At 60.3% G+C, this 57,671-nt stretch carries 51 protein-coding genes and 1 tRNA gene (1 of these 52 running past the window's edge); 34 read left to right on the top strand and 18 right to left on the bottom strand.

Going from position 1 to position 57,671, the window contains the following annotated elements:
- From ABEA58_RS11900 to ABEA58_RS11885, 4 genes are all read right to left on the bottom strand, one after another.
- Window positions 1-1,497, bottom strand: the 5' portion of a protein-coding gene (locus ABEA58_RS11900; RefSeq protein WP_345551773.1) for an EAL domain-containing protein. The gene continues 279 nt to the left of window position 1, outside the view; the window shows 1,497 of its 1,776 coding nt (coding positions 1-1,497); its start codon is at window positions 1,495-1,497; the stop codon falls past the left edge of the window.
- A gap of 59 nt (window positions 1,498-1,556) precedes the next feature.
- Complete coding sequence (locus ABEA58_RS11895; RefSeq protein WP_345551772.1) at window positions 1,557-2,153, bottom strand: YajG family lipoprotein; 597 nt, start codon at window positions 2,151-2,153, stop codon at window positions 1,557-1,559.
- Between the two features lie 78 nt (window positions 2,154-2,231).
- Window positions 2,232-2,735: a copper chaperone PCu(A)C gene (locus ABEA58_RS11890; protein WP_345551771.1), complete on the bottom strand. Its 504-nt coding sequence runs from the start codon at window positions 2,733-2,735 to the stop codon at window positions 2,232-2,234.
- 1 nt (window position 2,736) lies between these two features.
- The gene (locus tag ABEA58_RS11885; protein WP_345551769.1) at window positions 2,737-3,486 is read right to left on the bottom strand and encodes an N-acetylglucosaminyltransferase; all 750 of its coding nucleotides are present in this window, start codon (window positions 3,484-3,486) and stop codon (window positions 2,737-2,739) included.
- A gap of 169 nt (window positions 3,487-3,655) precedes the next feature.
- Here ABEA58_RS11885 and ABEA58_RS11880 point away from each other — a divergent pair, with 169 nt between their 5' ends.
- From ABEA58_RS11880 to coq7, 11 genes are all read left to right on the top strand, one after another.
- Window positions 3,656-5,503 carry a protein-disulfide reductase DsbD family protein gene (locus ABEA58_RS11880; RefSeq protein ID WP_345551767.1) on the top strand — a complete coding sequence of 616 codons (1,848 nt, stop codon included), beginning with the start codon at window positions 3,656-3,658 and terminating at the stop codon, window positions 5,501-5,503.
- A 242-nt stretch (window positions 5,504-5,745) separates the two neighbouring features.
- Window positions 5,746-6,201, top strand: a complete 456-nt coding sequence (aroQ, locus tag ABEA58_RS11875) for a type II 3-dehydroquinate dehydratase (RefSeq protein WP_345551766.1) — start codon at window positions 5,746-5,748, stop codon at window positions 6,199-6,201.
- Window positions 6,202-6,229: 28 nt separating this feature from the next.
- Entirely contained in the window at window positions 6,230-6,691 is a 462-nt protein-coding gene (accB, locus tag ABEA58_RS11870) for an acetyl-CoA carboxylase biotin carboxyl carrier protein (RefSeq protein ID WP_345551764.1), read from the top strand.
- 14 nt (window positions 6,692-6,705) lie between these two features.
- Window positions 6,706-8,046, top strand: a complete 1,341-nt coding sequence (gene accC / locus ABEA58_RS11865; protein WP_345551762.1) for an acetyl-CoA carboxylase biotin carboxylase subunit — start codon at window positions 6,706-6,708, stop codon at window positions 8,044-8,046.
- A 152-nt stretch (window positions 8,047-8,198) separates the two neighbouring features.
- Window positions 8,199-9,080 carry a 50S ribosomal protein L11 methyltransferase gene (gene prmA, locus ABEA58_RS11860; protein WP_345551761.1) on the top strand — a complete coding sequence of 294 codons (882 nt, stop codon included), beginning with the start codon at window positions 8,199-8,201 and terminating at the stop codon, window positions 9,078-9,080.
- Window positions 9,081-9,189: 109 nt separating this feature from the next.
- On the top strand, window positions 9,190-10,353 hold the full coding sequence (locus tag ABEA58_RS11855; RefSeq protein WP_345551759.1) for a DUF3426 domain-containing protein: 1,164 nt from the start codon (window positions 9,190-9,192) through the stop codon (window positions 10,351-10,353).
- A gap of 193 nt (window positions 10,354-10,546) precedes the next feature.
- On the top strand, window positions 10,547-11,545 hold the full coding sequence (gene dusB / locus ABEA58_RS11850) for a tRNA dihydrouridine synthase DusB (RefSeq protein WP_425563533.1): 999 nt from the start codon (window positions 10,547-10,549) through the stop codon (window positions 11,543-11,545).
- Window positions 11,542-11,850, top strand: coding sequence for a DNA-binding transcriptional regulator Fis (gene fis, locus ABEA58_RS11845; RefSeq protein ID WP_425563532.1), 309 nt, complete (start codon window positions 11,542-11,544; stop codon window positions 11,848-11,850). The genes dusB and fis overlap by 4 nt, the downstream gene beginning before the upstream one ends.
- Before the next feature lie 213 nt (window positions 11,851-12,063).
- Complete coding sequence (gene purH / locus ABEA58_RS11840) at window positions 12,064-13,635, top strand: bifunctional phosphoribosylaminoimidazolecarboxamide formyltransferase/IMP cyclohydrolase (RefSeq protein ID WP_345551758.1); 1,572 nt, start codon at window positions 12,064-12,066, stop codon at window positions 13,633-13,635.
- A gap of 127 nt (window positions 13,636-13,762) precedes the next feature.
- Window positions 13,763-15,049: a phosphoribosylamine--glycine ligase gene (gene purD, locus ABEA58_RS11835; protein WP_345551756.1), complete on the top strand. Its 1,287-nt coding sequence runs from the start codon at window positions 13,763-13,765 to the stop codon at window positions 15,047-15,049.
- 78 nt (window positions 15,050-15,127) lie between these two features.
- On the top strand, window positions 15,128-15,772 hold the full coding sequence (gene coq7 / locus ABEA58_RS11830; protein ID WP_345551754.1) for a 2-polyprenyl-3-methyl-6-methoxy-1,4-benzoquinone monooxygenase: 645 nt from the start codon (window positions 15,128-15,130) through the stop codon (window positions 15,770-15,772).
- A 188-nt stretch (window positions 15,773-15,960) separates the two neighbouring features.
- Here coq7 and ABEA58_RS11825 read toward each other — a convergent pair whose 3' ends face one another.
- Window positions 15,961-16,368: an OsmC family protein gene (locus ABEA58_RS11825; protein ID WP_345551753.1), complete on the bottom strand. Its 408-nt coding sequence runs from the start codon at window positions 16,366-16,368 to the stop codon at window positions 15,961-15,963.
- Window positions 16,369-16,697: 329 nt separating this feature from the next.
- Here ABEA58_RS11825 and crp point away from each other — a divergent pair, with 329 nt between their 5' ends.
- Window positions 16,698-17,333: a cAMP-activated global transcriptional regulator CRP gene (crp, locus tag ABEA58_RS11820; RefSeq protein WP_345551751.1), complete on the top strand. Its 636-nt coding sequence runs from the start codon at window positions 16,698-16,700 to the stop codon at window positions 17,331-17,333.
- 218 nt (window positions 17,334-17,551) lie between these two features.
- Here crp and trpC read toward each other — a convergent pair whose 3' ends face one another.
- The 8 genes from trpC to ABEA58_RS11780 form a co-directional block, all read right to left on the bottom strand.
- Window positions 17,552-18,346 carry an indole-3-glycerol phosphate synthase TrpC gene (trpC, locus tag ABEA58_RS11815; RefSeq protein ID WP_345551750.1) on the bottom strand — a complete coding sequence of 265 codons (795 nt, stop codon included), beginning with the start codon at window positions 18,344-18,346 and terminating at the stop codon, window positions 17,552-17,554.
- Complete coding sequence (gene trpD, locus ABEA58_RS11810; protein WP_345551749.1) at window positions 18,343-19,392, bottom strand: anthranilate phosphoribosyltransferase; 1,050 nt, start codon at window positions 19,390-19,392, stop codon at window positions 18,343-18,345. The genes trpC and trpD overlap by 4 nt, the downstream gene beginning before the upstream one ends.
- A gap of 45 nt (window positions 19,393-19,437) precedes the next feature.
- On the bottom strand, window positions 19,438-20,016 hold the full coding sequence (locus ABEA58_RS11805; protein ID WP_345551747.1) for an anthranilate synthase component II: 579 nt from the start codon (window positions 20,014-20,016) through the stop codon (window positions 19,438-19,440).
- Complete coding sequence (locus tag ABEA58_RS11800; RefSeq protein ID WP_345551745.1) at window positions 20,013-20,885, bottom strand: ion transporter; 873 nt, start codon at window positions 20,883-20,885, stop codon at window positions 20,013-20,015. Before ABEA58_RS11800 ends, ABEA58_RS11805 begins: the two co-directional genes overlap by 4 nt.
- Window positions 20,878-22,389 carry an anthranilate synthase component I gene (gene trpE / locus ABEA58_RS11795; protein ID WP_345551743.1) on the bottom strand — a complete coding sequence of 504 codons (1,512 nt, stop codon included), beginning with the start codon at window positions 22,387-22,389 and terminating at the stop codon, window positions 20,878-20,880. Before trpE ends, ABEA58_RS11800 begins: the two co-directional genes overlap by 8 nt.
- A gap of 266 nt (window positions 22,390-22,655) precedes the next feature.
- Window positions 22,656-23,321 carry a ribulose-phosphate 3-epimerase gene (rpe, locus tag ABEA58_RS11790; RefSeq protein WP_345551742.1) on the bottom strand — a complete coding sequence of 222 codons (666 nt, stop codon included), beginning with the start codon at window positions 23,319-23,321 and terminating at the stop codon, window positions 22,656-22,658.
- Window positions 23,322-23,401: 80 nt separating this feature from the next.
- Window positions 23,402-24,106 (bottom strand): N-acetylmuramate alpha-1-phosphate uridylyltransferase MurU, encoded by a 705-nt coding sequence (murU, locus tag ABEA58_RS11785; protein WP_345551741.1) that lies wholly within the window; start codon window positions 24,104-24,106, stop codon window positions 23,402-23,404.
- Window positions 24,103-25,182, bottom strand: coding sequence for an aminoglycoside phosphotransferase family protein (locus tag ABEA58_RS11780; RefSeq protein ID WP_345551739.1), 1,080 nt, complete (start codon window positions 25,180-25,182; stop codon window positions 24,103-24,105). The genes murU and ABEA58_RS11780 overlap by 4 nt, the downstream gene beginning before the upstream one ends.
- A 399-nt stretch (window positions 25,183-25,581) precedes the next feature.
- Between ABEA58_RS11780 and ABEA58_RS11775 the strand changes: the two genes are divergently transcribed.
- From ABEA58_RS11775 to ABEA58_RS11755, 5 genes are read left to right on the top strand one after another with little or no spacing between them, the layout of a single operon-like run.
- Entirely contained in the window at window positions 25,582-28,173 is a 2,592-nt protein-coding gene (locus tag ABEA58_RS11775) for an LPS-assembly protein LptD (protein WP_345551738.1), read from the top strand.
- An 8-nt stretch (window positions 28,174-28,181) separates the two neighbouring features.
- Entirely contained in the window at window positions 28,182-29,519 is a 1,338-nt protein-coding gene (locus tag ABEA58_RS11770) for a peptidylprolyl isomerase (RefSeq protein WP_345551737.1), read from the top strand.
- On the top strand, window positions 29,516-30,517 hold the full coding sequence (pdxA, locus tag ABEA58_RS11765) for a 4-hydroxythreonine-4-phosphate dehydrogenase PdxA (RefSeq protein WP_345551735.1): 1,002 nt from the start codon (window positions 29,516-29,518) through the stop codon (window positions 30,515-30,517). The genes ABEA58_RS11770 and pdxA overlap by 4 nt, the downstream gene beginning before the upstream one ends.
- A gap of 54 nt (window positions 30,518-30,571) precedes the next feature.
- Complete coding sequence (rsmA, locus tag ABEA58_RS11760; protein WP_345551734.1) at window positions 30,572-31,375, top strand: 16S rRNA (adenine(1518)-N(6)/adenine(1519)-N(6))-dimethyltransferase RsmA; 804 nt, start codon at window positions 30,572-30,574, stop codon at window positions 31,373-31,375.
- A gap of 34 nt (window positions 31,376-31,409) precedes the next feature.
- On the top strand, window positions 31,410-32,222 hold the full coding sequence (locus ABEA58_RS11755) for a symmetrical bis(5'-nucleosyl)-tetraphosphatase (RefSeq protein WP_345551732.1): 813 nt from the start codon (window positions 31,410-31,412) through the stop codon (window positions 32,220-32,222).
- A gap of 223 nt (window positions 32,223-32,445) precedes the next feature.
- Here ABEA58_RS11755 and galE read toward each other — a convergent pair whose 3' ends face one another.
- On the bottom strand, window positions 32,446-33,471 hold the full coding sequence (gene galE, locus ABEA58_RS11750; RefSeq protein WP_345551805.1) for a UDP-glucose 4-epimerase GalE: 1,026 nt from the start codon (window positions 33,469-33,471) through the stop codon (window positions 32,446-32,448).
- A gap of 382 nt (window positions 33,472-33,853) precedes the next feature.
- Between galE and ABEA58_RS11745 the strand changes: the two genes are divergently transcribed.
- From ABEA58_RS11745 to ABEA58_RS11735, 3 genes are all read left to right on the top strand, one after another.
- Window positions 33,854-35,776 (top strand): PrkA family serine protein kinase, encoded by a 1,923-nt coding sequence (locus ABEA58_RS11745; protein WP_345551731.1) that lies wholly within the window; start codon window positions 33,854-33,856, stop codon window positions 35,774-35,776.
- A 179-nt stretch (window positions 35,777-35,955) separates the two neighbouring features.
- Window positions 35,956-37,233 carry a YeaH/YhbH family protein gene (locus ABEA58_RS11740; protein ID WP_345551803.1) on the top strand — a complete coding sequence of 426 codons (1,278 nt, stop codon included), beginning with the start codon at window positions 35,956-35,958 and terminating at the stop codon, window positions 37,231-37,233.
- Window positions 37,233-38,813, top strand: a complete 1,581-nt coding sequence (locus ABEA58_RS11735; protein WP_345551729.1) for a SpoVR family protein — start codon at window positions 37,233-37,235, stop codon at window positions 38,811-38,813. Before ABEA58_RS11740 ends, ABEA58_RS11735 begins: the two co-directional genes overlap by 1 nt.
- Window positions 38,814-39,115: 302 nt before the next feature.
- On the opposite strand, the gene ABEA58_RS11730 is transcribed toward ABEA58_RS11735, so the two are convergent.
- Complete coding sequence (locus ABEA58_RS11730; protein WP_345551727.1) at window positions 39,116-39,682, bottom strand: helix-turn-helix domain-containing protein; 567 nt, start codon at window positions 39,680-39,682, stop codon at window positions 39,116-39,118.
- Window positions 39,683-40,238: 556 nt separating this feature from the next.
- Between ABEA58_RS11730 and ABEA58_RS11725 the strand changes: the two genes are divergently transcribed.
- Both ABEA58_RS11725 and ABEA58_RS11720 read left to right on the top strand, forming a co-directional pair.
- The gene (locus tag ABEA58_RS11725) at window positions 40,239-41,459 is read left to right on the top strand and encodes a multifunctional CCA addition/repair protein (RefSeq protein ID WP_345551725.1); all 1,221 of its coding nucleotides are present in this window, start codon (window positions 40,239-40,241) and stop codon (window positions 41,457-41,459) included.
- Window positions 41,452-42,189: a pteridine reductase gene (locus ABEA58_RS11720; protein WP_345551724.1), complete on the top strand. Its 738-nt coding sequence runs from the start codon at window positions 41,452-41,454 to the stop codon at window positions 42,187-42,189. Before ABEA58_RS11725 ends, ABEA58_RS11720 begins: the two co-directional genes overlap by 8 nt.
- An 81-nt stretch (window positions 42,190-42,270) precedes the next feature.
- Here the strand turns inward: ABEA58_RS11720 and folK are convergent, their stop codons facing one another.
- From folK to tsaD, 3 genes are read right to left on the bottom strand one after another with little or no spacing between them, the layout of a single operon-like run.
- On the bottom strand, window positions 42,271-42,771 hold the full coding sequence (gene folK, locus ABEA58_RS11715; protein WP_345551722.1) for a 2-amino-4-hydroxy-6-hydroxymethyldihydropteridine diphosphokinase: 501 nt from the start codon (window positions 42,769-42,771) through the stop codon (window positions 42,271-42,273).
- A 2-nt stretch (window positions 42,772-42,773) separates the two neighbouring features.
- Window positions 42,774-43,154 (bottom strand): dihydroneopterin aldolase, encoded by a 381-nt coding sequence (folB, locus tag ABEA58_RS11710; RefSeq protein ID WP_345551720.1) that lies wholly within the window; start codon window positions 43,152-43,154, stop codon window positions 42,774-42,776.
- Between the two features lie 2 nt (window positions 43,155-43,156).
- Window positions 43,157-44,239, bottom strand: a complete 1,083-nt coding sequence (gene tsaD / locus ABEA58_RS11705; protein WP_345551718.1) for a tRNA (adenosine(37)-N6)-threonylcarbamoyltransferase complex transferase subunit TsaD — start codon at window positions 44,237-44,239, stop codon at window positions 43,157-43,159.
- A gap of 173 nt (window positions 44,240-44,412) precedes the next feature.
- On the opposite strand from tsaD, the gene rpsU reads away from it, so the two are divergent.
- The 12 genes from rpsU (at window position 44,413) to ABEA58_RS11645 (ending at window position 57,570) form a co-directional block, all read left to right on the top strand.
- Window positions 44,413-44,628: a 30S ribosomal protein S21 gene (gene rpsU, locus ABEA58_RS11700; protein ID WP_020411530.1), complete on the top strand. Its 216-nt coding sequence runs from the start codon at window positions 44,413-44,415 to the stop codon at window positions 44,626-44,628.
- Between the two features lie 262 nt (window positions 44,629-44,890).
- Window positions 44,891-45,337, top strand: a complete 447-nt coding sequence (locus tag ABEA58_RS11695; protein ID WP_345551711.1) for a GatB/YqeY domain-containing protein — start codon at window positions 44,891-44,893, stop codon at window positions 45,335-45,337.
- A gap of 43 nt (window positions 45,338-45,380) precedes the next feature.
- Window positions 45,381-47,402 (top strand): DNA primase, encoded by a 2,022-nt coding sequence (gene dnaG, locus ABEA58_RS11690; RefSeq protein WP_345551710.1) that lies wholly within the window; start codon window positions 45,381-45,383, stop codon window positions 47,400-47,402.
- A 207-nt stretch (window positions 47,403-47,609) separates the two neighbouring features.
- Window positions 47,610-49,475, top strand: a complete 1,866-nt coding sequence (gene rpoD / locus ABEA58_RS11685) for an RNA polymerase sigma factor RpoD (RefSeq protein WP_345551708.1) — start codon at window positions 47,610-47,612, stop codon at window positions 49,473-49,475.
- A 130-nt stretch (window positions 49,476-49,605) separates the two neighbouring features.
- Window positions 49,606-50,007: a diacylglycerol kinase gene (locus tag ABEA58_RS11680; protein WP_345551707.1), complete on the top strand. Its 402-nt coding sequence runs from the start codon at window positions 49,606-49,608 to the stop codon at window positions 50,005-50,007.
- A 207-nt stretch (window positions 50,008-50,214) separates the two neighbouring features.
- On the top strand, window positions 50,215-51,264 hold the full coding sequence (locus ABEA58_RS11675; RefSeq protein WP_345551706.1) for an autotransporter domain-containing protein: 1,050 nt from the start codon (window positions 50,215-50,217) through the stop codon (window positions 51,262-51,264).
- Window positions 51,265-51,388: 124 nt separating this feature from the next.
- A tRNA-Ile gene (locus tag ABEA58_RS11670) sits at window positions 51,389-51,465 on the top strand.
- 225 nt (window positions 51,466-51,690) lie between these two features.
- Window positions 51,691-52,530, top strand: a complete 840-nt coding sequence (locus ABEA58_RS11665; protein ID WP_345551704.1) for a hypothetical protein — start codon at window positions 51,691-51,693, stop codon at window positions 52,528-52,530.
- Window positions 52,531-52,537: 7 nt separating this feature from the next.
- Window positions 52,538-54,640 (top strand): DNA methyltransferase, encoded by a 2,103-nt coding sequence (locus ABEA58_RS11660; RefSeq protein ID WP_345551703.1) that lies wholly within the window; start codon window positions 52,538-52,540, stop codon window positions 54,638-54,640.
- 58 nt (window positions 54,641-54,698) lie between these two features.
- Window positions 54,699-55,886 carry a DUF262 domain-containing protein gene (locus ABEA58_RS11655; RefSeq protein WP_345551702.1) on the top strand — a complete coding sequence of 396 codons (1,188 nt, stop codon included), beginning with the start codon at window positions 54,699-54,701 and terminating at the stop codon, window positions 55,884-55,886.
- Window position 55,887: 1 nt separating this feature from the next.
- Window positions 55,888-57,006, top strand: a complete 1,119-nt coding sequence (locus ABEA58_RS11650; protein WP_345551801.1) for a HEPN domain-containing protein — start codon at window positions 55,888-55,890, stop codon at window positions 57,004-57,006.
- Window positions 57,007-57,162: 156 nt separating this feature from the next.
- A complete protein-coding gene (locus ABEA58_RS11645; RefSeq protein ID WP_345551701.1) occupies window positions 57,163-57,570 on the top strand; it encodes a hypothetical protein in 408 nt (135 codons plus the stop codon).
- Window positions 57,571-57,671 lie beyond the last annotated feature (101 nt).

Here is a 57,671-nt window from a genome sequence, read left to right as displayed (position 1 = left end):
ACCGCGCCCGAAGTCATCCAGCGCAAAGGTGCAGCCCGCGGCCCGCAGGCGGTGGATAAACATCAGCGCGCGTTCCAAATTGTTGATAGCGCTGGTTTCGGTAATTTCGAACTGCACCCGCGAAGGCGGCACACCGGATTCAATCAGCGAATCGAGAACAAAATCGGTAAACGTCTCATCCCCAAGGCTCAGCCCTGAGATATTGATGGCGTAGCCGTGCCCGGTCAGGCCATGGCGCTTCTCCGCCGCCATGTAGGCGAAGATACGCCGGATCACCCAGCGATCCACCTCTTCGATCAGGCCATAGCGCTCGGCGGCCGGCAGGAAAACACCGGGATAGATCACGTCGCCATCGCGCCCGCGCATACGCACCAGCACTTCGTAATGATGCAAGCTGTCGTTCCGCTGCAGGGCCACCACCGGCTGCCGGTACAGCATCAGCCGATCTTCGCGCAAGGCGGCGTGAATCTCCGCCACCCAGGTGCTCTGACGGCGCTTTTCCACCACCCCCGCTGAGTCGCTGAACAACTTCACACGGTTGCGCCCCTGCTCGCGTGCGGCGGAACAGGCGTCGAAGGCAGAAGCGAGCAGCTGGCTCGCCGGCGGCGAATTGCGGTCGACGGTGACCGCGCCAATGGAAACCGCCACATGGCTCTCGCGCCCATCCCAGACAAACACGAAAGCCTGCACCGCTTCCTGCAGCCGCTTCACCATGCCCTGCGCCTGCTCTATGCCGCAGTCGCGCAGCAGCACGGCAAATTCGTCGCTGCCCACCCGCGCGATCACGTCATCCGGCGACAGGCAATCGCGCAGCTCCTGGGCGAGCTGGCGGATCAACTGATCTCCGGCGGCATAGCCGAGGGTGTCGATGATGACCTTGAACTGGTAAATATCGAGATAAAGCACGACGTGGTGCTGGCGCCCTTCGATACACACGGTTCTGGCGCGCTGCAGTTCACTTTCGAAGTACTGCCGGTTGGGCAGGTGGGTGAGACTGTCGTGGCTGGACTGCCAGCTGAGGCGGGAGGAGATGCGCCGCTCCACAGAGACCTCGCGCATGACCAGTACGAAACCGCTCAACTCGCCGCCCTCGTGCACCTTGTGCAGCTGCACGGAGACTTCCAGCAGTATTTCCCCCAGTTCATCGACCCGGGGAATGGCGGCGATGAACTCGCGCCCATCGGCGAGGCCGCCGATATGGCCTTCGCTGTCCGGCGACAACAGCGAGGGCAGGTCTTGGCCCTCACTGTCCACCAGCTTGAGCCCGTTATCGAGATGGGCCCCGGGCTTCAAACCCAAGGGGTTGCCGGAAAGCGCCGCGGCGAGAGGGTTGCAGTAGGTCACCCGGCCCTCGGCATCGGTGAACACCACCCCGTCCGCGACCTCCGCCAGAGCCACTTCGGCGGCCCGCGACAGGACCGCCCCGACCGGAGCAGGTTCCTCCGCCACTTCCGGCAATATGCCCAGTTGTGTTGCGGTAGAATAAAACTTAGTCACGACGGCGCATCCCTATCACTTCCTAACTTCACCAGGCACCTCCTGATCTCGGCCGACATTCAGAGATTGGCCTGAAGGAACATTTTTATTTTTTCATCCTCGAACACCCGCTGCAGGGTCGCACTGAGGAGTCCGTTGAGGCGCGTCTCGACCTCTTCCTTGTTGGGCTTGATCAAGCTGCGATCCTTGCCGCTGGAGCGGTAGGAGCCAAAGTAGGTGGCTCCGCCAATTCGCACAGTAAGCTGGATCTCTGCTTCACTGTCGACCTGGCTGGTATAAATCTTGTTCGGGCTGTCGTACTTGAGCCCGGTAAGGTCCGCCACCACCTGCACGCGCGCCGACGGGTCGGTCGCGGGCACTGTGCGGAACCCCCATTGCGCGAAGCCCTCGGCCAGCGCGCTGGCGAGGGCATCCTCGACACTGTTGGCGAGGCGGATATTGGCCGTGTCGGCATAAATACCGCCCAGCGAGCCCAGTCCGTCTTCGGGAAGCTCGCTGACGCCCTGCACACTGAGCGTATAGCCGCTGCCGATCACGCTGGGCGCCACCTGCACCTGCGGGCGTACCTGAATCTGAATCGGGCTGTGAGCGCAGGCCACAAGGGTACAGAGGCTCAAGATTATGAACAACCGCTTCACGGTATCCTCCACTGACATGTTCGCTGTCCTGATTGGCAGATGTGATTGCCGGCTTGATGGCCGCTGTCATCAACAGCCGGCCCACTGCAGCATCTATTATCCATGAGAGTGATGATGATGCGATTTTTGTCCCTGCAGGCTGCGCACCGGCAGCCTCACCTCGCGGGTCTCACCGCTGGCAAAGCGCAGCCGCAGCGACAGCATATCACCGGCCCGTAACTGCACCCCCTCCAGCATCACATGCAGGCCACCCGGGCTCATCTGCACGGTCTGGCCGGCGGCAATGGCAAGCTGCGCCAACGGTCGCATACGGCTGATACCGTCGCGCACCTCGGTGATATGCAGGCTCGCCCGGGCATTATCTATGCCCATCGCCGAGACTTCCACCAGCACCAGCTGCCGCCCTGCTGCGGCCCGATTGGCCAGCTCCAGGTAAGCCGCACTGGTGGAAAGGCCCGGCAGCGTCTCGCGCACATAACCGCTGACGGCCAGTGTGGATGACACGCCGCTTTCAGCAGCCATCGCCACCCTTGCAGCGCCTGCGCAAAGCGACATCAGCAGCAGTGTGAACAGCAGAGCCTTCCTGATGGCGGTCATCATGTCAGTTTCCTCCCGGTGCCATAAGAATGACGCGGGGCGGACTGCCAAGGCGGATGTCGCCGCGCACCCGGTAGCCTGTCACCGCCTCACGCAACTGCTGGTAGACCCAGCGGCCCTCCTCGTCACTGCGGGCGACGATGATCACGCGCAGGTCCTCGCGACGGATACGCTGTGCGGTCTCCCTCAACAGTGCGCTGACCGCCTCGCTGCGCGAAGCTAGCGAAGCCGCCGGCAGTGAAACCGCCTCGCCCTGGGGGATATCGGTGCCGGCGCGGGCGCGCTCGCGGGCCATCTGGCTGCGCACTTCCGCCGCCAGCGGGTTGCCCGGGGCCAGATCCTCGGCCTGGTTCAGGTAACTCGCCACCTCAGCAAAGGCGCGGCGGCGCAGCGCATCGCGGGCGCGCTCCACCAGCTCGATCACGATCCCCTGTATGCCCGTGGCGGCACGGGAGTTAGCCGGGTCCAGTTGACGCACACGCAGGTAATAGTCAAAGGCGCTGGCACCCGCCGGCTGCGTCAAGAATCCCTGCCGCTGCGCCGCTTCCGCCCGCTGTAAAAAAAAGGCGATATTGCGCTGGCGGATTTCTTCCGGTGAAGGCCCCACCACCCCTGGCAACGGCACAGCCCGGGGCGAAGGCACCGGCGGCGTGGTCACGCAGGCAGCCAGTGCCAAGCTGGCTGTAAGCACCCCGATTCTGCGCCAGGAAACCTGTTCCGAGAACACCGTCGACTCCACTGTTGTTTTTCTCACCCGGCCCGACCACTTATACTGACCGGCCCGGCCCGCCGAATCTGAACTGGCAGCGCGCCTAGCAGTCAAATGGCGGGCCATCTGATAACGGCCAGACAAGCGCAACCAGCGCTGCTGCGGGACTATTTCACCCGACCACTCCATCCGACTATAAAGAATTTTGAAGACCATGGCTGCGATCAGCGACCGTTTCCAGCAATTTTCCCGGGTTCTCACGGCCTTTCTAGCCTTAACGATACTGACACCCGCCGGGGCAAGTGCCCAGTCGCCCTTCGCTGACGACCCGCCCTGGGCAGCCCAGGACGCCTCCTTCCTGCCGGTAGACCAGGCCTATAAGCAGGAATTCCTGTTCATCGGCGACAACGCCAGCGTCATCTTCCAGATCGCCCCGGAATACTACCTCTACCGGGACAAGCTGGCCCTCTATCGGCTGGAAGCGGACAGTAAAGTCGCCCTGCCGCTGGCGCTGCCGCAGGGGGAGCTCATCTGGGATGACTACTTCGAAAAAGAGACCGAAGTCTACCGTCAGCAGCTGGAAATTCCGCTGACACTGACAGGAACGGATCGAATCCAGCTGGAACTCCACTACCAGGGCTGCGCCGATGCCGGCCTCTGCTACCCGCCGCAGGTGCGCCGCTTCACTGTCGATCCCGGCAACGGTACCGCCACACCCATCGATATGGCTGGCGCTTTCTCGGCGGCCGCCCCGGCAACCTCGCCACCAAATGCAGTGCAAAATACGGTCCAGAGCTCTTCGCTGACGGCCAGCGCCGGCGACAGCGCCGCCCTCGGCCTGCCCCTGGCCATGCTGCTGGCCTTTCTCGGCGGCCTGATTCTGAACTTCATGCCGTGCGTTTTCCCGGTACTGTCCATCAAACTGCTGTCGATCACACAGGCCAACCATCACAGCCGCGCGCGCCACTGGCACGGCTGGGCCTACAGCGCCGGCGTGGTGGGCAGTTTTGTCGCCATTGCCACCGTCATGCTGGCCCTGCGTGCCGGGGGGCAGGCGGTGGGCTGGGGTTTCCAGCTGCAATCGCCGGCGGTGGTGGCGGGGCTTGCCTACCTGTTCTTTATCATGGGACTCAGCCTGTCGGGGCTCACGGAGATCGGCGGACGCCTGATGGGATTGGGCCAGGGCACCGGCAACCCGCGCCAGCTGCGCGGGTCTCTCGCCACTGGCGCCCTGGCGACACTGGTGGCCAGCCCCTGCACCGCGCCGCTGATGGGCTCCGCCCTCGGATTTGCCGTGACCCAGCCGGCAGCCGTGGCCTTGCTGGTGTTTGCGGCGCTCGGCGCCGGCATGGCGGCGCCCTTCTTGCTGCTGACCTATGCCCCCGGCCTGATTGAGCGCCTGCCGCGCCCCGGCCCGTGGATGGACCGGCTGAAGCAATTGCTGGCGTTTCCCATGTACCTGACCGCCGTATGGCTGCTGTGGGTGCTGGGCCGGCAGAGCGGCAGCGACGGTGTCGCGCTGGTGCTGGCTGGGGCCGTGGCCATCGCCTTTGCCCTGTGGCTGTGGCCGCGCCCCCAGTGGCGCTGGGGCAGCGGCGGCCTGGCCCTGCTGGCGCTGCTCGCCGCGCTGACCGTTTTACCCCGACTGGAACCCGCCAGCGGTGCCGCCTCCGCACAGTCCAAGTCCGACTACTGGCAACCCTACTCCCCGCAGCGCCTCGAAGAAGCGCGCCGCGAGGGCAAAGCGGTGCTGATCAACATGACCGCCGCCTGGTGCATCACCTGCCTGGCCAATGAAAAGGTGGTCCTCTCCAGCGACCCGGTGAGCCGGGCCGTAAACGATCTCGATGTGGTCGCACTCAAAGGCGACTGGACCAACCAGGACCCGCAAATCACTGAGTTGCTGGCGCGCTACGGGCGCACCAGCGTCCCCCTGTATCTCGTCTACCCCGCCAATGGTAGCGAAGCCCGCATCCTCCCCCAGATGCTGACCCGCGACGGCCTGATCGCACAGCTGCGCTCTGCCGCCGCCACCGAGCCCGCCACCGCGACTCCGCGCTAAACCAGCCCCACCCGGCAAAAAAGACAACCCCTGCGGCTTTCTTGCCTGCAACGGCGAGGAAAAGTGGGGTAACTGCGTCTAACGTCAAATCTTGACCGCTCAGCCATGGACACAGGGTCACTTTTCCGGCACACTCGCCTCAAAACAGGGCATGATTGATCGAAAGCGGGACTTTGCCCGCAAGATTGCCGACATTCCCTGCCATTTTGTGACCAAATTTCAGATTTCCTTCAGAGCAAGCCATGGCGAGACTTCTGCTGCTGCACGGCCCCAATCTCAACCTCCTCGGCACCCGCGAGCCCGAGATCTATGGCGCCACCACTCTGGATGAAATCAATCGGGAGGCGCGCCGCCTGTGCGAAGACGCCGGCCACCAGCTGGAAACCTTCCAGAGCAACAGCGAAGGCGCCCTGGTGGATCGCGTTCAGGCGGCCCGGGAGGAAGGCATCGCGTTCATCGTGATCAACCCCGCCGCCTACACCCACACCAGCGTGGCTCTGAGAGACGCCCTGGCCGCGGTCGCCATCCCCTTTATCGAGCTCCACCTGTCGAATCCCCATGCCCGCGAGGCATTCCGGCACCGCTCTTATCTTTCCGACCTTGCCCGCGGCGTTATCTGCGGGTTTGGAGCACACAGCTACACCCTGGCGCTGCAGGCGGCCCTACAGCAGCTCGCAGCAGCGCCACAAAACCCATAAAGCAAAAAAACACCGCGAGTGAAGAACTATGGATATCCGCAAAATTAAAAAACTGATTGAACTGCTCGAAGAGTCCGACATCGGCGAGCTGGAAATCAAAGAGGGCGAAGAATCCGTCCGCATCAGCCGCGGCTCCAACGGCGCCGCACTGGCTGCCGCGCCGATTGCCCCGGCCCCGGTAGCAGCCCCAGTCCCTGCCGCCCCCGCACCGGCAGCACCCGCCGCCGAAGCGGCGGAGTCCGCACCGGCGCTCAACGGCCACGCCATCAGCTCCCCCATGGTGGGCACCTACTATGCCGCCCCCAGCCCCGGCGCCGCGCCTTTCGTCAAGGTCGGCCAGCAGGTGAAGGTGGGCGACGTGGTCTGCATCATTGAGGCCATGAAGATGATGAACCAGATCGAGGCCGACAAGGCCGGCACCATCGAGAGCATTCTGGTGGAAGATGGACAGCCGGTGGAGTTTGACCAGCCCCTCGTGACCATCGTCTGATCGGGGTAATCGGCATGTTTGATAAAGTACTCATCGCCAACCGCGGCGAAATCGCACTGCGCATCCTGCGCGCCTGCAAGGAAATGGGCATCTCCACCGTTGCCGTCCATTCCCAGGTGGACCGGGATCTGAAGCATGTGCGGCTCGCCGACGAGGCCGTCTGCATCGGCCCCAATCCCTCGACACAGAGCTACCTGAACATCCCCGCGATCATCTCCGCCATGGAGATTACCGATTCCATCGCCGTGCACCCGGGCTACGGATTTCTGGCCGAGAACGCCGACTTTGCCGAGCAGGTGCAGAAGAGCGGCTTCACCTTCATAGGCCCCGATGCCGATGTCATCCGCCTGATGGGGGACAAGGTGTCCGCCATCGCCGCGATGAAAAAAGCCGGCGTTCCCACCGTCCCCGGCTCCGACGGCCCGCTGCCCGCCAATGGCGAGCGCTGCTTGGAGATCGCCCGCAAGGTGGGGTATCCGGTGATTATCAAAGCCGCCGCCGGTGGCGGTGGCCGCGGCATGCGCGTGGTGCACACCGAGGCCGCCCTGCTGAACGCCATCTCCGTGACCCGCACGGAAGCCCAATCCGCCTTCGGTGACGGCACGGTTTATATGGAAAAGTTCCTGCAGAACCCCCGTCACGTGGAGATCCAGGTGATGTCCGACGGGCAGGGCAATGCCATTCACCTGGGTGATCGCGACTGCTCCCTGCAGCGACGGCACCAGAAGGTGCTGGAGGAGGCTCCGGCACCGGGCATCCCCGATGAAGTGCGCCAGGAAGTCTATGACGCCTGCGTAAAAGCCTGCGTGGATATCGGCTACCGGGGCGCCGGCACCTTTGAGTTCCTCTACGAGGACGAGCGCTTCTACTTTATCGAGATGAATACCCGCATTCAGGTCGAGCACCCGGTGACCGAGATGGTCACCGGTGTGGACCTGATCAAGGAGCAGATTCGTGTCTGCGCCGGGGAAAAGCTCTCCATCAAGCAGGAAGACATCGTCATCCGCGGCCACGCCTTCGAATGCCGCATCAACGCCGAGGATCCGAGAACCTTCTTCCCCAGCCCCGGCCGGGTGAACAACTTCCACGCTCCCGGCGGACTGGGCGTACGGGTGGACTCCCACCTCTACTCCGGTTACTCGGTACCACCGAACTACGATTCCATGATCGCCAAGGTGATCACCCACGCGGAAAGCCGCGAAGCCGCCCTGGCGCGGATGCGCGTGGCCCTGTCCGAGCTGATCGTAGATGGCATCAAGACCAATATCCCCCTGCAGGAGGAACTGGTCACTGATGCCGGCTTCGCCCAGGGCGGAGTGAACATTCACTACCTGGAAAAGAAGCTGGGACTGTAACCAGATCGCGGGCGCCGGACACGGCGCCCTTGCCTCCGGCCACCACTCACCTTACCTTTGCGGCCCTAGCGCCCTGCCCGACGCCTGCGCTGCCACGGGCAACCTCCTTTCGCTCCCAAATCCCATAGACCGTATCCATTGGAGATGACCCCATGCCCTGGCTGCAACTGCGCGTAGATACCGATCGCCAACAGGCGACACGCATAGAAGACGCCCTGCTGTTCGCCGGCGCCGTCTCGGTGACCCTGCAGGACAATGCGGACCAGCCGATTCTGGAACCGGGGCTCGGCGAGGTGCCGCTCTGGGACCAGACCCGGGTCACAGGCCTGTTTGACGCCGAAGTGGACACCGCCGTGACCGAAGCCAGAGCCGCTGCCCACCTGTGCGAGTCCCTGCCCAACGCGCGCTGGGAGCAACTGGAGGACAAAGACTGGGAGCGCGAGTGGATGGCCCACTACCAGCCCATCCAGTGTGGCGAACGCCTGTGGATCTGCCCCAGCTGGTGCGCACCGCCCGACCCCGCGGCCGTCAATCTGATGCTCGACCCGGGGCTCGCCTTTGGCACCGGCACCCACCCCACGACCTTCCTCTGCCTGCAGTGGCTGGCAGCAGAGCCGGTGGCGGGCAAGAGCGCCATCGACTTTGGCTGCGGCTCCGGCATCCTCGGCATCGCCGCGCTGCTGCTCGGTGCCAGCGAGGCCCGCGGCACGGATATCGACCCGCAGGCGCTGCTGGCCAGCCGCGACAATGCCGCCCGCAACAATGTGCCGGCAGAGCGCTTCCCGGTATTCCTGCCGGAACAGATGCCCGGGGAACCGGCGGACATCATGCTGGCCAACATCCTCGCCGGACCGCTGGTGGATCTTGCCCCGCAGCTGCTGGCGCTCACCAAGGTGGGCGGGCGCCTGTGCCTGTCAGGGGTGCTGGTTTCACAGGCGGATCAGGTGCGCGCCGCCTACCAGGGCCAGGTGGCCTTCGACGAGAATGCCAGCAAAGAGGGCTGGGTCTGCCTGTCGGGCACCCGCATCCGCTGATAACCACCGCCGCACGGCTGAACACCTGCCCAGAGCTGTTCGGCCGCACTTACGCCGCCGCGCCGCTCACTGGTAGACTTGACCATCGCTTTCAGACCGACGAACTTTCATGTCGCAACTGGTAACCCGCTGCCCCCACTGCAGCACCTCTTTCCATGTCAATGAGCAGCAGCTGCGCGCCGCCCGCGGTGCCGTGCGCTGTGGCTCCTGCCTGCAGGTGTTCCGCGCGGACGAGAACATCCTGCTCAGTGAGAGCAGCCCCGAAGCCAAGAAAAACCTGGATGCCCTGCTCGAAGACGACGACTTCCTGATCCACGACGATCTCGATTTCGATGGCGAGGACGAGCCCTCCCCCCCCACCATGGCCCCGAACAAGTCCCAGGGGGCGAAGCGCCGAAAGAAAGAGCGCGATGACAAGCCGCTGATCGCCGACGCCTTCGAGGACTGGGAGGAGCTATCGGGAAGCAGTGGGCATGGCAAACACCGTGCGGACGAGGCAGAGGAGCAGATCTCCGACTTTCTGCTGGACGACGATGACACCAGCCCCAAAGACAACCCCTGGGGCGAAGTCCCCCACGACCAGCCCCACACGCAGCGCGCCCGCCGCGCCCTCGCCGAGCGGCGCGCCATGGGGAAAAGACTGCGCGAGATAGGCGCCACTGGCGCTGCCAGCGCAAAGGGCAAGGGCAGCCAGCCCAACAGGGAGGCGCCATGGTCCGGGCGGGAGCAGCTGATCTCCTCCATCGAACCCGCACCTCTTGAAGTACGCTGGCAACCGCAGCGGGAGCGGCGCGTGCCCGGCTGGATATGGTGGCTGCTGGCGCTGCTGCTGAGTGCAGGACTTCTGGCCCAGCTGATGTTTTTCCGCTTCGACAGCCTCAGCAAACACGAGCCCTGGCGCACCCTGTACAGCCAGGTCTGCCCGCACCTCGACTGCCAGCTGCCGGAGCTTGTCGATACCAGCGCCATCCGCACCTCCAACCTGGTTGTTCGCAGCCATCCACAGCGGCAGGACGCGCTGGTGGTGGACGCCGTGCTGCTCAATACCGCCGGCTTTTCCCAACCCTTCCCGGCGCTGCTGCTCTCCTTCAGCGACATCAAGGATCGCCCGGTCGCCAGCCGCATCTTCACCCCTGCCGACTACCTGCAGGGAGAACTGGCCGGGCGCACCCTGATGCCTGCGGGGAACCCGGTCCATATCGGCCTGGAAATTGTCGATCCCGGCCCCGAAGCGATGAACTACCAACTGCGGATAGCCCCGAGCAAGCGCTAGAAGCGCCGCCGAGTCGGCGTATTTCTCAGCAAAAGCTGCGCAATACTCGCGCACAACGCACACCGCACAACCAATTTGCGCGATTTTTCGCTTTTCCATTCCCAGGGCAGTCGCTATGATATGCGGCTCTTTTTGCCCGAGCCATCCCGTGCGGGAGCGCGGCTCTCTTGGCGTCCAAACCGCGGAGCGAGACGTGTCCAGCAACATTGCCATCGGCCCCTATGCTATCGGCAATCCGGTAATCCTGGCCCCCATGGCCGGCGTCACCGATCGCCCTTTCCGGCAATTGTGCCGGCAACTGGGTGCCGGTCTGGTGGTCTCGGAGATGGTCACAGCGGACACCCGCCTGTGGAACAGCCGCAAATCCCGATTCCGCCTCGATCACAGCGGTGAGAAAGCGCCGATTTCGGTACAAATCGCCGGCGGCGACCCGGAGATGATGGCTGCGGCAGCGCGGGAAAACGTGCGTCGCGGCGCCCAGATCATCGATATCAACATGGGCTGCCCGGCGAAGAAGGTCTGCAAGAAGGCAGCCGGCTCCGCCCTGTTGCGCGACGAGAGGCTGGTGGCGGATATCCTGCAGGCCGTGGTCCAGTCCGTTTCCGTACCCGTGACGCTGAAGATCCGCACCGGCTGGTGTCCGGAGACCCGCAATGGCGTCACCATCGCCAGAATGGCGGAGGACATCGGCATCTCGGCGCTGGCGGTACACGGGCGCACCCGGGCCTGCGGCTACCACGGTCAGGCCGAATTCGATACCATTGCCGATATTGTATCCAGAGTGAAAATTCCGGTTTTCGCCAATGGTGACATCACCGGTCCGGCACGGGCGCGACAAGTGCTCGATTACACCGGTGCCGCTGCAGTAATGATCGGCCGTGCAGCACAAGGACGGCCATGGATCTTTCGGGAAATTGCCCATTACCTCGCCACCGGCGAGCGGCTGCCCGAACCCTCACTGGAAGAAGTCAGGGATATTTTGCTCGCCCACTTGGGCGAATTGCACCGTTTTTACGGTGAAGTGATGGGGGTCCGTATCGCCCGCAAGCACGTTGGGTGGTACCTGAAGACACTCGCCAACAGCGAGTCCTTTCGCAAGACCTTTCTCCAATTGGATAGCGCAGAAGCACAACATGCCAGCGTTCAGACCTGGTTTGAACGCCGAATAAATAGAGGGGCACAAGCGGCATGAATAACGAAGCACTGATTCAGGATGCCAATAACGATGAGGTATCCACAGGGGGACAGACTCAACTGGCACAACCTCAGCAGCAATCGCTGCGCGATGCCGTTGAGCAGGCGATGGAAAACTATTTCCGCCATCTGGACGGCCAGATGGTGACCGACGTTTACGATATGGTTCTGTCCGAAATCGAAGCGCCGATGCTGGAAGTGGTGATGAAGAACACCCGCCACAACCAGACCCGGGCCGCGCAGCTGCTGGGCCTGAACCGCGGCACCCTGCGCAAGAAGCTGAAGCGCTACGGCCTGCTGTAAACGCAAGCGGGTTTTACCGCTGAATACTTGAGGGGGGATGAGGCTACTCATCCCCCCTCGCTATTTGCTGGCGACAGGATATTCCCGCCAGCCGCCGCCCACTGACACCGCCCCGGACCTTAGCCCCGCTGGCCAGTCAGTTAAGCGGCCTCTCCCGTCGCTTTCGGGGACGGGAGAGCTACCCTTTTCAGAAACCCAAATGGACCAAGTGCTATGACTGACAAGGTTGCGATCCGTCGCGCGCTGATCAGCGTTTCAGACAAAAGCGGAATCGTGGAATTCGCCCGGGAACTCTCCGCCATGGGCGTGGAAATCCTCTCCACCGGCGGCACCCACCGCCAGCTCAAGGAGGCCGGCATTCCGGTGGTGGAAGTCTCCGACTACACCGGCTTCCCGGAAATGATGGACGGGCGGGTCAAGACCCTGCACCCCAAGGTCCACGGCGGCATCCTCGGTCGTCGCGGCACCGACGACAGCATCATGTCAGAGCACGGTATCACGCCGATTGATATGGTGGTGGTCAACCTCTACCCCTTCGCCCAGACCGTTGCCAAGCCGGACTGCACCCTCGCCGACGCCATCGAGAATATCGATATTGGCGGCCCCACCATGGTCCGCGCCGCGGCCAAGAACCACAAAGATGTGGCGATCGTGGTCAATGCCAGCGACTACGACGGCATCATCGCCGAGATGAAGGGCTGTGATGGCGCCCTGAGCCACGCGCGCCGCTTCGACCTCGCGGTAAAAGCCTTCGAGCACACCGCCGGCTACGACGGCGCCATCGCCAACTATCTGGGCGCCATCGAGGATGGCAAAAAGCAGCCGTTCCCGCGCACCTTCAACAGCCAGTTCATCAAAAAGCTGGACCTGCGCTACGGTGAGAACCCGCACCAGCAATCGGCCTTTTACGTCGAGGCCAACCCGGCCGAAGCCAGCATCGCCACCGCGGAACAGCTGCAGGGCAAGGAGCTGTCCTACAACAACATCGCCGATACCGATGCCGCGCTCGAGTGTGTTAAAGCGTTCGACGAACCCGCCTGCGTCATCGTCAAGCACGCCAACCCCTGCGGCGTCGCCATTGCCGACTCCATCGGCAAGGCCTATGACCTGGCCTTCGCCACCGATACCGAGTCCGCCTTCGGCGGCATTATCGCCTTCAACCGCGAGCTGGACGGCGATACCGCCAGGACCATCGTCGAGCGCCAGTTTGTCGAGGTGATCATCGCGCCATCGGTGTCCGCAGAGGCCCGCGCCGCCGTGGCGGAGAAAAAGAATGTGCGCCTGCTGGTGTGCGGACAGTGGGGCGAGACCCGCCTGCCGACCCTGGACTACAAGCGCGTCAACGGCGGCCTGCTGGTACAGGATCGCGATGACGGCGTCATCACCGCCGCGGACCTCAAGGTGGTCAGCAAGCGCCAGCCCAGCGAGGAAGAAATCCGCGACCTGCTGTTCACCTGGAAAGTGGCCAAGTTCGTCAAATCCAACGCCATCGTCTACGGCAAGGATGGCCGCACCATCGGCGTCGGCGCCGGCCAGATGAGCCGCGTGAACTCCGCCCGCATCGCCGCCATCAAAGCCGAGCACGCCGGCCTGAAGGTCAAGGGCTCCGTGATGGCGTCAGACGCCTTCTTCCCCTTCCGCGATGGCATCGACAATGCCGCCGCCGTCGGCATCAGCTGCGTGATCCAGCCGGGCGGCTCAATCCGCGACGAGGAAGTCATCGCCGCCGCCGACGAGCACGACATGGCCATGGTCTTCACCGGCATGCGACACTTCCGCCACTGACCGGCTCTTCCCGGCAAGCCGGCCCACGGGCCGGCTTTTTCTTGCCTACCCGGTTTCCGGGCTAGAATAGCGCACCTTTAAATTTCAACGCTTTTTAATTCAACGCCTTCAAGAGGGGGATTCCGGAATGAACATACTGGTTATTGGCGCCGGCGGCCGCGAGCACGCCCTGGCCTGGAAAGCGGCCCAAAATCCCGCCGTCGACACCGTGTTCGTGGCCCCGGGCAATGCCGGCACCGCCCGCGAGCCCAAAGTGCAGAACCTGGCCATCGGTGTGGACAACTTCTCCGCTCTGGCCGATTTCGCCGAAGCCAACAATGTCGAGCTGACCATTGTCGGCCCGGAAGCGCCGCTGGTAGACGGCATCGTCGATTTCTTCAATGGCCGCGGTCTGGCCATCTTCGGCCCCAGCAAGGCGGCCTCGCAGCTGGAGGGCTCCAAGGCCTTTACCAAGGACTTTCTGCAGCGCCACCAGATCCCCACCGCCGATTACCGCAACTTCACCGAGGTGGAACCGGCACTGGCCTTCATTCAGGAAAAAGGCGCGCCTATCGTGGTCAAGGCCGACGGCCTGGCCGCCGGCAAAGGGGTCATCGTTGCCGAAACCGAAGAGCAGGCGGCGATGGCGGTGCGCGACATGCTGTCCGGCAACGCCTTCGGCGATGCCGGTTGCCGGGTCGTTATCGAGGAGTTCCTCGCCGGGGAGGAAGCCAGCTTCATCGTTATGGTGGACGGCGAGCATATTCTGCCAATGGCCACCAGCCAGGATCACAAGCGCGTCGGCGACGGCGACACCGGTCCCAACACCGGCGGCATGGGCGCCTATTCCCCGGCGCCAGTGGTGACCGACGAAGTCTATGAGCGCATCATGAGCAAGGTGATCGAGCCCACCGTCAAGGGCCTCGCCGCCGAGGGCATGCCCTATACCGGTTTCCTGTACGCGGGCCTGATGATCGACCAGCACGGCGAGCCCAAGGTCATTGAATACAATTGCCGTTTTGGCGATCCGGAAACCCAGCCCATCATGATGCGGCTCAAGTCCGACCTGGTTGCCCTGTGTCAGGCTGCCCTGGACAAGAAACTCGACCAGGTCAGCATCGACTGGGACCCGCGCCCGGCGCTGGGTGTGGTGCTGGCGGCCAACGGCTATCCGGGCAGCTACCGCAAGGGTGACGCCATTTCCGGACTGGACCGGGCCGACAGCGACAATGCCAAGATCTTCCACGCCGGCACGGCGCTGGACGGTGAGCGGGTGGTCACCAGTGGCGGGCGGGTACTCTGCGCCACGGCGCTGGGAGACACCGTCGCCGAAGCCCAGGACAATGCCTACCAGTGCGCCAAAGCGGTTCACTGGGATGGCATGTTCTACCGCAAGGATATTGGCTACCGTGCGGTGGAGCGGGAACGCTCCTGAGCACACGGGCGGGCGGCTGAAATGCTCAGCCACCCGCCTATTGCACAGAAGGTGTCAGAGCAAATATGGGGAATAACGATGAGTGAGCGCAGACTGACCGGCCTCGACCGGCTGCTGATCCAGGCGGACCGCGCATTGCGCACCCTGAGCCCCGGCGCACCCAGTCACGGCCGCCCCTCGCCGGCTCGCGGCGAAATCGAGAGCGAGATGACAGAAGCCGAGCGTCGCCATGCGGCCGGCCTTATGCGCGTCAACCACAGTGGCGAGGTCTGTGCCCAGGCCCTCTATCAGGGCCAGGCCCTGACCGCCAAGCTGCCGCAGGTACGCGGGGAGATGGAGCGCGCCGCAGACGAGGAAATCGACCACCTGGCCTGGTGCGATCAGCGCCTGCGGGAACTGGACAGCCGCCCCAGCCTGCTCAACCCCCTCTGGTACGGCCTCTCTTTCGGTCTCGGTGCCGCCGCCGGCAAAGTCAGCGACCGGGTCAGTCTCGGCTTTGTCGCCGCCACTGAGGAACAGGTGTGTAAACACCTGGAAAGTCACCTGCAGCGACTGCCGGCACAGGACGCGAGAAGCCGCGCCGTCGTCGAGCAAATGCGCATCGATGAACAAGAACACGGCCACGCCGCCTTGAGTGCTGGCGGCGCGCGCTTTCCGGCACCGATGAAGGGGGTGATGACACTGGTCTCCAAGGTAATGACCAGTATCAGCTACCGCATCTGAGCACGGGGCGCGGTGCGCCCATTTGCTTAGCCATCGGCCTGTTGTTCTTATCAACTCTGCACGTCAATTCTGCAAGCCGCGGGCCCCTTGGCCCGCATTGGACTTGCTGCACGGCCGCTCAGGCTCAGGCTCAGGCTCAGGCCCCAGAGGCTAAAGCCTCATCAGGCACATGACTTAGGGCTAACGGCTCAGACCTCCTCGATTAGGAAGCTGTGGCTGATCTCCACGCCGGCATTGCGCAGCATGATCGAAGCCGAGCAATATTTCTCCGCAGACAGCTCAACCGCACGGGCCACCTGAGCCTCTTTGATGTTGCGGCCTTTCACCACAAACTGCATCTCAATGCGCTCAAAAGGCGAAGGTACCGTATCCGGGCGCACCCCATTCAGCTCGCAATGACAGGAAACCACGTCCTGGCGGCTCTTCTTCAGGATGGAAACCACATCGTAAGAGGCGCAGCCACCAACCCCCAGCAGGATCATTTCCATGGGGCGGATACCATTGTTCTTCTCACCACCTTCCATCACCACGGAATTGCCGCTGCCAGCCTCACCCACAAACATCAGCCCGTCGACCCAGGTCACCTTACCCTGCATACACCCTCTCCTTATCCACTTATCAGCTGCCCAAAACAGGCGGCGAAGCTTAGCACAGAAGACGAAAAAAACTTTCCGGCAGGTTTTCCGGTATAGTGCCAAACGGCAGAACAACGGATGCCAAGCGCCTTGGCGCAGCAATCAACTTCCACTCCGTGCAGGGAAGTCAACATCCATAATCCAGCAAGGCGTAACAGGTCACACTGCAACGCTTTGCCCGCCAAGACCCCTGTCGGGGGCGGGTTTTTCACGTCATAATCCGCACACCCCCGCAGAACCCACTTTCAGGCTTGGGTCGGGCAGTAAGAGTGAACCATAGGAGTCGATTCGTGACGGTTGCTACAGAAGAACCCCTTTCCAGCGGCAATATCGAGGATCTGCTCGCCCATTGCCACCGCCGCCGCTACCCAGCCAAGAGCACCATTATCTATGCCGGCGATCGCTGCGAATCCCTGTATTTCATCATGCGCGGTTCCGTCACCGTACTGATCGAAGATGATGAAGGCCGCGAGATGATCGTTGCCTACCTCAATGACGGTGACTTCTTCGGTGAGATGGGTCTGTTCGACCAGGACACCCGCAGCGCCTGGGTGCGCACCAAGACCGAGTGTGAAGTGGCGGAAATTTCCTACAGCAAATTTATGGAACTGAGCCGCCAGCAGCCTGAGTTCCTGTTCGCCCTGGCCACGCAGATGGCCAGTCGCCTGCGCAGCACCACGCGCAAGGTGGGCGACCTGGCGTTCCTCGACGTCACCGGGCGCGTGGCCCGCACCCTGCTGGACCTGTGCAACGAGCCAGACGCCATGACCCACCCCGAAGGCATGCAGATCAAGATCACCCGCCAGGAAATCGGCCGCATCGTCGGCTGCTCCCGCGAAATGGTGGGCCGAGTGCTCAAGACCCTGGAAGACCAGGGGCTGGTATCGGTCAAAGGCAAGACCATGGTGGTCTACGGAACCCGCTGACGGTTTCTGCCAACGGCACTATTGATGTCGACTGCAATGGAAAGGGCGATCCACTGGGTCGCCCTTTTTCATGGCTCTGTCCCGTCCTGAAACACCCCTTCGTTCGATGCGCAGGCTGCCGCTAGCAGCGATGCCAGACGGCGCCACACCATAGCGCTAACTGACGACATGACACCGGCAATAAGCTGGGGGCTCAAGGTGGCCAGCCTGGGCCGGTATCAGTTGAACATCTCCAGCAGTCGACGCCCCGGCTCTTTCTCGCGCATAAAGGCTTCGCCCACCAGAAAAGCGTGCACATCGTGGCCGCGCATTGCCGCCACATCATCGGTGGTGTGAATGCCGCTCTCGGTGACGACGATACGGTCGTCGGGAATCCGCCCCAGTAGCTGGAAGGTGGTCTCAAGCTGCACTTCAAAGGTGTGCAGGTTGCGGTTGTTGATGCCGATCAGCCGGTTGGGCAGGACCAGTGCGCGCTCCAGCTCCGCCCCGTTGTGGACTTCCACCAGCACGTCCAGGCCGATTTCCTGTGCCAGACCATTGAGGTCGCGCATCTGGCCATCTTCGAGGCAGGCGGCGATCAGCAGGATACAGTCGGCGCCGATGGCGCGGGCTTCATACACCTGATAGGGATCGACGGTGAAGTCCTTGCGCAACACCGGCAGGCGCACGGCACCGCGGGCCTGCTGCAGGTAGGCATCGGCGCCCTGGAAAAAGTCCACATCCGTCAGCACCGACAGACAGGCGGCGCCACCCTTCTCGTAGCTGGTGGCGATTTCCGCCGGGATAAAATCCTCCCGGATGACCCCCTTGCTGGGGGAGGCCTTCTTGATTTCCGCGATGACCGCGGCCTCGCCGTCGCTGAGCTTTTGCTCAATGGCCCGCACAAAGCCGCGCGCCGCTGGCTGTGCCGCGGCGCGCTCGCGCACTTCTGCCAGCGGGGTCTTGCCGCTGCGCTCCGCCACCTCTTGCCACTTGCGCTCGATGATGGTTTTCAGGATGGTCGGGGTACTCACTGGCTCACCTCCACTGGCCGGAAGGCGCTGGTGAACGCCGCCAGGTCTTTGATTTTCTCCGCCGCCAGGCCGCTGGCAATGGCGTCCTGTGCCATGGCCACACCCTGCTCTGCCGTATCGGCCACGCCGCTGACGTATATCGCCAGCCCGGCGTTGAGGGCGATCAGGTCGGCGGCTTTTTCCGCTGCCGCCGAGGCGCGCTTGCCGAGGGCGTCCTCAATCAGCGCCAGCGACTCCGCTGCGCCTTCCACCTCCAGCCCGTCGAGGCTGCGGCACTCGATGCCGAAGTCTTGCGGGCGCAGGGTGCGCTCGCGCAGCTGACCATCTTTCAATTCCACCGCGAAGGTATCGGCGGCGAGACTCATCTCGTCGAGGCCGTCCTCACTGTGCAGCACCAGGACATGCTCGGAGCCGAGGGTCTGCAACACTTCCGCCAACATGCGGCAGTAGCTGCGATCGTAAACACCGATCACCTGCCGCTTGACGCCGGCGGGGTTGGTCAGCGGGCCGAGCACATTGAAGATGGTGCGCATGCCCAGTGCGCGGCGCGGCGCCACCGCGAAGCGCATGGCGCGATGAAAGCTGGGCGCAAACATAAAACCGACGCCGATGGTGTCGATGCAGCGGGCCACCTGTCCGGGGTCCAGCTCCAGATAGATACCGGCCCGCTCCAGCAGATCGGCGGCGCCACTGCTGGAGGAGACCGAGCGATTGCCGTGCTTGGCAACCCGCGCGCCAGCGGCGGCGGCAACGAAGCTGGCAGCGCTGGAAACATTAAACAGGTTGGCGCCATCGCCGCCGGTGCCGACGATATCCACCGCATCCTGATGCTGCATGGGCACCTTGATGGCCAGCTCGCGCATGGTTTCCACCGCGCCGGTAATTTCTTCCACGGTCTCGCCACGGATACGCAGGGCGACCAGCAGGCCGGCGATCTGCGCATCCTCCGCCTCGCCGCGCATGATCTGGCCCATCACTTCGCGCATCTGCGCGCGGCTGAGGTTTTTATTGTCCACCAGTCTGGCGATAGCATCCTGTATCAGCATACCCCCCCCCTTTTTTTAAATTTTTAATTGTGTAACGAGGGCCGCTCAGGCCTCGAGAAAGTTGCGCAGCATATCGTGGCCGTGCTGCGTGAGGATGGATTCGGGGTGGAACTGCACCCCCTCCACCGCCAGCTCGCGATGACGCAAGCCCATAATCTCGTCGATCTCACCGTCCTCGGTCTCGGTCCATGCGGTGATTTCCAGACACTCCGGCAGGCTGCCTTTCTCCACCACCAGTGAGTGGTAACGGGTGGCCTCGAACGGGTTCGACAGATTGTGAAACACCCCCAGGTTGTTGTGCACGATGGGGGAGGTTTTGCCGTGCATCACCTTGCCCGCGCGCACCACGCGCCCACCGAAGACCTGCCCGATGCTCTGGTGGCCGAGGCAGATACCCAGGATCGGTACGCGCCCGGCAAAACGGCGGATGACATCCAGCGAGATGCCCGCTTCATTGGGGGTACAGGGGCCGGGGGAGATGACGATTTTCTCCGGCGCCATCTGTTCGATTTCATCTACCGAGATTTCATCATTGCGCTTGACCACAACCTCCGCGCCCAGCTCCGCCAGGTACTGCACCACGTTCCAGGTGAAGGAATCGTAGTTGTCGATCATCAGAATCATTGCGCGGCTCCTCCGGGGGTTCTGTCGGTCGATGGGACCGGTGCGTCCTGCATGCGCTTTTGCAGGCGCGCCAGGGCCTCTTGTGTGGCGCGCAGCTCGCGCAGTATTTCTGTCTGGCTGGGCGGCATCTGCAATTCATCCAGCCGGCGCAGCTTGGCTTCCTCGAGATTGTTCAGCACCACGCCGATAAACAGGTTGATCATCACGAAGGCCCCCATGACCACGAAGCTGACAAAGTACACCCAGGCCCAGGGCATGACCTCCATGGCGGTATACATGATGTCCGTCCAGTCCTCGAAGGTGACGATACGGAACAGGCTCAGCAGCGCGATGGGCAGGTTGCGCCAGTGGGTCGGGTCAATTTCGTGGAAAAGAAAATAACCGGCGACAGCGTAGATATAAAAAATAATCCCCATCAGCAGCGCGATGTGGAACATGCTAGGCAGACTGCGCAGCAGCGTATCCACCAGCAGGCGCAGCTCGGGAAAAGCCGAAACCAGCCGCAATACCCGCAGCACCCGCACCAGCCGCGCCAGGGTGGCCAGCGGACCCGCCGCCGGGATCAGGCTCAGGGCGATAATGGCGAAATCGAAACAGTTCCAGCCACTGGCGAAATAGCGCCAGGGGCGATTGCCATGCGCCGCCATCTTGACCAGCGCCTCCACCACAAAGGCGGTCAGGATCAGCCGGTTGATCCCCTGCAGCAGCCCCTCGAAACGCTCGATGACCCAGGCCGATGTCTCCAGCCCCACAGCGACGCCATTCAGCAGAATCAGGCCGATGATCAAACGGTTGAACAGGGGCGCCGCAACGATGCGCTGGCAGACCTCAGCTACGGACAGCGCCGGTGGCGCCGACACTTCACTCATGGTGCGCCACCTCAACCTGGCGACTGTGGGCGCCGCCGGCGGTCGCCATGGCTGTGGCCTTAAACAGGGCGCGGCCCTTGTTCATGGTCTCTTCCCACTCCGCCTGCGGGTCGGAGTCCGCCACCAGGCCGGCGCCCGCCTGGATATAGACCCGCCCGCCTTTGATGACCGCGGTGCGTATGGCAATGGCGGTATCCATATTGCCGTTCCAGGCCAGGTAACCCACGGCACCGCCATAGATACCGCGCTTCTCGGGCTCCAGCTCGTCGATAATTTCCATGGCGCGGATTTTTGGCGCCCCGGATAAAGTGCCCGCCGGCAGTGCCGCGCGCAGGGCGTCGATGCCGTTGAGACCGGCCTTCAGTTGGCCGGTCACGTTGGACGTGATGTGCATGACGTGGGAATAGCGCTCCACCACCATCTGCTCGGTCACACTGACACTGCCGGTCTCGGCCACCCGGCCCACATCGTTGCGGCCCAGGTCGATCAGCATCAGGTGCTCGGCAATCTCTTTCGGGTCGGCGAGCAGCTCCCGCTCCAGGGCGAGATCCTCGGCCTCGGTGACGCCGCGGCGGCGGGTGCCCGCCAGCGGGCGCACGGTCATGGCGCCTTCTTCCAGATGCACCAGAATCTCCGGGCTGGAACCGACCACCTGGTGATCGCCCAGGTCGAGGAAATACATATAGGGTGAGGGGTTGAGGCTGCGCAGCGCCCGGTACAGGTTCAGCGGTGGCGCGGCAAACGGCGCCGAGAGGCGCTGGGACGGCACCACCTGCATTACATCGCCGGCGAGAATGTAGTCCTTCACCCGGTCGACCCCAAGCTTGAACTCGGCCTCGCCAAAGTGGGATTCGAAGGCGCCCTCTTCCAGCCCGGCGCCATCCAGATCCAGCTGCACCGTGTCCGGCAGTGGCTGGGAGAGCTGCGCCACCAGCGCATCGAGGCGCTGCTGGGCGCGCTGGTAATCGTTTTCCCGCTGCGGGTCCGCGTGCACGATCAGGATCACGGCGCCGGCCAGGTTGTCGAACACCACCAGTTCGTCGCTGACCATCAGCAGGATATCCGGGTTGCCGAGGGTATCCGGCGGCGCCGTGTGCGCCAGTCGCGGCTCGATATAGCGCACGCAGTCGTAACCGAAATAACCGACAAGACCGCCGTTAAAGCGCGGCAGGCCCTCGAGTTCCGGCACCCGGTAGCGGCCCTGGAATTCCTCCACAAAGGCCAGAGGGTCCGGGCTCTCCACCTGCTCGGTCACTTGGCCATCGGTCTCGACTGTGACCTGGTGGCCGCGGACTTTAAGCAGGGTGCGGGCGGGCAGCCCGATAATGGAATAGCGGCCCCACTTCTCCCCGCCCTGCACGGATTCAAACAGGTAGCTGTGGGGGCCTGCGGCCAGCTTCAGGTAAGTGGAAAGCGGGGTTTCAATATCTGCCAGCACACGGCGCACAAGGGGTATACGGTTGTATCCCGCGGACGCAAGTTGGCTGTATTCGCTGGGTGTCATGGCGACTCCGGGTGCTCTGGTGGTTTTACCGAAGTAATTACCTGGGTATCGGCAACTCGGGCGGCAGCAACAAAAACTCCGCCCGCGGGGAAGGGGCCGGCAACGCGGGTGCGGGCCTCAGCGGATCAGTGGCGCCATCGCCAGCTGGTGATATGGGGAACGAGTGGGTTCACGGGACTGCCTCGATTTTCGAGCCGCCAAGTTTACAAAGCCAGCACCGGGTGGACAAGCGCCGGCCTGTCTACCACGGAGCTTAGGACAAAAAACTAACTTTCCAGCGCTGTGCGCATGGCGGTGATCGCCTCGGCGTAGTCATCCGCATTGAAAATGGCGGAGCCGGCGACAAAGGTATCCGCACCCGCAGCGGCGATTTCGGCAATATTCTGCCCGGTGACGCCGCCGTCGATCTCCAGGCGGATATCCAGTCCGGAATCGTCGATCAGCTGGCGCGCCTCGCGCAACTTGCCCAGGGTGGCCGGGATAAACTTCTGGCCACCGAAGCCGGGGTTGACCGACATCAGCAGCAGCATATCCAGCCGATCCATCACGTAGCGCACAGAGTCCAGCCCGCTGGCCGGGTTGAGCACCAGCCCCGCCTTGCAGCCGAGGCTGCGAATCAGCTGCAGGGAGCGATCCACATGTCGCGAGGCCTCCGGGTGGAAGGTGATATAGGTGGCGCCGGCATCGGCGAACATTCGGATCATGTCGTCCACCGGCTCCACCATCAGGTGCACATCGATGGGGGCCTTGACGCCGTGCTTGCGCAGGGCCTGGCACACCATCGGGCCGATGGTCAGGTTGGGGACATAGTGATTGTCCATCACATCGAAATGCACCCAGTCCGCGCCGGCTTCCAGTACCGCATCCACTTCCTCGCCCAGGCGGGCGAAATTGGCGGAGAGAATCGAGGGGGCAATCTTGTAATCCGTCATGTGCAGTCTTCCCAGTGGGTTTGGCCCCATGCGATGGCATGGGCGAGGATGCGGAATTGTAGCGGAAATCCGCTGTCGACTCAGGCGACGCTGCCGCGCAGGCGCTCGTCCAGTCGCCGCAGGCGCTCGGGGGTGCCCACGTCGCACCAGTCGCCCTCAAACAATTCCGCCTGCAGGCGCGCCTGATGGTGCACAAAGATCTCACCGAGGCCGAAACAGGGCCGCACCCTGGGGTATTCAGTCAGCAATTGCGGTCGCAGCCAGCTGATGCCGGAGAAGGTGTAGCGGGGCATGGCGGTGCCGGACAGCAGGCCATTGTCGATACCAAAATCCCCTGCGGGGTTATGGGACGGGTTCGGCACCATCAACAGCCGCCCGGGGCAGTCATCCGGCAGCGGTTGCCGCAGCCAACTGCGGAGATCGAAATCGCACCAGACATCACCGTTCACTACCAGAAAGGGCGCGTTACCCAGCAGCGGCAGCGCCTTGAGGATACCGCCAGCGGTCTCCAGGGGCTGCTCCTCGACGGAATAGCGGATATCCAGCCCCCAGCGCTCGCCGTCGCCCAGCCGGGCGCGGATTTTCTCGCCGAGATGCCCCAGATTGATCACCACGCGGCGCACGCCGATCGCCGCCAGCCGCTCAAGGGCGTGCTCGATCAATGGCTTGCCGGCCACCGGCAGCAGCGGCTTCGGGGTCTGCTCGGTGAGCGGGCGCATGCGCTTGCCATAGCCGGCCGCCAGCACCATCGCCGCGGGTATTTGTGTCGTCTGTGTTGCACTCATTGCGGCATTCTTTGCAGGGCGGCGCCGGGCTCTCCAGCGGTACGGTAATCCCGGTACCAGCTCTGTTGCTCGATCAGTGGCAGCAGGGATTCGCGGAACCAGTCCGCGAAGGGCGCGAGATCAGGGTAGCGGGCGGCCACCTCCAGGGTATAGCGAATCACCAGGGGCAGGTCCGGCAGGTATCCGGGCTTGCGATCCCGCAGCCACAGGCGCGGGAACAGCCCGAGCACTTTAATGTGGCGCTGCAAACCCATCCAGTCGAACCAGCGCAGGAATGTCTGCGGATCCGGTGCGGTGATAATGCCGGCGGATTCGGCGGTGGCGGCATAGCAGAGCGCCCAGCGCTCCACTTTTTCCCGCGGCCAGCGGATGTAGCAGTCTCTCAACAGGGAGACCAGGTCATAGGTGACAGGCCCCCACACCGCATCCTGGAAGTCCACCACACCGGGGCGCTCGCCGTCGCGGATCATCAGGTTGCGGCTGTGGTAATCCCGGTGCACCAGCACCTGCGGCTGCTCGGCGGCGCTATCCAGCAGCAGGGAGAAGGTACGCTCCAGCAGCGCGTTCTCGGATGCACTGAGGGTGTACCCCAGCATCTGCCCCGCCAGCCACTCCGGCAGTATGCGCATTTCCGTCAGCAACAGCTCGCGGCTGTAGGGGGGGAATAGGTCGCCACTGGGCGGAATCTGCTGCAGGCACAGCAGCTCGCTCAACACTTCGCCGTAGAGCCCCTCGACACTGTCATCATTCAGAATACTGAGCAGCTGGCAGTCACCCAAATCCTCGAGCAGCATAAAGCCGTGCTCGACATCCGCCTGGGAAACCATCGGGGTGTGGATACCGTGGCGGCGCAGGTAATCGGCAAGGGCCACAAAGCGCGCCGGGTTGGTGCGCTCCGGCGGGGAATCCACCGCGATCAGGCTCGGCACCGTGAGCGTGCGGAAATATCGGCGGAAACCGGCGTCACCGGCCAGCGGCTGCAGGGCGAGGCTGTCACCAGCCTCCAGAGCGCGCCCGGCCCAGCCGCACAACGCTTCGCGCCGCTGATCCACTACATCTGTCGAACGCTCACTCATGAGCCACTGCCACTCCAACTGTTCCGGGCCGCATTGTAACGGGGCACAGCACCCCATGCAGCAAAAGCTCCCATTTCGCCATATTCGGGGCCGCCGAGTCCACTGCCGTGTTGGACCACCTGGTAACCGGATGAGTTGCGCGGCGGGCAACATGCGCCAATTGCCGCCAAAAGACCGGCATTTCAGTTTAGCCCCGCGCGCAATTCCAGTGGCGCCGCCACAGCCGGGCTGCGCGGAGCGTTAACGGTGTCTACATTCAATCTACATTCAAGTAGAATTCCGGGCTGATTTTTTGGCGCGCGTGCGCGCTCCCCCCCTCAGGAAGAAACACAAACAATAGTCGGAACCAATCACCCGATGCTGGATTTCCCCCGCTGGCCCCGCATGCAAAGACTCGCCATGGCAATTGCGCAGACATCCCGCCCGCGCCGGCGGCTGGGCCTGGGCACCCTCGGTGCGCTCAGCCTCACCGTTGCCGGTCCCCTGTGGGCGCAGGGCCCCTTACCCGGCGAACAGCCGGTGCCCCAGCAACAGGGTGAAGAGGGCTTCGCCGAATACAACCCCTACCGCTACCTGGACTGGCTGCCAGCCTGGCAGCTGCCCCCGGAAATGCGCCCGGCCCAGGCCACCGCCTGCAGTGGCGCCTTTGTGGCACCGCCCCGGAATTACCGGGATGCGGACCTGCTGCCGGAATCCGCGCCGCTGCGCGCTACCGCCGATGCCTCGGAATGGCTGGACGACGGCACCGCGAGACTGAGCGGCAATGTGCACATCACCCAGGGCTACCGGCAGCTGTTTGCCGACCAGGTCGATATCAACCGCGGCGAGAGCACGGCCACCCTGCGCGGCGCCATCGAAATCCGCGAGCCGGACCTGCTGGTGCGCGGACTGGCCGCGGAAATTCGCACCGACAGTCAGGCGGCGGACATTGAAGACGCCACTTACGTCCTGCACAGCGAGTTTGTGCACGGCAGCGCCAGCTTTGCCTCCCGCGAGGCGAGCGGTGAACTGATCCTCATCGACGGCAATTACACCCGCTGCGAACCGGGCAATGTGGTCTGGCAAATGAGCGGCGGCGAAATCCATATCGACAATGTGGAACGCCAGGGTGTGGCGCGCAACGTGCGCCTGGAAATCCTCGATGTGCCGCTGTTCTACCTCCCCTATATGCGCTTTCCCGTCGGCGCAGACCGGCTGTCGGGTGTGCTGTTCCCGAGCCTCAGCAACAGCGACGAGAACGGCTGGGATATCGCCATCCCCTATTACTGGAATATCGCGCCGCAAATGGACGCCACCATCGTGCCGCGCTATATCCAGTACCGCGGCACCGGCGCCGAGGTGGAAGTGCGCCACCTCAGCCAGTTGTTTAACAGCGAGCTGCGCGCCGCCGGCCTGCCCAACGACAAGGGCGGCAACGACGAGGATGCCGAGGAGCTGATTCGCCAGGGGTTCCCCGAGGAACTGGTGCTGCCGGCCAAGGGGAAAAACCGCTGGCTGATCAATGTCGAGCAGCAGGGCAACGCCAACACTTTCTGGCGCACCGATATCGACTACGCCAAGGTCAGCGACCCCGACTATTTCCGCGACCTGGACACCGCCAACCTCAGCGTTTCGGCGCAGTCCAGCCTCAACCAGCGCGTGGCAGCGACCCTGTTCAGCGATCACTGGAGCGCCACCCTGCGCACCCAGGACTACCAGCAGCTGGTCAAGGACCGTTTCGACACCTACCGCCAGCTGCCGCGCCTGGATGTGGACGGCAACTACCGCTGGGGCGACTGGTCCCTGAGCATGGACCACGAGATTACCCGCTGGGATCACGACGACCAGCAGACCATCCGCTTTATCGCCGACGTGGGCGACCCGGATAGCGTCACCGAGCGCAGCCGCAACTTCGTCAACGCCGACCGCGTGCGCCTGGATTACGAACTGCAGTGGGAAAAGCAATGGCTGTGGGGCTATGTCACCCCGGGTGTTGCCGCCCGCTATCTGGGCTACCGCATCGACCCACTGTTTCTGAACCCGGACGCCAGCGACTCACCGGATGCTTCCGCCGCCCAGTTCACCCTCGACAGCGGACTGTTTTTCGAGCGCGACGCCAGTGTATTCGGCTTCGACCTGGTGCAGACCCTGGAGCCGCGCCTGTTCACCCTGCTCAGCTCAGACGCTGACCAGAGCGGCTTTATCAATGTCAGCACCGACCCTCTGGACGGCGGCAACGACCTGCTGTTCGACACCTCGCTGTTCACTTTCAGCTACGACCAGCTGTTCCGCGACAGCCGCTTTACCGGCAATGACCGCATCGACGACGCCGATCGCGTGGCCCTGGGGCTGACCTCGCGAATCATCGACCCCCTAAGTGGGCGCGACCTGTTTGCCCTCAGCGGCGGACAGATTTTCTACCTGCAGGACCGCAAGACCACCCTCACCGGCATCACCGAGGACGCGCCCCGCTCGGAATTCGCCGCGCGCCTGGAGAGCCGCCCCATCCAGCCACTGCGCATCAGCAGCGAGCTGATTTACGACGACGACCGGGGCGAGCTCAACCGGGGCAATGCCAGCCTGCGCTACCTGGACAGCGACTTCCGCCTGTTCAACCTCTCCTACCGCTATTTGCGCCGCAGCGAAGTGGGGGATCTGGACGGCGAGCTGGTGCGCGGCTCCATTGAGCAGCTGGACGCCTCCATGGTGCTGCCGGTGTCCCCCACCACCGCGCTGCTGGCGCGGGCCAACTACGACATGACCTTTAACCGGGAACTGGAGTACATGGCCGGCGTCGAATATGACAGCTGTTGCTACATGGTGCGGCTGGCCTGGCGCCGAACCCTGGATAATGATCTGGCGGACGTGGTGTCCCCCGAGGAGCTTGAGTTTGACGAGGGTATTTACATAGAGTTCCAGCTCAAGGGGCTCGCCAGTCTGGGCACCAGCGTGACCAGCATGCTGAATCAGGGCATCCCCAATTTCGAACAGAGAGAACAACTGAAACCGTGATGAAAATAATGACCGCATTCGCACTCAAGCGGGCACTGCTGCCCGCCCTGGCCCTCTGTGCCGCCGTGGCCGCCCCGGCGCTGGCCCAGGTGCAGAAACTCGATCGCGTAGTCGCGGTGGTGGACGACGACGTGGTAATGGCCAGCGAGCTGCAGCAGCGTCTCGGCACCATCGCGGCACAGATTCAAGCGCAGAACGTCCAGGCCCCGCCCATCGATATACTGCGCCGGCAGGTGCTGGAACAACTGATCATCGAGCGCCTGCAGCTGCAGATGGCCTCGCGCGCCGGGGTGACCATCTCCGATGCCGAGCTGGACCAGGCCATCGCCCGGGTGATGCAGAATACCGGTGCCAGCCCCGAGCAGTTCCGCCAGCGCCTGGCCGCCGACGGCCTGTCGATGCGCTCTTTCCGCCAGCAGATTCGCAACGAGCTGCTGATCCGCCGGGTCGAGCAGGGCAGTGTTAACCGTCGCATCCAGATCAGCGACCAGGACATCGATAATTTCCTGCGCTCCAAGGAGGGGGAATTCTGGAAGTCCCCCCAGTTTGAGCTGGGCCACATCCTGATCCCGGTCAACTCCAGCGCGCCCGCCGACGAGGTCACCAAGGCCCGCGAGAAAGCGCAGCAGCTGGCACAGCAGGCCCGCGACGGCGCCGACTTCCGCCGGCTGGCGATCGCCAATTCCGCCGGCCAGAACGCCCTGTCCGGCGGCGACCTGGGCTGGCGTAAAACCGTGGAGCTGCCGACCCTGTTTGCCGATGCCCTGCAGGGCCGTGGTGTAGGCGATGTCACCGAGCCTTTCCGCAGCGACGCGGGCTTCCACCTGCTTAAGATCCACGCCCAGCGCGGCGCCAGCGAGCAAGTAGTCGAGCAGACCAAGGTGCGCCATATCCTGGTGAAGACCTCCGCCATCCGCGATGACGACGCGGCTTACAACCTACTGATCGACCTGCGCAAACAGCTTGAGGGCGGCGCCTCTTTCGATGAACTGGCGAGGGAGAACTCCGAGGACATCGGTACCATGCTCGCCGGTGGCGACCTGGGCTGGTCCATGCCCGGGCAGTTTGTGCCGGAATTCACCCAGGCCATGAACAATACCCCGGTTGGCGAAACCAGCATGCCGTTCAAATCGCAGTTCGGCTGGCACATCCTGCGCGTGGACGGCCGTCGCAACCAGGACATGACCGAGCAGTACATCCGCAATCAGGCCGCCAACCTGCTGCGCAACCGTCGTTATGAGGAAGAGCTGCAGAACTGGCGCCGCGAGATTCGCGACCAGGCCTTTGTAGAGATCAAGCTGCCAGACCTGCAGGACGACAACAGCGCAGACAGCGCCCGGCAATGATCCCACGCATCGCGTTTACTCCCGGCGAACCCGCCGGGATCGGCCCGGAGCTGGCGGTCAGGCTGGCCAACAGCCGCGCCGCTGACCGCCGCCGCGCGGCGCAGATCGTTGCCCTGTCCGATCCCGACCTGCTCGCGGACACCGCCGACAGGATGAACCTGCCCCTAAACCTGATCCCGTTTGACCCTCACGCGCCGGCGGCCGACACCCCGGATGGCAGCCTCTTTGTGCAGCCGTTCAGGCTGGCGGAAACCGCCGTGCCGGGCAGGCTCAATGTCGCCAATGCGCCCTTCGTCATCGACACCCTGCAAAGTGCCGCCCGCGGCTGCCTGCAGCGCCGCTTCGACGCACTGGTGACCGGCCCGGTGCACAAGGGCATCATCAATGAGGCGGGCGTTCCTTTCAGTGGGCACACCGAGCTGTTTGCGGAAGCGGCCGGCGCCGAGCGGGTAGTGATGATGCTGGCCGCGGACGAACTCCGTGTCGCGCTGGCCACCACCCACCTGCCGCTCAAGGATGTCAGCGCGGCCATCACCGGCGAGCGGCTGCAGCAGGTTATCCTGATCCTGCATCAGAGCCTGCGCGACCAGTTCCGCATCGGCGCACCGCGTATCGGCGTCTGCGGCCTCAACCCCCACGCCGGCGAGGGCGGCCACCTGGGTCGGGAGGAGATCGACGTGATCGAGCCCACCCTAGACAGGCTGCGCGCACAGGGGCTGCACCTGCTGGGCCCGCTGCCCGCCGACACCCTGTTCACCCCGCCGCAACTGGCGCGCTGTGACGCGGTGCTGGCCATGTACCATGATCAGGGGCTGCCGGTGTTAAAATTCAAGGGATTCGGCCACGCGGTGAACATCACCCTGGGGCTGCCCTTTATCCGCACCTCGGTCGACCACGGCACCGCCCTCAATATCGCCGGGCGCAACGAAGCCGACTGTGGCAGCCTTCGCGCCGCGCTTGCCCAGGCAGTACAACTGGCAGAGCTGCGGGCTCTCTAGTCGATTACCGATAGCCGAGCCGCGGTACTGCAGCAGAGACAGACAGAATTTCCTATGGATCACTTTTTTGAGCACAAGGCGCGCAAGCGCTTCGGCCAGAATTTTCTGGTCGACGAAAATATTATTGAGCGCATCGTGCGCGCCATCGCGCCAAAAGCGGATGACCGGCTGGTGGAAATTGGCCCCGGTCAGGGCGCCATCACCGCGCTGCTGCTGCAACGCTGCCCATCGCTGACGGCGGTGGAACTGGACCGGGACCTGATCCCGCTGCTGCAATTCAAATTCCGCGACTACCCGGATTTCAGCATCATCGAGCAGGATGCGCTGAAGTTCGACTTTGGCGCCCTCGCCGGGGATGAGCCGCTGCGCATCGTCGGCAACCTGCCCTACAACATCTCCACGCCGCTGCTGTTTCACCTGCTGAGCTTCCGCGGCAAGGTCCGCGATATGCACTTTATGCTGCAGAAGGAAGTGGTGGATCGGCTGAGCGCGGTGCCCGGCAAGAAGTCCTTCGGCCGCCTGAGTGTCATGGTGCAGTACCACTGCCGGGTACAGGGCCTGTTTCCGGTGCCGCCGCAATCTTTCCGCCCCGCGCCTAAAGTCGACTCGGCCATCGTTCGCCTGGTGCCCCACGCGAGCCCTCCCTACCCGGCGCAGGACGAGGCACTGCTGGAACGGCTGGTCAACGTGGCCTTCCAGCAGCGGCGGAAGACGCTGCGCAATGCGATCAAGCCTCTGTACCCGGAACTGGATGCCTCCACCCTGCCGGTGGATGCCGGCCGCCGGCCGGAAACCCTGAGCGTGCAGGAATTTGTACAGCTGGCCAACCACCTGTCCGCACTGGATCTGGATCGGTAACCGGTAACGTAACGAGAAAGCCACGGGGACTATTTTGGCCACTTACGCCATCGGAGATATTCAGGGCTGTTACGAGCCTTTTATGCGCCTGCTGGATAAAGTCCACTTTTGCCCCGACCGGGACAAGCTGTGGCTGGCCGGCGACATGGTGCACCGCGGCCCCGACAGCCTCAGCACCCTGCGCTTTCTCTACGAGCACCGCGCCCAGGTGACCGCCGTTCTCGGCAATCACGATCTGCACTTGCTGGCGCTGGCTCACGGCGCCAAGCGCCTGACGGACAGAGAACACGACCTGGCGAAAATCCTGCGGGCAAAAGACGCGGATAAGCTACTGAGCTGGCTGCAGGGGCTGCCGCTGGTGGTGCACAAGAAAGACTTCACCATGGTCCACGCGGGCATCCCACCCATGTGGAGCGTGAGCAAAGCGCTGGAGCTCTCCCGCGAGGTGCACCGCGCGCTGGCCGACGACGCCATGGCCAAGGCCTTTTTCTACGGCATGTACGGCAATGAACCCCACTGCTGGGACGATCACCTGCTGGGTATCGAACGGCTGCGGGCAATTACCAACTACTGCACCCGCATGCGTTTCTGCAAGGCAGACGGCACCCTGGATCTGGTCACCAAGCGCGGACCGGAAGCCGGCCACAACGGCTATAAACCCTGGTTCAGCCACCCGGAGCGCAAGACCCGCAACAACAAGATTATCTTCGGCCACTGGGCGGCCCTCGAAGGCCGCGCCGATACCCCCAACGTCTACGCGCTCGACACCGGCTGTGTCTGGGGCGGCTATCTCACCGCCCTGCGCCTTGGCGACGAAAAGTTTTTCTGCGCGGATTGCGGCGCCTGAGCCTCGAAGGCAACAGAGCCAAACGCATCACGAAAAGCACCTCGCAAAACAGCCATGAGCCGTAATCGTCACGGCGGTTGCCCGCCGCGATGTCAGCCAGGGAACTGCGGCGCGCGGGTTTTGCGCGCATAGTTATGCAATCGTTATCCCTAGCACAAATGACAACAGCGACCTGTTCCGGCGCGAGGCAGGGAGAGCGGCGAAAACTCAGACTTACCCCGGCTCAGTCGCCGTAGCCATTGGGGTTCTGCGACTGCCAGCGCCAGGTGTCTTGCGCCATTCGCAACAGGTCGTACTCGGCGCGCCAGCCCAGCTCCTGTTCCGCCAGCGCCGGCGCAGCGTAATACTCGGCCACATCACCTGGGCGCCGGGCCACCACACTGACGGGTATTGTCTTCCCACTCGCTTGCTCGAAGGCTTTAACCACCTCGAATACCGAGCTGCCGCGGCCTGTACCGAGGTTGTAGGTGTAACAGCCCCGATCCGTCCCGGGCCGGCTCAGCTTATCCAGCGCCGCCAGATGTCCTCGCGCGAGATCCACCACGTGGATATAGTCCCGAACGCCAGTGCCGTCTACAGTATCGTAATCATCGCCAAATACCTGCAGGCTTGGCAGCCGACCCACCGCCACCTGGGCCACATAGGGCAACAGGTTATTGGGAGTGCCGCGGGGATCCTCTCCAATCCGGCCACTTTCATGGGCGCCAATGGGGTTGAAATAACGCAGCAGGCTCACCTTCCACTGGCTGTCCGGGGCTGCGCAGACATCCCGAAGAATATTTTCCACCATCAGCTTGCTGGCGCCGTAGGGGTTGGCGGGGTCCGTCGGACAGTCCTCGGGCACCGGTACAATTTCCGGGTCGCCATAAACAGTCGCAGAAGAACTGAAGACCATGTGGCGAACACCAAATTCTTCCATCGCCTCACAGAGCACCAAGGTAGCCGCCACATTGTTCTGATAATAACGCAGCGGTTTGGCAACCGATTCTCCCACCGCCTTAAGTCCAGCAAAGTGAATGACCGCTTCAATCTTATGGCGGGTAAAAACCTCACGAAGCGCGGAAGCATCACCGACGTCGGCGATGTAAAGCGGAACTGACTTGCCGGTGATCGCCTCCACCCGGTGCAGGGCTTCCGCGCTACTGTTGCAGAGATTGTCCAGTACCACTGGCTCCCAGCCCGCATTAATCAGTTCCAGACAGGTGTGACTACCGATATAGCCGGCACCGCCGGTCACCAGGATCGCCATGGGTAAATCTCCAATCATTGGTCGCTCGGCAGGGACGCCGTCAGGGGCGCATAGTAGAGCGCAAAACTGCCGCCCAATTCAACCCATGTTGGCGGCTGCGCCCGCCGCACCGCGAACGGAAAGCTATCCTCAATATGCAAGAGGAGCTTTGACAGCTTCTCGCTTGGCGACACACCCGGTGTCCCACAGGTAATAAAGATAGAGTTCAGCGCAGAAGCGCCTTTCAGTCATCGCGATACCTGCCGTTCTGTTCGCGTCCGCATCGTCTAAGGCACGGGTCAGTTGTTCACACAGGCGAAAGCCTCTGCGATACCCCAGCTTGCATGATACTGGTGCGACTGGCTGGAAGAGCTGTCCGACACGCCAAAGGGAGTTGTGCACAATGACGATTTTTAATCACTACCTGGAGCGGTATGAAGCCATCCAGGATGAAGAGCTCAGTATTCAGGAATACCTGGAGCTATGTAAGAACGACCGCAGCGCCTACGCATCGCCCGCCGAGCGCATGCTGATGGCCATCGGCGAGCCGGAACTGGTGGACACTTCGCGGGACCCGCGCCTGTCGCGGATCTTTTCCAACAAGGTGATCAAGCGATACGCCGCATTCAGCGAATTCTATGGCATGGAAGAGGCGATCGAACAGATAGTCTCCTTCTTCCGCCACGCGGCGCAGGGCCTGGAGGAGAAAAAGCAGATCCTCTACTTGCTGGGCCCGGTGGGCGGCGGTAAATCGTCACTGGCTGAGCGGCTCAAGGCGCTGATGGAAAACATCCCCATCTACGCCATCAAAGGCTCGCCGGTATTTGAATCTCCCCTGAGCCTGTTTTCCCCGGAGGAGGACGGGCAGATCCTGGAGGAGGACTATGGCATCGCCCGGCGCTATGTGAACACCATCATGTCCCCCTGGGCGGTGAAACGCCTGCACGAGTACCGAGGTGACATCAGCAAGTTCCGGGTGGTGAAAATCCGCCCCTCCATTCTCGATCAGGTCGCGATTTCCAAGACCGAACCCGGCGACGAAAACAATCAGGACATCTCGTCCCTGGTCGGCAAGATCGATATTCGCAAGCTGGAGGATTTTCCACAGAACGATCCCGACGCCTACAGCTTCTCCGGCAGCCTGTGTCGCGCCAATCAGGGGTTGATGGAATTCGTGGAGATGTTCAAAGCCCCCATCAAGGTTCTGCACCCACTGCTGACCGCCACCCAGGAGGGCAACTACAACAGCACCGAGGGCCTGGGCTCCATCCCCTTCAACGGGGTCATCCTCGCCCACTCCAATGAATCTGAATGGCAGGCTTTCCGCAATAACCGCAACAACGAGGCATTCCTCGACCGCATCTATATCGTCAAGGTGCCCTACTGCGTGCGGGTTCAGGAAGAGATCAAGATTTACAAAAAACTGCTCGAACACAGCTCGCTTTCCAAGGCGTCCTGCGCGCCGGATACGCTGCGCATGCTGGCCCAGTTTTCTGTACTGTCCCGCATCAAAGACCCGGAAAATTCCAGCGTTTTCTCCAAGATGCGAATCTACGACGGTGAAAACCTGAAAGACACCGACCCCAAAGCCAAGACAATCCAGGAGTACCGCGACAACGCCGGTGTCGACGAGGGAATGAACGGCCTCTCCACCCGCTTTGCCTTCAAAATTCTGTCCAAAGTGTTCAACTTCGACGCGACAGAAGTAGCCGCGAACCCCGTGCATCTTCTGTACGTACTCGAACAGCAGATCGAGCAGGAACAATTTCCTCCCGAGCAGCAGGAGCGCTACCTGGGTTTTATCAAAGAATATCTGGCCCCCCGCTATGTCGAGTTTATCGGCAAGGAAATACAGACGGCTTATCTGGAATCCTATGCCGAATACGGACAGAACCTGTTTGATCGCTATGTGACTTATGCCGACTTCTGGATTCAGGATCAGGAGTACCGCGACCCTGAAACCGGTGAAATTCTTGATCGTGGTGCATTGAACGAAGAGCTGGAGAAAACAGAAAAACCGGCCGGCATTTCCAACCCCAAAGACTTCCGCAACGAGATCGTCAACTTCGTACTGCGCGCCCGCGCCAACAATCAGGGTAAAAACCCGGACTGGCGCTCTTACGAAAAACTGCGCTCTGTCATCGAGAAGAAGATGTTCTCCAACACAGAGGATCTCTTGCCGGTGATCTCCTTCAACACCAAAGCCTCCGCTGAAGACAAGAAAAAGCATGCCGACTTCGTCGCCCGCATGGTTGAGCGGGGCTATACCGAGAAGCAGGTGCGACTGCTCTCGGAGTGGTACCTGCGGGTTCGCAAGTCGCAGTAATCCAGCAGTACACGCGGGGCGCCAGCTGGCGTCTTGCGGTACTGACAGGAAAGCCCAGAGCGCCACATCCCCGCTGCCGCAGCGCAGCGGTTGGCGCCCAGCGGCAACGGGATGCGCAGGTGCGCGTGCCCCAGGGCAACGCCAGCTACCGCAGCCAAGCACTGGTCAGAGGCAGTAATATGAGCTACATCATCGACCGCCGGTTAAATGGCAAGAAAAAAAGTACCGTAAACCGGCAGCGTTTTCTGCGGCGTTATAAAGCCCACATCAAAAAGGCCGTCGGCGAGGCCATGACCAACCGCTCCATTATGGATATGGACAAAGGCGAGCGGATCAGCATTCCCACCCGAGACATCAATGAGCCGACCTTCTCCCACGGCCCCGGGGGTCACGTCGATCGGGTGCTGCCGGGCAATAGGGAGTTTGTCTCCGGCGACCGGATTCCGCGCCCGGGACAGCAGGGTGCCGGTGGCGCAGGCAGCGGCGCCAGCGACAGTGGTGAAGGCGCGGACGATTTTGTCTTCCAGATTTCTCAGGAAGAGTTTCTCGATTTCATGTTCGAGGGCTTACAGCTGCCCAACATGATCAAGCGCCGGCTGGCCGGCAATGAAACTTTCAAGATGGTTCGCGCCGGCATCAGCAATGAAGGCACACCCGGACGCATTAATGTGGTTCGCTCTCTGCGCGCCGCCAATGCCCGCCGCATTGCCCTGACCAGCAGCAAACGCCGCAACCTGCGGGAACTTGAGGCGCAGCTTGAGCAGGAGGAACTCAAGGACCCCGCCCTGCGAGACCAGCGCAAGCTGGACACTCTTAAGCAGGATATTGCCGAACTGCGTGCGCGTATCGAGCGAGTACCCTTCCTCGACGATTTCGACCTGAAATACAACCTGCTGGTCAAACAGCCAAAGCCAAGCTCCAAGGCGGTCATGTTCTGCCTGATGGATGTTTCCGGCTCCATGAATCAAGTTACCAAGGATATGGCGAAGCGCTTCTTCCTGCTTCTCTACTTATTTCTCCAGCGCAGCTATGAACACACAGAGGTGGTCTTTATCCGCCACCACACCAGCGCCAAAGAGGTCGATGAGGAAGAGTTTTTTTACTCCCGCGAAACGGGCGGCACCATTGTCTCCAGCGCGCTGAAACTGATGCGCAGGGTCATGCAGGAGCGCTACCCCGCCAGCGAATGGAATATCTATGGTGCGCAGGCATCGGATGGGGACAACTGGAACGACGACTCCAGCACCTGCCACAAGATACTGATCGACGACATCATGCCCCACGTGCAGTACTTCTCCTATGTGGAAATCACCCCCAGGGATCACCAGGCGCTGTGGCAGGAATACGAAAGCGTGCGCACCCTATTCCCCGAGCACTTTGCCATGGAGCAGATCGTCAACCTGCAGGATATCTATCCGGTATTCCGTCAATTGTTCAGTCAGAAGGTGGCCGCGTAATGCTCGATCAATTTCCAACCGCACCGGATGCGAAATCACAGGGGCCCATCTCCACCACTTCCGAGTGGACTTTCGAACTGATTCAGGAGTACGACCGGGCCATCGCAGAAATCGCCGAGGAATTCGGTCTCGACACCTACCCGAATCAGGTAGAGATCATCAGTTCAGAGCAGATGATGGACGCCTATTCTTCGGTGGGAATGCCGGTGGGCTACAACCACTGGTCCTACGGCAAGCAATTCATCAGTGTTGAGAACAATTACCAGCGCGGCCTGATGGGCCTCGCCTATGAGATCGTTATTAATTCCAATCCCTGCATCGCCTACCTCATGGAAGAAAACACCATGACGATGCAGGCACTGGTCATCGCCCACGCCTGTTACGGACACAATTCCTTCTTCAAGGGCAACTACCTGTTCCGCAGTTGGACCGATGCCAGCAGCATCATCGACTACCTGCTCTTCGCCAAGAACTATATCGCCAAGTGCGAGGAACGCCACGGCCTCGAAGAGGTGGAGGCCATTCTCGACTCCTGTCATGCATTGATGAATTACGGCGTGGATCGCTATAAACGACCCTATCCGATTTCTGCACTGGAAGAGGAACGGCGCCAGAAAGAGCGCGAGGAATACCGCCAGCGCCAGCTTAACGACCTGTGGCGCACGATCCCCAAGATGGGCGAGGGCCCGGAAGAAAAATCTGTGCACCGGTTCCCGGAAGAGCCTCAGGAAAACATCCTCTACTTTATTGAAAAGAATGCCCCCCTGCTGGAGAACTGGCAGCGGGAACTGGTGCGGATCGTGCGCAAGCTGGCGCAGTACTTTTATCCGCAGCGCCAGACCCAGGTGATGAACGAGGGCTGGGCCACCTTCTGGCACTACACGCTTCTCTCCGAGCTTTACCGCCGCGGGCGCGTGACCGAGGGCTTCATGATGGAGTTCCTGCAGAGTCACACCAACGTGATCTACCAGCCCCCGTATGACAGCCCCTATTTCAACGGCATCAACCCCTACACCCTCGGCTTCAGTATTTTCAGCGACCTGCGCCGGATCTGTGAAGCGCCGACAGAAGAGGACCGGGCCTGGTTCCCGGATATCGCCGGCAGCAACTGGAAAGAGACTCTGCAATTCGCCATGCGCGACTTCAAAGACGAGAGTTTTATCCTGCAGTTCCTGTCTCCCAAGGTCATGCGGGATCTCAAGCTGTTCTGTATCAGTGACAATGACCGCGAAAAAGAGATGGTCGTGGGATCAATCCACGATGAGGACGGCTACCGGCAACTCAGGGCCGACCTGGCCGGACAGTACAACCTCGGCAACCGCGAGCCGAATATCCAGGTTTACTCGGTGGACACCCGCGGCGACCGCTCACTGACCCTGCATCACACCCAATACCGGCGCCGCCCGCTGGGCAAGGACACCGCCGAGGTGATGCGGCACCTGCACCGCCTGTGGGGCTTCGATGTGCATCTGCACAGCCTGCATGACGATGAGATCACCGCCAGCTATCACTGCCCCGAACAGGGGCGGGATCGCCCGGAGCACGAGGACGATCTCATGCTGATCCCCAAACCCATTTGAGTGACCCCTGCGTATTCAACCGCCCCTCCACTAATCGGGTCGGCTTACCTTGAGTGACTGACTGAGGTCTATTGAACAGAAGCGCTCACAAGGGGGGGGCTCACGGGGAAAACCCACCGGAAAAGAGTTCACCCGGGACCGGGGCAGGAACTGCCCCACCAAAGGGGAAACCCGGGAGCGCAGGCCGCGATCTCAGATGATCCGAGCCAAGAGCGGCGCTGGCAGGGGCAGGTCAGGCCAGATCAAGCCACACGAGACGTAACTACCCAGGAAGGGAAGCCTCGGCCTGCAAGGGAAAAGCCTCAGATATCGAGCAGCAGCTTCACCTTGGCCACCAGCTCATTGTGATCCACCGGCGATGCCACAACCGCGTCCGCACCCGCTTCCAGCCAGCGCTGCCGGTCCTGCCCATCACTGGGCGCCACCACCAGCGCATGCACATTGGCATACTCGCTGCGGGAACGCAGATGGTCGAGGATCTGGAAAACGTTCAGCTGGCTCTCGTTGCCATCAAGCAGCAACAGCGCCGGTTTGCAGGCCGCCATCTGGGTGCCGGCGATAAAGCTGTCCCCGGCAATATCCACTTCGCAACCGGCCTGCTGCAGGGCCTGCCGACCGGCACCGGCGATCGCCGGGTCGGAGGTCAGCAGCAACACCTTGCGGCTGGCGCCGGCCAGTTCGCTGGGCACCGGCATGGCATTGTCGCGCAGAAAACCGACGAAATCCTCAACGCAGATGCGATGGTCACCGCGACCGGGCAATTTGTAGGCCTTGAGCTGCCCCCGCTCAATCCAGCGGATTACTGTTCGAAAATTTACACCGCAATAACGCGCGGCCTCGCCGGTAGTGAGCACATGCAGTTCATTCATTTTTATAACTCCCCCCAACATCCTGCAAACACTGACAGGGGCCCCAAAAAAGCCGGGGCAACCCTAGTTGCATACAGGCAGCTTAACCCGAATTTATCCTGTGAGCACCCGGTACTCTTATAAATTATGCTGCCAAAGACTGCAAAAACAGGCCGAAGCTCGGCTCTGACAATTCCGCCCTGTAGAGCATTGACGAAGGAGGCGCTTACCCCCTCAACAAAAAGCACTAAACTGCAGTTGACAGGTTGGTCAGCTTAAATACAATGCGCAGGATTTTCAGGGGCGCAAGCCTTCACCCCGAACAGATTCCTCTCCGCAGCCCCCGCCGCCCAAATCCGGCAGCTGGAGCCACGGACACCCTCCTCGTTAGGAATACCCTAAGACTCTTGGCCCCCTTGTCTTTTCGGGGCCTTTTTTTTATCTTGCCGAAGCATCGCGCATCTTTTGTACCGTTGCGCCTCATCCTTTCATCTGCGGTCAACGCCGATATAGAAGAATTTATGGCTGTATTCGGCACCACCATTTCTCGGCCTCAACCACTCCCGGGGCTCGCCTCGTGAATATCTATCTGGTTGGCGGCGCCGTTCGCGACACACTGCTGAACCGACCGGTCCATGAGCGGGACTGGGTGGTGGTCGGCGGCGACGAGGCCGCCATGAAAGCGCTGGGTTACACCCCCGTCGGCAAAGACTTTCCGGTTTTCCTGCACCCCGAGACCGGCGAGGAATACGCGCTGGCACGCACCGAGCGCAAGAGCGGCCACGGCTACGGCGGCTTCACCGTGCACGCCGCGCCGGAAGTCACCCTGGAGCAGGATCTCCAGCGCCGCGACCTCACCATCAACGCCATGGCGCAAAGCGAATCCGGCGAACTCATCGACCCCTACGGTGGCCGCAGGGATCTAGAGGCCCGCAGGCTGCGCCATGTTTCGCCGGCCTTTGCCGAAGACCCGCTGCGCATCCTCCGCGTAGCCCGCTTCGCCGCCCGCTACCACCACCTGAGCTTTACCGTCGCCGATGACACCATGGCCCTGATGCGCGCGATGGTCGCGGCCGGCGAGGTGGAGCACCTGGTGGCCGAACGGGTATGGAAGGAAATCAGTCGCGCTCTGACCGAACCGGACCCGGACATCTTTATCCAGGTACTGCGGGAGTGCGGCGCCCTCGGAATACTGCTGCCGGAAGTGGAGCGGCTGTTTGGCGTACCTCAGCCGCCCACACACCACCCCGAGATAGACACCGGCAAACATCTGTTGCTGGCCCTGAAAGCCGCCCCGCCCCAACTGCCGGTGCGCTTCGCCGTGCTCCTGCACGATCTCGGCAAGGGCATCACGCCGCAAGAGGTACTGCCCAGCCATCGCGGCCACGAAAAAGCCGGGCTGCCACTGGTCAAGGAAGTCTGTCGCCGCCTGCGAGTGCCCAGGGAGCTGACCGCGCTCGCCACCGGGGTGTGTGAATACCACCTGCACTGCCACCGCGCCTTTGAACTGCGGCCGCAGACCCTGATGAAAATGCTGCGCGCACTGGACGCCCTGCGTCGGCCGCAGCGCTTTGAGGATTTCCTGCTGGCCTGCGAAGCCGATGCCCGCGGGCGGGAGGGCCTGGCTGACCGGGAGTACCCACAGGTGGACTACCTGCGTGCAGTGCGCGCCGCCGCAGCCGCGGTCTCAGCGCAGCCCCTGATCGAGCAGGGCTTCGAGGGCGCGGCACTGGGCAAGGCGCTGGACCGCGCCCGCATCGAGGCGATTGCGAGAGTCAAAGAGGCATACCATGCGTAACGCTCTGATCACCGGCGCGGCGGCGCGCCTCGGCCGGGCCATCGCCCGCGAACTGCACCGGGACCACCGCGTCATCATTCACTATCGTCACTCCGCCACCGCCGCACAGCGGCTGGCACAAGAACTGAACCAGCTGCGCCCGGACTCCGCCGCCGCGCTGCAAAGCGACCTGGACTGTGCCGCCGGCTGTGAACAGCTCGCACAGCAGGCCCGCGATCTCTGGGGCGGCGTCGATGTGCTGGTCAACAACGCCTCGTCGTTTTATCCAACACCGATAGGCAGCGCCAGCGAAAAGGACTGGGATCAGCTGCTGGACAGCAACCTCAAAGCCCCTTTCTTTTTGAGTCAGGCACTGGCCCCCAGCCTGGTCGAACGCAGTGGCTGCATCGTGAATATGATCGACATCCACGCCGAGCGCCCCATGCCCCGGCACACCATCTACTGTACCGCCAAGGCCGGGCTCGCCATGCTGACCAAGAGTCTGGCCCTGGAGCTGGCCCCCAGGGTGAGGGTCAACGGCGTGGCGCCCGGTGCCATACTCTGGCCCGAACAGCAAACGGGGGATGCAGGCAGCGAGGAAAACAAGGCGCGCACCCTGTCCCGTATTCCGCTGGCCCGCACCGGCAGCGAAGCGGACATCACGCGAACCGTGCGCTTTCTGGTCGACGAGCCGTCCTATATCAGCGGGCAGATTATCGCCGTGGACGGCGGGCGCAGCCTGACTACCTGACTCGCAGGTGAAACCTGGCCCAGCGCAGCGGGGCCTGCGCTGGACAGAGATGGAAGGGGGAAAGGGGAGGAGAAGTGCCCGTCAGGGCCAGACAAAATCCACCGGCCACAGCTTTTGCCTGCCTTTATCGTACTGCGCCCACATTTCGGCAAAAGTTTCGCCACTGAGCGGATGGCGCTGCGCCGGCGCCAGCTCGGCCAGCGGCAGCAGCACGAAGGCATTTTTCACAATCTCGGCGCGGGGCAGCTGCACGCCATCAAACTCTCCAGCCAGCTCGTCATAGGTGAGGATATCGATATCCAGCGTCCGCGCGCTGAACTTGGGGCCGCCGCGCACCCGCCCGTTGGCATCTTCGATGGCGCGCAGGCGCAGGGAAAGCTGGCCCACCGGCAGGTCGGTGTGCACACCCACCACCAGGTTGTAGAAGTTCTCGCCGTCGAAGCCCACGGCCACACTCTCAAACACCCGCGATACCCGCAAGGCGCCCACACCGCCAAACTCCCGTGCGAGCGCATCGAGGCCGGCACGGATATTTCGCTCGCGGTCGATATTGCTGCCGAGACTGAGAAACACCTGCGCCACGCCTACACCCCCGCAGCCGCACCGGCGACGGGCCGCTCGCCGCGCTCGATCATCACGCCCACATCGCGGGAGCCGCGCACGGCGCCGGGCTTTGACAGGCGCAGGCGCAACCAGGACACATTGAATTCGTCGCGGACGATGGCGGCGGCCTGATCCGCCATGGTTTCCACAAGCAGGAACTCGCTGCCCTCGATAAACGCGATCAGGCGCTTGGCCACCGCCTTGTAATTCAGGGTGTACTCGATGTTATCGGTGCGGGCCGCTGCGGAAATATCAAAGGCCATTTCCAGGTCGAGGCTCACGGTCTGACGAACCTCCCGCTCCCAGTCGTAAATACCGATGATGGTGTCGATCTTCAGATCGCGAATGTAGACGATGTCCATGATTAGGCGAGACTCCCGTTGTGATCTTTGTCGCCATTGCCGCTGCCGTTGCGAATATCGCTGCCGCTCAGTTCCGTCATCGGCCAGCGCGGCCGCACATCCACCGCCAGGCCGGTACGCTCACCGGCCTGCAGGCGCAGATATCCGGCGTAGGCGATCATGGCGCCGTTGTCGGTGCAGAACTCGTGGCGCGGGTAATACACACTGGCACCCTCCTCCGCCAGGCGCGCCTCCAGCCGCTCGCGCAACAGCTTGTTGGCGGACACGCCACCGGCAATCACCAGGGTTCTGTGCCCGGAGGCCTGAATAGCGCGCCGGCACTTGATCACCAGGGTATCCACCACCGCTTCCTGAAACGCGGCGGCGATATCGGCACAGGTCTGCTCGTCCGGCAGCCCGTCTTCCAGCGCGTGTTCACGCACCGTGGTCAGGGTGTAGGTCTTGAGGCCCGAAAAACTGAAATCCAGCCCTGGCCTGTCGGTCATGGGGCGCGGAAAGGTAAAACGCTGCGGGTCGCCTTTCTCCGCCAGCGCCGCCAGTCTGGGGCCGCCGGGGTAATCGAGATCCAGCATCTTGGCCGCCTTGTCGAAGGCCTCGCCGGCGGCATCATCCAGCGACTCGCCCAGCAGGGCGTAATCGCCAAGGCCGCGCACATCCACCAGCTGAGTGTGACCACCGGAAACCAGCAGGGCCACAAAAGGAAAGGCCGGCGGCTTCTCCTCCAGCATCGGCGCCAGCAGGTGGCCCTCCATATGGTGGACGGCAATCGCCGGCAGCTTCCAGGCATAGGCCAGCGCGCGACCGGCGCAGGCGCCCACCATCAGCGCGCCGACAAGGCCGGGGCCGGCGGTGTAGGCGATGCCATCCAGGTCGGCGGGGGTGGTTTCGGTCTGCGCCATCACCTGCCGCACCAGCGGCAGCAACTTGCGCACATGGTCGCGGCTGGCCAGCTCCGGCACCACACCGCCGTATTCGGCGTGCAGGTCTACCTGACTGAACACTGCGTGACCAAGCAGTCCGCCTTCACTGTCGTAAATGGCGACGCCAGTTTCGTCGCAGGAGGTTTCGATACCGAGAACTCGCACAGGCCCAATACCTCGTTACTGCTTCGGAGGGGCGCTATCATACCGGAAAAGAGGCTTGCGATCGCCGACCCGAGTGATTAGAATTTGCGCCCTCGCTGTGAACCGGCCCCCGGATTGCAACTGCGAGAGCATTTGCCGGAATGGCCGAGAGAAACGAATTTACAGGTAATCTAATGCCCTCTGTACGCATCAAAGACAACGAACCTTTCGATATCGCCCTGCGCCGCTTCAAGCGCTCCTGCGAAAAAGCTGGCGTACTGTCCGAAGTACGTCGCCGCGAGTTCTACGAGAAGCCCACTGCCGTGCGCAAGCGCAAGGCCGCCGCTGCCGTTAAGCGCCACGCCAAGAAGCTGCAGCGCGAAAACCGCAAGTTCCAGCGCCTCTACTAAGCAGCCTTTCAGGCTCTTTCACAGAGAGGCCGGGCGGAGCCCAGCTCCGTGCGGTAGCCACAAAACGGCGTGCGAGCCCGACTCGCGCGCCGTTTTGCGTTGTGTCGAATAGCCTGCGCCCCGCGCCACCTGGCCCGCAGCGATAGCGCAGTGCCGGTCACAGTGGACACCCGCTTCCGCGCCGCCAGCCGAGCGCGTTATGCTTGACCGGCCCAGCTCGACAGCGCCAGACGACAACACCACAACAGCCGGACCCATTCTTATGAGCACTCTCAAGGAAACCCTCGCCCAGGCCACCAAGGAAGCCATGAAGGCCCGCGCAAAGGACCGTCTGGCGACACTGCGTCTGATCAATGCCGAGATCAAGCGCGTGGAAGTGGACGAGCGTATCGAACTGGATGACGCTCGCATCCTGGCCCTGCTGGACAAGATGACCAAGCAGCGCCGCGACTCCATCACCCAGTACGAAAAAGCCGGGCGCCCGGAGCTTGCCGCCATTGAACAGGCGGAAATCGAAGTCATTCAGACCTTCCTGCCGGAACAGCTCAGCGAGGCTGAAATTGCCCAGATCGTCGCCGAGGCAGTCCGCGAAACCGGCGCCGCCGGCATGGCCGACATGGGCAAGGTCATGGCCCAGGTTAAGCCGCAGGTGCAGGGCCGCGCAGATATGGGCGCGGTGAGCAAGCTGGTCAAAGCTCAGCTCGGCTGATCATTTAGAGCGGAGGGCAGCCCCCTCACCCTTGAGCGCATTTATGGCCGGCAAGATCCCCCAGTACTTTATCGACGACCTGCTCGCCAGGGCGGATATTGTCGAAACTATCGACAGCCGGGTGAAATTGCGCAAAACCGGCAAGAATTACTCCGCCTGCTGCCCCTTCCACGACGAGAAGACCCCCTCTTTCAGCGTCAGCCCCGACAAGCAGTTCTATTACTGCTTCGGTTGCGGCGCCAGCGGCAACGCCATCGGCTTTTTGATGGAATATGACCGCCTGCCGTTCCCGGAGGCGGTGGAAAAGCTCGCCGCCGGCATGGGGCTCGAGGTTCCGCGGGAGCAACTCGCGCCGGGCCAGGAAAAGCGCCAGCGCGAGAGCCAGTCGCTCTACCAGCTGACGGAAAAAGCGGTGGACTTCTACCGCCAACAGCTGAGCAGCCACCCATCCGCCGGCCGCGCCGTGGCCTACCTGCGCCAGCGCGGCCTATCCGGCGAGATCGCCCGCGATTTCGCCATCGGCCTCGCCCCACCCGGCTGGGACAACCTGCTGAATGCCCTTGCCGATACCGCGGAAAAAGCCGACCAGCTGGAGCTGGCCGGCCTCGCCATCCGCCGCCAGGACAGCGACGGGCAAACCAAGCCCGGACGGCGCCACCACTACGATCGCTTCCGCGACCGCATCATGTTCCCGATCCGGGATCAGCGGGGCCGCGCCATCGCCTTTGGCGGCCGCGTACTGGGGGATGAAAAGCCCAAGTACCTGAACTCGCCGGAAACCCCCATCTTCCACAAAAGCCGCGAGCTGTACGGCCTGTGGGAAGCGCGCCAGGCCAACCGCGAGCTGAAGCGCCTGATCGTGGTGGAAGGCTATATGGATGTGGTGGCGCTGGCCCAACACGGCATCCGCTGCGCGGTGGCCACACTCGGCACCGCCTGTGGCGAAGAGCATATCCAACTGGCGTTCCGCCACGCCGCGGAAATCGTCTTCTGTTTTGACGGCGACAAAGCCGGCCGCAGCGCCGCGCACCGCGCCCTCGAAGCCGCCCTGCCGCAGATGCAGGACGGCCGCAGTCTGCGCTTCCTGCTGCTGCCGGAAGGGGAGGACCCCGACACCCTGGTGCGCCAGGTGGGCGGCGAGCGTTTCGAACAGCTTCTGGACGAACAGGCGCGCCCCCTGGAGGACTTCCTGTTCGACCTGCTCGGCGAAGGCATCAACCTGCAGACCATGGATGGCCGCGCTCGGCTCTCCAAACTGGCCGGCCCGCTGCTGGACCAGCTGCCCGACGGCGTCTACCGCCAGCTGATGTTCCAGCAGCTGGCGGCGCGCACCGGGCTCGACCGCGCCACCCTGGAAGAGGTGATCAGCGCCGAGCTGGCCCGCAGCGCCAAGGCCCGCATGCAGGGCCAGCCCCACGCACAGCCGCCGACCGCCGACCGCTCAAGCCCGCCGCCGCGCGAGGCAGAAGCCCAGAGCTGGCCGTCGCCCGCCGAGACCGGCGCGGCGCCGCCACCCATGGAGGATATTCCTCCCGCCGACGACAGCTACGGGCAGATGCGGGAGCCCGCCTACCCGCAGACCGGAGCCGCACCAGCGCGCCCCCGGGGCCAGTACCGGCTGCCGGCCGAGCGCATGCTGATCGCGCTCTTGCTGCATCATCCGCAGCTCGCCCAGCAGATCGAAACCCTGGACCGCTTCCGCAATAACAGCCATCCGGACCTGCGCCTGTTTGCCGCGCTGGTGGAACTGTTGCAGCAGCGGCCAGACTACAATCTGAACCAGCTGCTGGGCTACTGGCGCGCCCACCACGGTGCAGATTCCTGTGACGTGCTGGCACAGCTCGCCGCCTCGCAACTGGTCACGGGGGCCCGGCAGCTGGCCCAGGGCGACACCCAACTGGAGTACGATCCGCAGGCAGAGTTTCACGACTGCCTGCAGAGACTGGAGCGGACCGAACAGAAGGCCCGCAACCGCGGCCTGCTGGAGCAGCTGAAAAGCTCAGGCAGCCAGCTCAGCCCCGAACAGCGGGCCCTGCTGGCAAACTGGCAGCGCAAACGCGAGTAACCCGTGCGAGAAACCAATACGACAAACCATGGCCGCCCTTGAAATTTCACAGTGGGCCGCCATATTCATTCACCCCCGGGTCCAGACCAGATTCAAAGAGCACACACAGAACCCAGTCGCTTGACAGCCAGAGTGGTTATTGCTAACGCAATTGCGCTATAATCCGGCGTCTTTGTCCCGTATTTTTCCTTACATTCAGGGTTGTGCATGACCGACAACACCCAGCAGCAGACTTCACGCATCAAGGAACTGATCGCCCGTGGTAAAGAGCAGGGCTATCTGACCTACGCCGAGGTAAACGACCACCTGCCGGAGGACATCTCCGATCCGGATCAGGTCGAAGACATCATCGGCATGATCAACGACATGGGCATCAAGGTGTACGAAACCGCACCGGATGCCGAAGAATTGTTGATGGCCGAGGGCGACAGCTCCGCTGACGAGATCGCCGCCGCCGAAGCCGCCGCCGCACTGGCCGCGGTCGAATCCGACGTTGGCCGCACCACCGACCCGGTGCGCATGTATATGCGCGAGATGGGTACCGTCGAGCTGCTGACGCGCGAGGGCGAAATCGCCATCGCCAAGCGCATCGAAGAGGGCCTGCGCGAGCTTATGGCCGCGCTGGCCTACTGGCCCGGCGCCGTGCAGCAGGTTATTGACGAATACCAGCTCATCGAAAAAGAAGAGCGCCGCATCCCCGACGTGATCGCCGGCTGGCTCGACCCGGCCGAAGACGTGCCCCCGGGCGCGCAGGCAGGCCAGGCCGCCGCGGACACCAAGGCCGATGACAAGGATGACGACTCCGATTCTGACGACGATGACGACGACTCCTCCACCGAGGAAGAGGAAGAGACCGTCGGCGGCATCGACCCGGAAGAACTCGCCGAGCGCATGAAACTGCTCATCGCCGCGCAGAAGAAGGCGGACGCCGCCATCAAGAAGCACGGCCGCGACTCCAAGGAAGCCGGTCAAGCCCTCGAAGCCGTGGGCGACGTATTCCGCTTCTTCAAGCTGGCGCCGCGACAGTTCGACCCGCTGTACAACCAGGTGCGCGATATTCTCGACGAGGTGCGCCTGCAAGAGCGCAACATCATGTCGCTGTGCATCAAAAAAGCGAAGATGCCGCGCAAGACCTTTATCAAGGAATTCCCGGGCAACGAGACCAACGAGGAGTGGATCCCCGCGATCATCAAGAAGAAGCGCGACTACTCCGACAACCTGCGTCAGCTGGCGGAAGACATCATCCGCTCGCAGCGCAAACTGTCCCAGTGCCAGGAACGCGCCGACCTCGATATCGGCCAGATCAAAGAGATCAATCGCCGTATGTCCATCGGCGAGGCCCGCTCGCGCCGCGCCAAGAAAGAAATGGTCGAGGCCAACCTGCGCCTGGTGATCTCCATTGCCAAGAAGTACACCAACCGCGGCCTGCAGTTCCTCGACCTGATCCAGGAAGGCAACATCGGCCTGATGAAGGCGGTGGACAAGTTCGAATACCGCCGCGGCTACAAATTCTCCACCTATGCCACCTGGTGGATTCGCCAGGCCATTACCCGCTCCATCGCCGACCAGGCGCGCACCATCCGCATCCCGGTGCACATGATTGAGACCATCAACAAGCTCAATCGCATCAGCCGCCAGATGCTGCAGGAAATGGGCCGCGAACCCACCCCGGAAGAACTGGGTGAGCGCATGGAAATGCCGGAAGACAAGGTCCGCAAGGTACTCAAGATCGCCAAGGAACCCATCTCCATGGAGACCCCCATCGGCGATGATGAAGACTCCCACCTGGGTGACTTCATCGAGGACCAGAACCAGGCCTCGCCGGTGGACACCGCCACCCAGACCGGCCTGCACGACGCCACCCGCTCTGTGCTCGCCGGCCTCACAGCCCGGGAAGCCAAAGTCCTGCGCATGCGCTTCGGTATCGACATGAACACCGACCACACTCTCGAAGAGGTGGGCAAACAGTTCGACGTAACCCGCGAGCGGATTCGCCAGATCGAAGCCAAGGCGCTGCGCAAGCTGCGACACCCGTCGCGCTCGGAGCACCTGCGAAGCTTCCTCGACGAGTAAGCACCCCAAAGCCCGGCCCCGCCGGGCTTTTTTATGCGGGTCTGCGTACAGATTTCTTAAAGCCTAATGAATCCCGGCGGCGCCAACCGCCAGATACCGCTAAGACTGATCATGCAACGAGGGGGAGCATATGCAGGATGAGCCCGGCAACAGGTCTGCCAACAAGCCCGGCAAGACCGGCATAGCGCGCCTGATCGACGCCAGCAACTACTCCCGACAGGGGCTGCTCGCCGCCTGGCGCAACGAAGCGGCCTTTCGCCAGGAAGCCATCCTGGCCATCTTGCTGCTGCCACTGGCCCTCTGGCTGGGCGATAGCGGCGTCGAGCGTGCACTGCTGATCGGCGTCACCCTGCTGGTGCTCATTGTGGAACTGCTTAATAGCGCTATTGAAGCCACCGTTGACCGCATCGGCGCCGAGCCACATCCACTGTCCAAAGTCGCCAAAGACACAGCCTCCGCCGCCGTCTCCCTGTCTTTACTATTGTGGCTATTCACCTGGGGCTGCATCCTGCTACCACGCTGGCTGTTCTGAAAACCTCTTCTCGGGTCTTCACAGCACCAGCCTCAGCCTCAGCCCCACACAACAAGCCACACACAACGTATCCGTACCCGCCAGCGGGCACCGCAACCGGATTCAGTGGCAGCTTTCGCCGCAGCCTCCACCAATGGCGCCAATCATCCGCAACGCCCGTCTAAGCTTTGCTCACGATGTTTTTATTCATAAACCAGGGAAGTGTTTATGTCCCTCGGCTGCGCTCAACTGTCGCTGCTATTCGCAGCTTTCTGCCTACCCCTGATGTTTTTACCGGCACAGCGGGCACTGGCCCAGATAGCCAACGCCACAGGCACGAAAACACAAGCGCCTCATGCCCTGCCAGCCAGTATCCAGATTCCCAACGGCCCCGTATCCACACCGCAACTACTGGCCCTGCATAGTCAGATCAAAGCCCTGGCGCAGCAGCTTTCCCTGCAGGAGGTAGCCGGTTATCAACAGCGCCCCGGCAACGCCGGCAGCAGCATGGGCACTGGCGCCGTGCGGCTCTTCCACCGCAGTGAACAGCTCTCCTGGAGTGGCGATATCCGCAGCCGCTTCGACGGACAATTGAGCGGCATCCAGCTCGATCGATACCTCTACAGCGGGCCGACATGCCGGGGCACACAGCAGCTGGGCCTCCTGGCCGGCAGCAGTATCGCGCGCGGCGATGTCACTGCCGCCTTCCCCGAAGGCGAAGCTTTTGCTGCCGGCCGCAATACCCTCACCAGTTACTACGGCGGGTTGTATTTCAGCGACTACCGGCAGGATCAGAGCTACATCGACGTGATGGCCAAAGTCTCCTACCTCACAGCCGACACCGAGTCCATCCAAGGCCTCAGCGCGCGAATCCGCGGCCCGCAAGTGACGCTTTCCGCCGAGCGCAGCATCGCCATATCTGTGCGCGAGGCCATCAACCTGGAACCGCAACTGCAGCTCATCGCCAACCACACCAACCTGCATGGCCTGCTGACGAAAACGGATTACCTGTACACCGACATGACCCCGGAGCTGGCCCTCAGAAGCGGCCTGCGCGCCTATCCCCTTCATAACAGCCGCGAGATCTACGCTTTTGCCAACTACTGGGTCAACCTCGGGGGGAAAGATGGGCTGCTCATGCACAATGGCAAGCACCTGAACATCGAACGCGGCGCCCGTTGGGGCGAACTGGGTGGAGGGCTGACACTGCTGAATACCAAGCGTGCCGCCGTGTTCCTGAGCTTTAGCTACCGGCAATCACTGGACGGACCGCGCTGAAGCGGTGGCGGTGCCAACCTGGGCTTGCGCTGGCACCGGTAGTCACATCGGGGCTGAAGGCATTGATTCAAAAGGGGAAATCGGGTACTTTGCTCTGCCGCCGTGGCCCACCCACGGCATCTGTGGGCCCTTAGCTCAGTTGGTTAGAGCATCCGACTCATAATCGGCAGGTCCTGGGTTCAAGTCCCGGAGGGCCCACCACTTTTCTCCCCCCGTATAATCCCTGCCGCAATCTTTTGCTGATTACAGCTGAGCGGAGTAAGATCCAATCTCTCTGCCTTACGGCCACTCAATATCCCAGTCGCCGCATGCCGAATAGTGCTTTTCTTCCAAGCAGAGATTAATGTGTCAAAATTTTACTCTGACCCCAATTATTACTTGAGAGTTCAATATCAAGTTTTCTCGCGTAATAGAAGGCCAAGCTGAATGTATCATAATGAACATCAAATAATGAAAAGTGTGTACGACCACTTTTTTAATAAAATTGAAGATGGAGTAATCCCAATTGATCTGCGAGCCCCAGCATTGGTGGGAACAGTTCAAGACGATCCTTTTGACTGTTTAATAGAACAAGAAATTAAAAATGCGTTTCCAGACTTGGAGGTCGTAAGCTCTGGAAAACTAACTACTCCTGACATAATCATTCGCGATAAAAGAACTGGAGTTATTGTAGGCATTGAAGTCAAAAAACTAATACAAAAACCAAACGGGGCAGATTCTCGAGGCTTGACTATGGATTATAATAGTTGCCTACCGTGTGGGACCGCGTTGATAAAAGTTGGCAGTGTAACTGCTGATATACCTTGTTATTACTTATATGCATTATTAAGTAACGACAGTACGAGCATTGTCACGTTCATTCTGATGCATGGGGATTTCATCAATTACGAATTTAAGCTTCATAAAGAAGCTAAAGTAGCGAATCAGACTGAGTATAGTCACGGGCCCTATGGTGAGGGGTCTGTGCGCCACCGAGCAATGTACACCTACCCTAACCCTCTAAATTATAAGCTAAAGTGTTTTCATACACGAAAACTTCTGGTTACTAAAAAACTCGATTGCGAAAATTTGAAAGTGGAAGATCTAGTTACCCAAGAAGTTATACGAGAAGACATTTACGAGAACAAGTTCATGTACTGTGTCATTGATAATGCTGCAATAGGCTCGACAAGTGAGCCAGAACTTATCGAAGATATCTTTGCCGATTGTAAAGCCCGCAAAGCGAAACAGAGAAACTCAGCATCAATGCCAGTGTTGAGTGAGTAAGAATTAAATGAAGCATTCGATAGAAAGCGATTTTCCTTTTGAAAAAATCGATCAAATTGCAGAAATAGAGAGCTATAGAAAAGAAATTAATAGGCCGATTTACCATATACATAAATGGTGGGCAAAGCGGCTTGGGAGTGTTTTCCGATCGATAGTCTCTGGGGCTTTGTCTGAGGGTGCATGGAAGGATTTTTATGAAAAGCAAACTTTTTTCGAGAAGGTTGTTTTGGATCCTTTTATGGGGTCCGGTACAACTTTGGGCGAAGCGGCTAAGCTAGGTGCTAAAGTTATTGGCTGTGATGTTAACCCAGTTAGTACTTTTTCTGTAACTCAATCGCTGTCCAATGTAGAACCTAGTAAATTGGAGGATGAGTTTAGGTCGATCGAAAAAGATGTAAAGCATGAGATACAGTCGTATTACAAAACTATCGTTCCTGGCTGCTCCGCAGCCACTCCAGCCTTATACTATTTTTGGGTAAAGGTTGTTGAAACTCCGGATGGAGAGGAAATACCATTATTCTCCAGCTATATATTTAGCAAAAATGCATACCCCAGTAAAAAACCTGATGCCCAAATTTTGTGCCCTTCTTGTGGAGCTGTATTTGTTGGCAAGTACAATTCTAATGAATCATTATGCACTGAATGTGAGCATCATTTTGATCCTCAAAACGGCCCTGCAAAGGGATCAAAGGTCTTTGATCGGCAAGGTAACGAACATAAGATAAAAGACCTAGTTTCAAGAAAAGACCATCCTCCATACCATAAGTTATATGCAATTATGGCCCTTAATGAAAAGGGTGAAAAGGTATACATAAAACCATCTCAGTATGATCTAGAGTTACTGGATCAGGCCGAAAGGAAACTTAATAATATTAGGCATAAGCTCCCTTTACCGACTATGGAAGTAAGGCCTGGCTACAATACTAATCAAGCTCGTGGATACAACTACAAAACCTGGAGCGATTTCTTCAATAACAGGCAGCTGCTCAGCCTTGGTCTTTTGCTTGATAGAATACTCAAGATTGAGAATCAAACTATAAGGGATCATTTTGTATGCCTGTTTAGTGGTTCTCTTGAATTTAATAACTTATTTTGTAGCTTCAAAGGTGAAGGAACCGGTGCAGTTAGACACATGTTCTCAAATCATATTTTAAAGCCAGAACGGACACCTTTGGAAAATACTGTTTGGGGGGTCGAGGGGAAAAGCAGCGGAACATTTTCTGCGCTGTTTAAAAGCCGCTTGCTAAAAGCAAAAAAGTATTTAGATGAGCCTTTCGAGATATTTATCGATGAGCGAGCGATTAAAAAATCATCAAAGAAGGTCGTTTGTAGTGACCCTATCCGCATGGATGTGGTCGACTCTTGGGAGGCTTTTTCGACCTCGCCAAAAGGCGCTCTCATACTAAACGGAGACAGTTCATCCCTAAACATTCCTGATGCTTCCGTCGACGCTATTGTGACAGACCCTCCATATTTTGATTTCGTGCACTATAGCGAGCTAAGTGACTTTTTCTACGCCTGGTTAAGTAATGCCCTTGGAAAAGAGTATAAATACCTTTCGCGAGAAGATTCCTCCCATGAAAATGAAGTACAGGATCGAGACAGTGATAGCTTTACCCAAAAAATATGTAAAATCTTTAGAGAGTGCAATAGAGTCCTAAAGACGGATGGACTGATGTGCTTTAGTTATCATCACTCAACTGTTGATGGTTGGATGGCAATTTTCAATTCAGTAACAGAGGCAGGTTTCGATATAGTTGCTGCCCATCCTGTAAAAGCTGAAATGTCAGTAGCTAGCCCTAAAAGCGCAGCAAAAAATCCAATCAACATAGATGCCATTTTGGTTTGCAAGAAAGAGGTTTCTGCACCAGAGATCAAAGATGCTAAAAGAGAAATTCAGTTACGTTGCCGCAACTACTTTTCCAGGTTTGATGTGGTGGGGCGAAAGTTAAGCTCTGGCGATCGTTTCGTAATTGCATGTTCTCAGGCTCTCGTTGTCGCTTCTTGTGCTCGCCTGAATAAGCAATCTGCAAAAGACCTTGTACTTTGGGCTGCAAATACTTGTTTAAGTGACATGGACTCTGATATCCGCCTCTCAGAGGTTGGTTGATTGAGAGAATGGCTAGTTCGGATAAATTTGGAAATTTTATTCTAATAAGGGGGTTGTGATGGAAATAGAATTACTGGAAGGTGAGGCCCTTGTTTTAGAAGATGGTCGGATACCAGAAGTTAATCTGTCCGATGACGAGATTAACAAAAAGTATCGCGAGGGCGAGATTCGTATTGTTACTGAACAAGCCCGCTATCCTTTAAATACGATATCCTCAATGGTCAGCGGTGATGACTACAAGATGAACCCCGAATATCAGCGACGTCATCGCTGGTCGAATTCAAAACGTTCTGCATTGATTGAGTCGTTAATAATGAACGTGCCTCTTCCACCCATATTTTTATATGAATACGACTACTCATCTTATGAAGTTATGGATGGCTTGCAGCGACTAACAGCAATAGCATCATTTTATGAAAACGAATACGAACTAGAAGGTTTGACAAAATGGCCAGAGCTGAATGGCAAAAGATATCATCAACTTCCCAAGCTGGTTAAGCAAGGCATAGATAGGCGCTATGTATCATCCATCATTTTGCTAAATGAGACAGCCAAAACGGAAGAAGAAGCTGAGCAAATGAAGCAAATGGTATTTGACCGGATTAATAGCGGTGGAGAGCGGCTCGAGGCTCAGGAAAAGCGAAACGCAAACTTCGACGGCAAATTGAACAGACTATGCATTAAATTATCCGAAAATAGGCATTTGTGTGAAACATGGGGAATCCCTCCACATGTAGATGGTGAGGATGGGGTTCATAGTGACAGAGCAGCGAATAAGCTTTTTAAGACGATGTATGACGTTGAGTTAGTTCTTCGTTTTTTTGCTTATCGTCAAAAACATAACTTGCATAAAGGTTCATTGGAAAACTATTTGGATCGCTACTTGGAAAAGGGCAACTACTTATCTCAAAATGTTCTAGATGATTTGGAAGTATTATTCAACAACACAATCTCTTTAGCGTACGAGCTGTTTGAAGAGCGTGCGTTTTATTTATTCAGAGAGCGGAAAGGAAAATGGTCATGGTACGAAAGACCTACTGTCGCAGTCTATGATCCGATGATGCTCGTGTTAAGTCAGAATATTGAAAATAGAGATATATTGGTGAGAAAAAAGCCTGAGATAAGATATGCAATTGAGAGTTTTTATCAAAATAATTATGCGGCATTTGGTGGACGTAACGTAAATGAGGCGGCATTAAAAGACCGAGAAAATCTACTATCAGACTTTATAGCAAAATTTGTCTGATATGTTCCCTTGTTGCGATGATTTCTCAGCCAGTATTGACGGATTAATTCAGCATCTTAAGTTTGAAGAGGAAACCCTTGTTTTTTTTCATCAGCTATCGCGAATGTGCAATGATGATAGCGATATTAGCAGCCTGGTTAGAACTCATTTAGACGAAGTTGTTAAGCCATCCAAAATTTCTTCAAAAGAATTCACTTATAAGCATTCTATTGTCTCATTGTATGGATACCTTGAGAATTTCATTGAAAAGCTATCGGATGAATTTGCCACGAAAATAAATGATGCGTTGCTGCCGGTCAAAGCTCTTCCCGAGTCTATTCGAAATAACCATTTAGAAATTTCAATGCGTTATTTGACAAAGGTATTGAGGAATTCGAACCATCAGAATAACGACAAACGAGAGCGCGAAAAGGAAGTGGTTTCTAACCTAAACTCCTTTCTTCAAGAGACTGAAGGTTATAAATTAAATAGTGAGGCTTACGCTGTACACAGCGCAAATTTTAGATATCAGTTGATCCAATCCCATTTTTCACAACTAGGAGTAAATCATATTGCAGACCGGGCTCTAGGTTTTGAAAATGTGGTAAATCTTCTAGCTATTCGGCAGCAGCAGGAAGCCACAACTGAAAAAAGTATTCTAACTGGTTGGCTAGAGTTTGAGTTAGCTCAATTGGCACAGCTGCGCAACGAAATTGCTCACGGAGCTTTTGAGGGCTCGATAGAGACAATAGAACTGATTATAGAGCGAGCTGAGTTTATAAAGGAGTTCGGCTTGGCTTTAGCTATTATTCTTCACCGATCATTTGATGCAATACTCTTCAAGGGAAGAAATAGAGCGGTAATTGGCAAGCCAGATCAGGTTTTTCCGAAGTTGGGCTGTCTAGGCTTTAAGGGGGTAGCGTTGCAAAATGATGAAATAAAAAATACAGTTAAAGTCGGCGATGAAGTCTTTGCGGCGAATAGCGGCTCAGTTGTATCTGGCATCGTAAAATCCTTGAATCTAGATATGCAAATAGTAGACAAGGTCGAGTTTCCAAATGAGCGTGACTTTAGCATGAAAGTCGATTTTGAGGTTTCGAATAGCATGACTAATAGAGAGATATCAATTTCGAAATTTTGATAGTTATCGTTTGTTTCAATCAGAAAGCTTTCAGCATACACTCGATTGGCAACCCTTCGTAAAGGATGTTCAATCAATTTCAGAAACGTCTTGAGCAGGGTAGATTCCGGGCAAATAAAATCAAATCTAGTCAACTAAAATTGAGGATTTGATTCTATGAAAGTAAATAATAATTTGTCTAAAAAACATGGGGAAGCTGCTGTTACAGTCACACACAAATGCAGCGTAAACTCACTGATTCGCATCCTGCGAAGTAAAACATTCAAACCAGCATACGCATCGCCAATCGCCGCAGATTCGGGTATTAACTGCTTTATTGAAGGCAGGGAGTATCAAACCGGACAATGCTTTTATGGCGATGAAGCAGATTTGATTTTGAGCTGGCATGGCCCTATAGAAAACGTATTGATTGACGAACCGTTCCCACTGACACCAAATATTCTCTACAACCAAGAGCGGTGGAGAGCGATTATCCCAGCAGGTACAAATCGAGAAAATATTGTTGTTTCTGGATTTGACGCTACAGGGGCAAACATCGGCTGGATTAGTTCAGACCAAATCTGACACCTCTCCTTGAAAAGAAGGGGTTTACCGGTTTTGATGAAGGTGCCTAAACCCAAAGTCAAAACCAAGGATAAACCCCATGATCCATACTAACGATCGCA

It is taken from the genome of Microbulbifer aestuariivivens (assembly GCF_039545115.1).
Lineage (GTDB): Bacteria > Pseudomonadota > Gammaproteobacteria > Pseudomonadales > Cellvibrionaceae > Microbulbifer > Microbulbifer aestuariivivens.
Note: the sequence above shows the minus strand (reverse complement) of the source record. Positions and strands in the feature narration are given on the sequence as shown.

What these genes read in the sequence shown, in the direction of transcription:
- ABEA58_RS11895 (WP_345551772.1), bottom strand. Translation starts at nt 2,153, where the DNA reads ATGTCAGTGGAGGATACCGTGAAGCGGTTGTTCATAATCTTGAGCCTC.
- ABEA58_RS11890 (WP_345551771.1), bottom strand. Translation starts at nt 2,735, where the DNA reads ATGATGACCGCCATCAGGAAGGCTCTGCTGTTCACACTGCTGCTGATG.
- ABEA58_RS11880 (WP_345551767.1), top strand. Translation starts at nt 3,656, where the DNA reads ATGGCTGCGATCAGCGACCGTTTCCAGCAATTTTCCCGGGTTCTCACG.
- aroQ (WP_345551766.1), top strand. Translation starts at nt 5,746, where the DNA reads ATGGCGAGACTTCTGCTGCTGCACGGCCCCAATCTCAACCTCCTCGGC.
- accB (WP_345551764.1), top strand. Translation starts at nt 6,230, where the DNA reads ATGGATATCCGCAAAATTAAAAAACTGATTGAACTGCTCGAAGAGTCC.
- accC (WP_345551762.1), top strand. Translation starts at nt 6,706, where the DNA reads ATGTTTGATAAAGTACTCATCGCCAACCGCGGCGAAATCGCACTGCGC.
- prmA (WP_345551761.1), top strand. Translation starts at nt 8,199, where the DNA reads ATGCCCTGGCTGCAACTGCGCGTAGATACCGATCGCCAACAGGCGACA.
- ABEA58_RS11855 (WP_345551759.1), top strand. Translation starts at nt 9,190, where the DNA reads ATGTCGCAACTGGTAACCCGCTGCCCCCACTGCAGCACCTCTTTCCAT.
- fis (WP_425563532.1), top strand. Translation starts at nt 11,542, where the DNA reads ATGAATAACGAAGCACTGATTCAGGATGCCAATAACGATGAGGTATCC.
- purH (WP_345551758.1), top strand. Translation starts at nt 12,064, where the DNA reads ATGACTGACAAGGTTGCGATCCGTCGCGCGCTGATCAGCGTTTCAGAC.
- purD (WP_345551756.1), top strand. Translation starts at nt 13,763, where the DNA reads ATGAACATACTGGTTATTGGCGCCGGCGGCCGCGAGCACGCCCTGGCC.
- coq7 (WP_345551754.1), top strand. Translation starts at nt 15,128, where the DNA reads ATGAGTGAGCGCAGACTGACCGGCCTCGACCGGCTGCTGATCCAGGCG.
- ABEA58_RS11825 (WP_345551753.1), bottom strand. Translation starts at nt 16,368, where the DNA reads ATGCAGGGTAAGGTGACCTGGGTCGACGGGCTGATGTTTGTGGGTGAG.
- trpD (WP_345551749.1), bottom strand. Translation starts at nt 19,392, where the DNA reads ATGCTGATACAGGATGCTATCGCCAGACTGGTGGACAATAAAAACCTC.
- ABEA58_RS11805 (WP_345551747.1), bottom strand. Translation starts at nt 20,016, where the DNA reads ATGATTCTGATGATCGACAACTACGATTCCTTCACCTGGAACGTGGTG.
- ABEA58_RS11800 (WP_345551745.1), bottom strand. Translation starts at nt 20,885, where the DNA reads ATGAGTGAAGTGTCGGCGCCACCGGCGCTGTCCGTAGCTGAGGTCTGC.
- trpE (WP_345551743.1), bottom strand. Translation starts at nt 22,389, where the DNA reads ATGACACCCAGCGAATACAGCCAACTTGCGTCCGCGGGATACAACCGT.
- rpe (WP_345551742.1), bottom strand. Translation starts at nt 23,321, where the DNA reads ATGACGGATTACAAGATTGCCCCCTCGATTCTCTCCGCCAATTTCGCC.
- murU (WP_345551741.1), bottom strand. Translation starts at nt 24,106, where the DNA reads ATGAGTGCAACACAGACGACACAAATACCCGCGGCGATGGTGCTGGCG.
- ABEA58_RS11780 (WP_345551739.1), bottom strand. Translation starts at nt 25,182, where the DNA reads ATGAGTGAGCGTTCGACAGATGTAGTGGATCAGCGGCGCGAAGCGTTG.
- ABEA58_RS11775 (WP_345551738.1), top strand. Translation starts at nt 25,582, where the DNA reads ATGGCAATTGCGCAGACATCCCGCCCGCGCCGGCGGCTGGGCCTGGGC.
- ABEA58_RS11770 (WP_345551737.1), top strand. Translation starts at nt 28,182, where the DNA reads ATGACCGCATTCGCACTCAAGCGGGCACTGCTGCCCGCCCTGGCCCTC.
- pdxA (WP_345551735.1), top strand. Translation starts at nt 29,516, where the DNA reads ATGATCCCACGCATCGCGTTTACTCCCGGCGAACCCGCCGGGATCGGC.
- rsmA (WP_345551734.1), top strand. Translation starts at nt 30,572, where the DNA reads ATGGATCACTTTTTTGAGCACAAGGCGCGCAAGCGCTTCGGCCAGAAT.
- galE (WP_345551805.1), bottom strand. Translation starts at nt 33,471, where the DNA reads ATGGCGATCCTGGTGACCGGCGGTGCCGGCTATATCGGTAGTCACACC.
- ABEA58_RS11745 (WP_345551731.1), top strand. Translation starts at nt 33,854, where the DNA reads ATGACGATTTTTAATCACTACCTGGAGCGGTATGAAGCCATCCAGGAT.
- ABEA58_RS11740 (WP_345551803.1), top strand. Translation starts at nt 35,956, where the DNA reads ATGAGCTACATCATCGACCGCCGGTTAAATGGCAAGAAAAAAAGTACC.
- ABEA58_RS11735 (WP_345551729.1), top strand. Translation starts at nt 37,233, where the DNA reads ATGCTCGATCAATTTCCAACCGCACCGGATGCGAAATCACAGGGGCCC.
- ABEA58_RS11730 (WP_345551727.1), bottom strand. Translation starts at nt 39,682, where the DNA reads ATGAATGAACTGCATGTGCTCACTACCGGCGAGGCCGCGCGTTATTGC.
- ABEA58_RS11720 (WP_345551724.1), top strand. Translation starts at nt 41,452, where the DNA reads ATGCGTAACGCTCTGATCACCGGCGCGGCGGCGCGCCTCGGCCGGGCC.
- folB (WP_345551720.1), bottom strand. Translation starts at nt 43,154, where the DNA reads ATGGACATCGTCTACATTCGCGATCTGAAGATCGACACCATCATCGGT.
- rpsU (WP_020411530.1), top strand. Translation starts at nt 44,413, where the DNA reads ATGCCCTCTGTACGCATCAAAGACAACGAACCTTTCGATATCGCCCTG.
- ABEA58_RS11695 (WP_345551711.1), top strand. Translation starts at nt 44,891, where the DNA reads ATGAGCACTCTCAAGGAAACCCTCGCCCAGGCCACCAAGGAAGCCATG.
- dnaG (WP_345551710.1), top strand. Translation starts at nt 45,381, where the DNA reads ATGGCCGGCAAGATCCCCCAGTACTTTATCGACGACCTGCTCGCCAGG.
- rpoD (WP_345551708.1), top strand. Translation starts at nt 47,610, where the DNA reads ATGACCGACAACACCCAGCAGCAGACTTCACGCATCAAGGAACTGATC.
- ABEA58_RS11680 (WP_345551707.1), top strand. Translation starts at nt 49,606, where the DNA reads ATGCAGGATGAGCCCGGCAACAGGTCTGCCAACAAGCCCGGCAAGACC.
- ABEA58_RS11675 (WP_345551706.1), top strand. Translation starts at nt 50,215, where the DNA reads ATGTCCCTCGGCTGCGCTCAACTGTCGCTGCTATTCGCAGCTTTCTGC.
- ABEA58_RS11665 (WP_345551704.1), top strand. Translation starts at nt 51,691, where the DNA reads ATGTATCATAATGAACATCAAATAATGAAAAGTGTGTACGACCACTTT.
- ABEA58_RS11660 (WP_345551703.1), top strand. Translation starts at nt 52,538, where the DNA reads ATGAAGCATTCGATAGAAAGCGATTTTCCTTTTGAAAAAATCGATCAA.
- ABEA58_RS11655 (WP_345551702.1), top strand. Translation starts at nt 54,699, where the DNA reads ATGGAAATAGAATTACTGGAAGGTGAGGCCCTTGTTTTAGAAGATGGT.
- ABEA58_RS11650 (WP_345551801.1), top strand. Translation starts at nt 55,888, where the DNA reads ATGTTCCCTTGTTGCGATGATTTCTCAGCCAGTATTGACGGATTAATT.
- ABEA58_RS11645 (WP_345551701.1), top strand. Translation starts at nt 57,163, where the DNA reads ATGAAAGTAAATAATAATTTGTCTAAAAAACATGGGGAAGCTGCTGTT.